Below are 57,450 nucleotides of genomic sequence, written 5' to 3'. Positions count from 1 at the left end.
GTCGACGAAGCGGCCGAGCGAAGTCGTTACCAAATGTCGCCTATTGGCACCTTTGAGACATTCCCGCCTTTCCGCAGAATGTCCGTCCGTCGGGGTAGACCGGAAGTCGCCGTGGACCGACCAAACCGACGCGAATGACCCGAAGCCAACATTTGCCGAGTCTACCGTGCTGGTCGATAGTCGATCTCTGTGATTTGATGGCTAAGGCGGAACCATCTGGCGGGGTGAAGGAATGGACCGACGCAAGTTCATGCAGTTGGCTGGCGGCGCTGGGATTGTGTGGCCGCTGCCCGCCTTGGCTCAGCAGGCCAAGGGCTTGCCGCTTCTAGCGGTACTATTTCCCACAACGGAGGATAGGGCGATCAAAATGGTCGCCGCCTTGCGGGATGGTCTTAAACAAGCCGGTGTTGTCGAAGGCACACACTACGCCCTCACGGTGCGTTTCGCCAACGGCGACATGCCACAGCTGCCAAAACTTGCAAAAGAATTGGATGCGTTGGGTCCTAGGGTCTTCGTGACAGCAGCCAACGCGGCTCCTGTAGTCCGCCAGCAAGCGCCAAACACACCTTTAGTTTTTACCGGGGTTGCAGTTGACGTGATCGCACTGGGTTGGGCAGAGAGTTATGCAAGACCGGGCGGCATGATGACTGGCAACGTCCAGAACGCTATCGGTGGGGAAGAGAGTATCACCACAAAGCGCATCGGCCTTTTTAAGGAGCTGATGCCGAACCTGACCCGGCTCGGAATGATCGGCTTTGCAGGCGGCTCTGTGGCAAGCCTGGCAAACCTCGAACACACTGGATTGCAAAAAGCTTCCTCGCGGCTTGGTTTTGAGGTTTTGAGATATGATCTGCAATGGCCTAACCTGAATGGTCTCGACGATGCCGTCTCGTTGGGGCTGCGGGACGGCGTCAGCGCATTCTATATTTCGGGGACTTTTGTCATCCTCGGCCGCATTCCTGAGGTTGTGGCATCTGTTGCAAAGTCGGGCAGACCAATCTGCGGCGTCTACCCCGAGTTCGCGCGGGCCGGATGTTTGATGTCATATTCCATCGATTTGGAGTATGGGTTTCGGCTCACTGGGAGACAGGTGGCGAAAATCCTTCAAGGGGCAAAGCCCGGCGACTTACCGATTGAACAGGCCGACAAGTTCACTCTTGTGGTCAATCTGAAAACCGCGAAAGCGCTTGGAGTGAAGGTGCCGGACAAATTAGTTACGACAGCTGACGAGTTGATCGAATAGCTTTGCGACTTGCGGCAACGCATATGTCGCTTATTGGCACATTTGAGACAAACCGACTGGCCTTGGCGATGTCCGTTGACGGGGGTAGACCGGAAATGGCTTGGCTGACCGTCAAACCGACGCGATTGACCCAGAACGGACATTTTGCCCTCTTCCGGCGCGCCAGACTTAGCCGGTACGATGTCTCGTTCTTGAACTTTGGGAGCAGCAATGCGCCGGCGCGACTTCATCGGCTTGTGGGACGGCAGCGGTGTGGCCGTTCTCGGTGTTCGCGCAACAGCGCGCTGCGCCCGTAGTCGGCTTCCTAGGCCCTGGTCTGGAAGCGCGTCGGCATTGGCTTGCTGCGTTCCGTGCGGGCTTAGGCAGCCAGGGCTTCGTGGATGGGCAGAACGTGAGGCTGGAGTACCGCTCAGCCGATGGCGGAGCAGAGGGATTGAGGGAACTTGCTGCTGATTTAGCGCGCCGCGAGGCTGCCGTCATTGCCGCGTCGGGGCCATCTGCAGCGCTCGCTGCAAGGCGCGTAACGCCGTCCATTCCCATCGTGTTCCTGAGCGGTTTGGATCCTGTCCAAATAGGTTTGGTGTCAAGCTTCAACCGACCGGATGGAAACATCACTGGTTTCTATTTCCCTGTCGACGAGTTGCCGGCAAAACGGTTGGCGCTGCTGCATGAGCTGTTGCCTGTGGCTAAGCGCATCGCTGTACTAGTCAATTCCGCAGAGGCGGCAACAGCCGAACCGACGGTGCGGGGGGTGTTAGTCGCCGGACAATCGCTCAGCCTGGACGTCGAAGTCTTCCGCGCAAGTACCAGCACGGAGATCGATGCGGCTTTCGATGCCTTGTCGCGCTGGCGAGCGGACGCACTACTTGTCGGCTCCGATCCGCTTTTTATTACTTCTCGGGCGCAGCTTGTCGCCTTGTCAGCGCGCCACGCTTTCCCCGCGATTTACTTCCAGCGGGATTACGTCGAAGACGGTGGATTGATGAGCTACGGTCCCGATTACGCCGACTCCTATCGTCAGGCCGGCATCTATGTCGGCCGTATTCTAAAGGGCACGAAACCGACGGAATTGCCGGTCCAGCAGTCCACGAAGCTTGAGCTGCTGATCAACCTTAAGACCGCAAAAGCCCTCGCCATCGAGGTGCCCCCCAGCCTGCTCGCCCGCGCCGACGAGGCAATCGAATAAGAGATGCTGTGTGCTGCGGTGCATGAGTCCGGTTGTGGCACTAAACGGCGGTTTTCCAATGTCCGCTTCTCTGCCGCTTCTGGGGGCTAAGCGGACATGGCGATTTATGAGAACACGGCCTGGCTAGTTGGCTGCTTTTGACGCAAAGCGCACTATTGCGCAGCACCGCGGGTGCTTTTGCCGAATGTCGGGATGATGAAGAACTGCCACTGATTTGCCCGACGTGTCAAAATGTTTTTGCGGGTATGGCATCCATGCCAGCGACCCCTTTCTTTGCGAGGGGTTCCTTTCTTTGCATGGGGTTGTTTTCGCGATTTTGTGTTTCGGGCCTTGCGGTGTGCCGTCCATAGCTAGCCGAAGACGCGCGTGAACGCGTTGGCGGAGGCACTGCGCTCCACGCCAATGGAGGGGCCTATCTCGGCGCCGGATGCATGGCTTGTTTGCTGTTTTCGCTGGTGCGCCCGTCGAGAAAGTCACTCGGCGACGGCGGATTTTGATGTTACCTATCGGGGCATGAACCAGCATGCCAAGGTCGACATCCGCCACTCCACCTGTCCGCATGATTGCCCATCGGCCTGCGCGCTCGACATCGAGGTGATCGACGGCCGCAGCATCGGCCGGGTGCGCGGCTCCAAGCAGCAGACCTACACTGCCGGCGTCGTCTGCGCCAAGGTCGCCCGCTATGCCGAGCGCATCCATCACCCCGACAGGCTGTTGCACCCGATGCGTCGCACCGGACCCAAGGGTTCCGGTCAGTTCGCGCGGATCTCGTGGGATGACGCTCTGGATGAAATCGCCGCGCGTTTCGGTCAGGCCGAGAAGGAGTTCGGTGCCCAATCGGTATGGCCGTATTATTATGCCGGCACCATGGGCCTGGTAATGCGCGACGGCATCAACCGTCTTGCCAACGTAAAGAAATATTCCCGTTTCTACTCGACGATTTGCGCGAACGTCGCCCGTATCGGATTTGCCATCGGCACCGGCAAGATCGCCGGCGTCGATCCGCGCGAGATGGGCGTGTCCGACCTTGTCGTGATCTGGGGCACCAATCCCGTGAACACCCAGGTCAACGTGATGACGCATGCGATGCGTGCCCGCAAGGAGCGCGGCGCCAAGATCGCGGCGATCGATATCTACAACAACGACACCATGAAGCAGGCCGACATCAAGATCCTGCTTAAGCCCGGCACTGACGGCGCGTTCGCCTGCGGCGTCATGCACGTGTTGTTCCGGGAAGGTTACGCCGATCGCGAATATATGGATCGCTACACCGATTGTCCGAATGAACTGGAGGCGCACCTTGCGACCCGTACCCCGGAATGGGCCTCGTCGATCTCGGGCGTGCCGGTGGAGGAGATCGAAGCGTTCGCCCGCCTGGTCGGTCAGACCAAGCGTTCGTTCTTTCGGCTCGGCTATGGCTTCACCCGCAGCCGTAACGGCGCGGCACAGATGCATGCGGCGCTGTGTATCCCGGCGGTGACCGGCGCCTGGCAACACGAAGGCGGCGGCGCGTTCTTCAACAATTTTGCAATCTGGAAGTTCGACGAATCCATCATCGAGGGGCACGACGCGCTCGACCGCACCACCCGCTGGCTCGACCAGTCGCAGATCGGCCGCATCCTGACCGGCGACGCGGAAGCCTTGAAGGGCGGACCGCCGGTCAAGGCGATGCTGATCCAGAACACCAACCCGATGACGGTGGCGCCGGAGCAGGCGCTGGTGCGCAAGGGTTTTGCGCGCGAAGACCTGTTCATGGTGGTGCATGAGCAGTTCATGACCGAAACGGCGGTCATGGCGGATATCGTGCTGCCGGCGACCATGTTCATGGAGCACGACGACCTCTATTACGGTGGCGGACATCAGCATATTTCGGTCGGCGCCAAGCTGATCGATCCGCCCGGCGAGTGCCGTTCGAACCACGAGGTGTTGCAGGGCCTCGGCAGTCGGCTTAACGCCGTGCATCCCGGCTTTACGATGTCGCCGCGCGAATTGATCGACGCGACGCTGAAGAAAAGCGGTCATGGCGATATCGCGGCCCTGGAGGCGGATCTTTGGCGCGACATCCAGCCGGATTTCCGTACCTCGCATTACCTCGACGGTTTTGCGCATGCGGACAAGAAGTTCCACTTCAAGGCCGACTGGGCGAACCCGCCCTTCGGCAACGCCGGTTTGGGGCCCTGGGCACAGATGCCGTCGCTGCCGGACCACTGGGCGATTATCGAGGAGGCGGATGAGGCCCATCCGTTTCGGCTCGCCACCAGTCCCTCGCGCAGCTTCCTCAATACCAGCTTCAACGAAACGCCATCTTCGATTGCGCGCGAGGGCAAGCCCTCGGTGATGATGCATCCCGATGATGCCGCTACGCTCGGGCTCGCCGATGGGGATGTCGTCACACTCGGCAACGTGAGGGGCGAGACCAATTTGACGGTAAAGCTGTTCGACGGGCTGCGACGCGGCGTATTGATCGCGGAATCCATCCAGCCGAACAAGGCCCATATCGGCGGTCGCGGTATCAACATGCTGACCGGAGCCGAGGCGGTCGCGCCCGTGGGCGGTGCGGCGTTCCATGACAACAAGGTCTGGGTGAAGAAGGTCGTGCCCTCGGCTTAAATCCTGCTTGCAGTCCGGCGTCATCCTGCCGCAAATGTTCGCCAATCCATGGCAAACAGGGCGAGCGGAACAATGACCGACAACAGCAGCGTAATACGCGAGAAGCGCGGACAGGCGTTCTGGATTACCATCAACCGGCCGGACAAGCGCAACGCCATCAATGCCGACGTCGTCGCCGGCATCGCCAAGGGGTATCGCGACGCCCATGACGACAAGGAAGTCCGCGTCATCGTGCTGACGGGGGCGGGTGACAAGGCGTTTTGCGCCGGCGCCGACCTGCAGAACAGCGGCGCTGCCTTCGCGATGGATTTTTCCAGGCCGAATGTCGACTACGCCGATTTGTTGCGCTTGTCGCAGAACGCCACCAAGCCTGCGATCGCGCGGGTAGGGGGCGTCTGCATGGCCGGTGGCATGGGCTTGCTGTGCATGACGGATATGGCGGTGGCCGCCGATCACGTGATCTTCGGGCTGCCCGAAGTAAAGGTCGGCGTATTTCCGATGCAGGTGATGAGCCTGTTGCAATCGATGGCGCCGCCGCGCCTCGTCAATGAATGGGCGCTGACGGGCGAGCCGTTCGATGCGAAGACGGCTCAGGCCGCCGGGCTGCTGAATTACGTGGTGCCGTCAGCCGAGCTCGACGCCAAGGTCGAATGGCTGATCAGCCGTATCGTCGACAAATCGCCGACCGCGATCCGGCGCGGCAAATATGCCATGCGCGCCATCGCTTCGATGTCGTTCGACGAAAGCATCGCCTACACCGAAAGCCAGATTGCCTTGCTGGCCATGACGGAAGACGCCAAGGAAGGCCTCAAGGCGTTTGGCGAGAAGCGCAAACCGTTATGGCCGGGCCGGTGACGGATTGATGCGTCGATTCCGGAGCGCCATGCCACCGGCGACGCCGACTCCCAGCACGTAGATCCGGCCTTCCAGGAAATCGATAGGCGATGTTTTCGCGAGTCCTAAGTTATTTTTGATCGCGTCCGGGTTCACCAATACCGGTGTATCAGGAGTTTGTTTCGGAGTCCGCGTTCCACGGATCATCGCTTCACGAGGCCGGGGCGATAGCTCCAGTGAAGGACGAACTGTCGTACCAGGTAAGGCATCATCGAGCGACAGATTTGAAGCTGGCTCGGGACATGCCCGAGTGATCGCTGACGCAGCTCCTGCATTTCCTCCCGTTCCGCGCTCGTAGTTCCGCGTCGTTTTCCCTGTTCGTCGTGGACACGGAAACAGGCGAGAAAACGCCGCAGCCGTGCCATCCTGAAGCCGACGGCCTCGGCGCGCAGCATGAAGTCCCAGTCCATTGCCGAATGAAATTCGGTGCTCATCGGACCCACCCTGTCCCATACGCGACGGCGCCAGAACATGGTCGGCGTATTTGAGTGCCTCGCTGTCATGCACCGGGAAAACGGCCCGGCCGATTTCCGAGCCGGCGTAATCGATGAAGATGCGATGTCCGTATACGAAGTCAACGTCCGGACGTTGTTCGAAGAAATCGGCGACGCTGGCGAGGGTGCCCGGCAGCAGGGTGTCGTCGCTATTCAGGTAGGCCATGATATCGCAATCGACGTTTGCGAAGCCCTTGTTGATCGCGTCAGACTGCCCGTTGTCTCGCTCGCTTCGCCAGCAAATCCTGTCGCCGTAATCCTTCAGAAGCTCGACCGTGCCGTGGCGCGGCTGGCAGCATACGCAGATCGAGCGGACGAGGCGGGTGCTGCTCGAATGTCCACATCGGCGGACGCAACCACAATCGCCTGGCATGAGCGCGCGATCTTGCGTAAGCCTCCTTCAACTGGCTCTGGCTGGTGTCGAGCGCGTCGAGCTGCCGCTCGATCGACTTCAACCGCTCCAGGAGCTGCCGCCTGAATTCGTCATCCATTCCGGCGGTGTCCGATCAGTCGCTTTCCCCGATTATCCTGCGTTGGCCTTTAGCCCCGCGGCCTCGATACCCGCGACGGCGCAGACTTCATCATTGTCCGAGGTGTCGCCGCTGACACCGACCGCGCCAAGCAGCATACCGCCGTCCTGGATCAGCACCCCGCCGGGCACCGGAATAAGGCGACCTTGTGCCATCGTATTTACCGCGCTGACGAAATAAGCCTGCTCCTGCGCCCGCTGGAACAGCGCGCGTGAGCCCATGCCTAGCGCCAGTGCGCCATAGGCCTTGCCGTGTGCGATTTCGGCCCGCATCAGGCTGGTGCCGTCCTGCGCCGCCGTGACTTTGACGCAACCGCGGGCATCGAGAATGGTGATGACCAGCGGCTTCAGTTTTTTCTCGACGCCTTTGGCAAGGGCGGCATCAAGAATCTTGCGGGCGACGTCGAGGGTGAGTTCAGCCATGGGTCGGTTCCTTTGCATGGGAGGAGAGAGGTGAATTGGGCTTTGCACGGTCTAGGCTCATCGCCAGAACACGCGCGACGTGAAGCGCTGATCGCCCGCTACCATCCTTGATCTGATGCCGGCACGAGGTGCCATCGGCGACGATTAGTGTGGTCTGGTCGGCGCCGCGGACGGCCGGCAGCAGCGAGAGCTCGGCCATTTCCATCGATGCGTGGTAGGTGTCGGCACCATAGCCGAAGGCGCCGGCCATGCCGCAGCAACTGGACTCGATGATCTCGACGTTCAGGTCGGGCACGAGGCGAAGCGCTTTTTCGACCGGCTTGAATGCGCCGAATGATTTCTGATGGCAGTGGCCGTGAACCAGCGCCTTGGCAGGCATCGAACCAAGCGGCAGCCGCAGACGGCCGGCCTCCGCTTCGCGAACCAGGAATTCCTCGAACAGCAGCGCATGCGCGCCGATGCTCTTGGCGTCGTTATCGGAGCGCAAGGAAAGCAGCTCATCGCGCAGCGTCAGAAGACAACTCGGCTCCAGTCCGACGATCGGTACGCCGCGCGCGGCGAACGGCGCGTAGGTTGCGACCAGCCGGTCCAATTCGGCTCGCGCTTGATCGACCAGACCAGCAGAGAGGAATGTGCGTCCGCAGCATAGCGGCCGCGTGTGGTCTGCCGGTTTTGGAATGTGGACGCGGTATCCGCCTTCAACCAGCACGCGCAGCGCGGCATCGAGATTTTCCCGCTCATAGGCACGATTGAACGTATCGGCGAACAGCACGACTTCGCGGCCATTCTCCGGCCCGAGGGCCTCGGCATCGGTTCGGAACACATCGCGCCGGAATGCAGGCAGGGCGCGTTGCGCGCTGATGCCGGCGAATTTTTCAAACAGCTTGCGCAGCAACGGACTGCCGTTGCGCCAGTTGGCGAGCGGGGCGAGGCGAGACGCGAGGCCGGCATAGTGGGGCAGATATCCAACCAGTCTGTCGCGCAGCGATAGGCCGTGTGTTGCCGCGCGTGCCGCCAGCACCTCGATCTTCATCTTGGCCATGTCCACGCCGGTCGGGCATTCGTGGCGGCAGGCCTTGCAGGAGACGCAGAGTTTCAGCGTGTCCATCATCTCGTCGGAAGCCAGCGCGTTCGGTCCGAGTTGACCGGAGATCGCCAGTCGCAGCGTGTTGGCGCGGCCGCGGGTGACGTCCTTCTCGTTGCGGGTCGCACGGTAGGACGGACACATCACGCCGCCTTCGAGTTTCCGGCAGGCGCCGTTGTTGTTGCACATCTCGACGGCCCCCTGGAAGCCGCCGCCGGCGCCGGGATAGGCCGACCAATCGAGCGCTGTTTTCAGTTCGCCGATGCGATAATCCGGCGGATAGCGAAACAGCGAACGGTCGTCCATTTTGGGCGGATCGACGATCTTGCCGGGATTGAGGACATTGTCCGGGTCGAAGCGCTGCTTTACCTCCCTGAAATCGGCAACGATGCGTGAACCGAACATCGCTTCATGGAATTCGGAGCGGACCAGGCCGTCACCGTGCTCGCCGGAATGCGAGCCCTTGTACTCGCGCACCATCTCGAAGGTCTCTTCGGCGATGGCGCGCATCGCCTTGACATCCTTCTCCAGCTTCAGATTGAGCACGGGACGCACATGCAGGCAGCCTTCGGAGGCATGCGCATACATGGTGCCGCGGGTGCCGTGCTTTTCAAAAATGCCGTTGAGGCGTTCGGTATAGTCGGCAAGATGCGGCAGCGGCACCGCGCAGTCCTCGACAAAGGAGACCGGCTTGCCTTCCTGCTTCATCGACATCATGACGTTAAGGCCCGCGGCGCGGAAGTCGGCGATGCCGGTCTGGAGTGCAGGCTCGGTAATTTCGACGACGCCACCCCATTTGCGCTGCGGCTTGTCCCAACCGAAGCCGAGATCAACCATCAGTTCGCCGAGCTGCTTCAGGCGGCGCTGGTTTTCAGCTTGATCTTCCTCGGCGAATTCCACGATCAGCACCGCATCGGGGTTGCCGCGCACGGCGGTGCTGATGATTGGCTGGAACATCGCGATCTCGCGGCCCAATGTGATCATGGTGCGATCGACCAGTTCCACCGCGATAGGGCGGAGCTTCACCAGATGCTGGGCCGCGTCCATCGCCTCATAGAAGCTGCCGAAATGACAGACGCCCAGCACCTTGTTGCGGATGATCGGCCATAGCTTGAGCTCGACCTGCGTGGTGAAGGCGAGCGTGCCTTCGGAGCCGACCAGCAGGTGCGCCATGTTATTCGCCGCGTTGCGCGGTACCAGCCCATCGAGATTGTAGCCGCCGACGCGGCGCTGCACTTGCGGAAATCTTTCGGCGATCTCGGCTGCCTCGCGCTTGCCGAGATCGAGCATGTCGCGAAACAGCGCGAGCCCGCTATCTGGTGAATTCACGCGCGCGAGATCGCGCGGCACCTCGCCGAAATGCAGCAGCGTGCCGTCGGCCAGGGCCGCATCCATCGACAGCGTATTGTCGCGCATGGTGCCGTAGCGCAGCGAGCGTCCGCCGCAGGAATTATTGCCGGCCATGCCGCCGATGGTGGCGCGCGAGGCCGTCGAGACGTCGACCGGAAACCAAAGCCCGTGCTTCTTGAGCTGGCGGTTGAGGTCGTCGAGCACGATGCCGGGTTCGACAACGCAGGTGCGATTTTCGACATCGAGCGAGAGGACGCGGTTCAGGTGTTTGGAAAAGTCGACGACAATCCCCTCATTGACGGTCTGGCCGCATTGCGAGGTGCCGCCGCCGCGTGGGGTGACGATTCGGCCGGCATCCCTTGCGATGGCCAGTGTCCGCAACGCCTCGTCCATGGTCCGGGGGACCACCACGCCAAGGGGCATCATCTGGTAGAACGAGGCGTCGGTCGCGTAGCGGCCACGGTTGAACGCATCGAAGAAGGCGTCGCCGGTAATCTCGCGAGCAAGACGCACGGCGAGGGCGCTGTTTTCAGCCGAATTTTGTGACTTTTCGGCCCCTGTTGCCGCCATTGCCTTGGTCTCGTGAGTGATCCTCAGTGTCTTGCCTGCCGGGGTTCGCCTTGGCAAGGCAAAGCCCTGCTTCTTGTGCATTGACGGGCCCCGCCGGGCGGGGGACAAGCCCGCCGAATAGTGATATTCGAGCGGCTCGTGAAGCCAAGACTTGTGAAGCCAAAGACAAGACCGGGAAGGACGCCCCATGACTGTGCACTCTGGACGGCATTTTCTGCAGATTCCGGGACCGACCAACGTGCCGGACCGGGTGCTGCGCGCCATGGACATGCCAACCATGGATCATCGGGGACCCGAATTCGCGGAGATCGGCCACGCGGTGCTGGCGGCCATGCAGCGGGTGTTCCGCACCAAGCAGCCGGTGATCATCTACCCGTCGTCGGGCACCGGCGCCTGGGAGGCCGCCCTCGTCAACACGCTGCAGCCCGGCGACAAAGTACTGATGGCCGAGACCGGGCAGTTCGCCGTGCTGTGGCGCGGTATTGCCGAGAAGTTCAAGCTCGAAGTGGATTTCCTGCCCGGTGACTGGCGTCATGGCGCCGACCTTGAGCAGATCGAGGCGAAGCTGTCGGCCGACAAGGCGCACAAGATCAAGGCCGTATGCGTGGTCCACAACGAGACCTCGACCGCTTGCGTCACCCATCCGCAGGAAGTCCGCAACATTCTCGACCGCGTCAACCATCCGGCGCTGCTGATGGTCGACACCATTTCCGGTCTCGGCTCCCTGGAATACGAGCACGACGCGTGGGGCATCGACGTCTCGGTCGCGGGATCGCAGAAGGGGCTGATGCTGCCGCCGGGTCTCGGCTTCAACGCCATATCGGAAAAAGCGCTTGCGGTCGCGAAGGCCAATCCGGCCATGCGTTCCTATTGGGACTGGCAGGAAGTGATCGCGATCAACAAGGCGGGCACCTGGCCCTATACGCCGGCAACCAATCTGCTGTTCGGGCTTCGCGAAGCGGTCAAGATGCTCGAAGAAGAGGGACTGGAAAACGTCTTCGCGCGCCACAAGCGCCACAGCGCCGCGACGCGTGCAGCCATCAAGGTATGGGGCCTGGAAACGCAGTGCCAGGAACAGGGCGCACACTCGCCGGCGCTGACGGGCGTGGTGATGCCGGAAGGCCATGACGCCGACAATTTCCGCAAAGTGGTGCTGGAAAACTTCGACATGTCGCTCGGCACCGGCCTCAACAAGATCAAGGGCAAGGTGTTCCGGATCGGCCATATCGGCCACTTCAACGATCTGATGCTGATGGGCACGCTGTCGGGCGTTGAAATGGGTCTCGATCTCGCCAAGGTGCCGCATCGAGGCGGGGGCGTGCTGGCGGCGATGGAAGTGCTCAAGGGACGCGATGTGGTTTCCATTCCAAAGGTCGCCGTCGCCTGAACCGGTCTCGACCCAACAACGAAATGAACAGAAAGAACTGCGATGAACGCACCGGTAGCTGCAACTGAAGACCTGCTCTATTCCGTCGAGGACGGTATCGCCCGGCTGACGTTCAACCGGCCGCAGGCGCGCAACGCGCTGACCTTTGCGATGTATGAGCAGATGGCGGCGATCTGCGAGAGCGTCAACCAGGACCGCTCGATCAAGGCCATGATTCTGACCGGTACGGGGGAAAAGGCGTTCGCATCGGGTACCGACATTTCGCAGTTCCGTGCCTTCAAGACCGCGGAGGACGCACTCGAATATGAGGAGCGGATCGATCGCGTGCTGGGCACATTGGAGAAGGTCCGGGTGCCGACGATTGCGGCCATTGCTGGTGCCTGCACTGGTGGCGGCGCCGGGATTGCCGCCTGCTGCGATATCCGGATCGGCACCGCAACGACGCGCATCGGCTTTCCCATCGCGCGCACGCTGGGCAACTGCCTGTCGATGTCCAACATCAGCCGGGTTGTTGCGTTGGTCGGGCCGGCGCGGACCAAGGACCTGATTTTTACAGCGCGGCTGATCGAGGCCCCGGAGGCGCTGTCGCTCGGTCTGCTCAACGAGGTGGTGCCTGACGTTCCGACGCTGCAGCGCCGCGCCGATGAAACCGCCAAGCTCGTTGCTGGTCATGCGCCGATCACGATGGAAACCGCCAAGGAAGCGGTGCTCCGTATTCGCCGCACGCTGTCGCGCGAGGAGGGCCGGGATCTGATCCTGCGCGCCTATATGAGCGAGGATTTTCGCGAAGGAATGGATGCCTTCCTCAACAAGCGAACGCCGAACTGGAAGGGCAAATAGGCTCGGCTCGGGTTTGATTGATCACGATCGGAGTTCCGTATCGCCGCGGTTCGTTTGGCTCATGCGAAAGTAATAGACAGTGTGGGGTGGTTCGACTTGAACTGGCGCAGTTAAATCCGCACAATGGTACCGTGTGTGCTAGCGTTTCTATAATTAAAACAAAGACATAGGGAAGAAAAACGTGGGACAGATTCTGAAAGCCACGGCTGCCTTGGCGGCCATGATCGTCTGCGCGCCGGCGTTCGCTGCCTGGGAGCCGACCAAACCGGTTGAAATCGTAGTCGCAGCAGGTGCCGGCGGCGCTTCCGACCAGATGGCTCGCATGATGCAGGCGGCGATCCAGAAGAATAATTTGATGAAGCAGCCGATAGTGGTCTCGCTCAAGGGAGGAGCGTCCGGCGCCGAGGCGCTGATGTACATGAAATCCAGCGACGGCGACCCCAACAAGGTGCTGATCGCCTACTCGCTGATCTACATGCTGCCATTGTCGGCGAAGATTCCCTTCAATTGGCGCGATCTCACGCCGGTGTCGGTGGTCGCGCTCGATCAGTTCGTGCTGTGGGACAATGCCGCCGGACCGAAAACCGTGAAGGAATTCGTTGCCGCCGCCAAGGCTGCGAGTTCGCCGTTCAAGATGGGCGGCACCGGCTCCAAGCGCGAGGATCACGTGCTCACCGTGTTCATGGAGCAGAGGACCGGCGCGAAGTTCTCCTATCTGCCCTACAAATCCGGTGGCGAGGCCGCGACGCAACTGGTCGGCAACCATACCGAATCCAACGTCAACAACCCGTCTGAAAATCTCGAGGTCTGGCGGGCCGGCCAGGTCCGCGCGCTGTGCGTGTTCGACAAGGAGCGGATCGCCTACAAGACCAAGGTCACCGAGACGCAATCCTGGAACGACATCCCGACATGCAAGGAAGAAGGGCTCGACGTGCAGTATCTGATGCTGCGCGCGATGTTCCTTCCGGGCAAGGTCACGCCGGATCAACAGGCGTTCTATGTCGACCTGTTCCAGAAGGTGACGCAGACCGCCGAGTACAAGGAATACATGGAAAAGCAGGCGCTGAAGCCGATCTTCCTAACCGGCAAGGACATGGTGAAGTTTCTCGAGGAGGATGACAAGCTCAACGCCTCGCTGATGAACGAAGCCGGTTTCGTGGCGAAGTAAGCCAGCCGTAGCGCGTTATTTCCCGGCAGGACCGTATCCAGCGATCCTGCCGAGAACGTTCTTGATCTCTGCTTTGGGCAGCAACCGCGGTGTGCCGATCTGAAGGCAGCCGTGATATTGCCGCGCCAGCGCTTCGACCTCCACCGCAAGCCACATTGCCTTCGACAGCGAAGGTCCGACGGCGATCATGCCGTGATGCTCCAGCAGGCAGGCCAGGCGGTCCTCGAGCGCCCGCACGGCGTGTTCCGACAGCTCCTGCGTGCCGAACGTCGCATAGGGCGCGCAGCGGATGGTGTCGCCGCCGGCGACTGCGATCATGTAATGGATCGGCGGGATTTCCAGACCCATGATCGCGAGGATCGTCGAATAGGGCGGGTGCGCGTGCACCACCGCGTTGACCTCGGGCCGTGCCCTGAGAATGTCGAGGTGAAACCGCCACTCGCTCGACGGTCGCTGCGCCGCGTCGAACGAACCGTCCAGACCCATGAACACGATCTGCTCCGGCTGCATCGTTTCATAGGGCACGCTGGTCGGCGTGATCAGCAGGCCGGTGTCATGCCGCAGGCTGATATTGCCGGACGTGCCTTGATTAATGCCCAGCGCATTCATGCTGCGGCAGGCGTCGATGATGGACTGGCGCTTTTTCCGCTCGCTGGTGGCCGACATCCACTTTCTCCTGATCGCTGCGGCGTGGCGCCGTCAAATCACAAGCCTCTGTCAGAGGGCCTTTGCAGTAGGCGAACAATGGTTGATTATTGCGTCGCAGTATAGTCGAACATCCAAGCGTGCTGGGAACAAGCCGGAGCGGTCGCTTCGGGAAACATTCGGGGAGCAATCATGACGAATGCCGTGCTTGGCATTATCGGCGGATCCGGCATTTACGATCTGCCGGGGTTGGAAAATGTCCGCGACGAGGCAATCGAAAGCCCCTGGGGCGAGGCTTCTGCGCCCGTCAGGCATGGTGTAATCGCCGGGCTGCCGATCGTATTTCTGCCCCGGCATGGCAAAGGGCACGTTCTGTCGCCTTCGGACATCAACTACCGCGCCAATATCGACGTCCTGAAACGGGCAGGGGTTACCGACCTGATTTCGCTCTCGGCCTGTGGTTCGTTCCGGGAGGATCTGCCACCCGGCACATTCGTGCTCGTCGATCAGTTCGTGGACCGCACCCACAAGCGCGAAAGTTCATTCTTCGGCAAAGGCTGCGTTGCCCATGTCTCGATGGCTCATCCGGTCTCGCCGCGCCTATTGGTGCGTTTGGCGGAAGCCGCCAAGGCCGAGGACATCGCAGCCGTGCAAGGCGGCACCTATGTCTGTATGGAGGGTCCTCAGTTCTCCAGCCTTGCCGAGAGCCTGACCTACAAGACGCAGGGCTATTCGGTGATCGGGATGACCAACATGCCGGAAGCCAAGCTCGCCCGTGAGGCCGAGATCTGTTACGCCAGCGTGGCGATGGTTACCGATTTCGATTGCTGGCATCCCCAGCACGACGCCGTGACGGTTCAGGATATCATTCGCGTGCTGAATTCGAATGCCGAAAAGGCCAAGGGCCTGGTTGCGCGCCTTGCCAGGGATTTCCCGCGCGAGCACGAACCGTGTCCGATCGGCTCGGATCGGGCCCTCGATACCGCGCTGATCACGGCGCCGGAGGCGCGAGATCCCAAATTGCTCAGGAAGCTCGACGCGGTGGCCGGCAGGGTGTTGCGTTCATGAAGGTCGATGGCAGGCATTTTCGCAGCATCTGGCTCGAGCCCGATGGATGGTCGGTCGGGGCGATCGACCAGCGGCGGCTGCCGCATGATTTCGTCATCGCGCGGATGACGAGTGCGGCGGACGCCGGCGAAGCCATCCGTTCCATGCTGGTGCGCGGCGCGCCGCTGATCGGCGCAACCGCCGCTTATGGCATGGCGCTGGCTATGCGCGCCGACGCCTCCGACGCCGCGCTTGACCTTGCCTACAAGATGCTGATTGCGACCCGGCCGACGGCCATCAATCTGAAATGGGCGCTCGATGAAATGCACGGGATGCTGCGGCCCTTGCCGCCGTCAGGACGTGTCGCGGCGGCCTACAAGCGTGCCACTGAAATCGCGGAGGAGGACGTCGCGATCAATCAGGGCATAGGACAGCACGGTCTGGCGCTGATCGAAGCGATTGCCGCAACCAAGCCGGGAGAGACGGTCAATATCCTGACTCACTGCAACGCTGGATGGCTGGCGACGGTCGATTTCGGTACCGCGACGGCTCCGATCTACCTCGCGCATGATCATGGCCTGAAGGTCCATGTTTGGGTCGACGAAACCCGGCCCCGCAATCAAGGCGCTTCCCTCACGGCGTGGGAACTTGGCCACCATGGTGTCGCGCATACGGTGATCGCCGACAACACCGGTGGCCACCTGATGCAACACCGGATGGTCGATCTGGCCATCGTCGGAACCGACCGGGTGGCCGCCAATGGCGATGTCTGCAACAAGATCGGAACCTACTTGAAGGCGCTCGCCGCGCACGACAACGGCGTGCCGTTCTATGTTGCGCTGCCGTCGCCGACCATCGACTTTAGTATCGACGACGGAATAAAGCAGATTCCGATCGAACAGCGCGCTTCCGATGAGGTCGCGACCATGACCGGCCGCACCAGCGATGGGCGTATCGAAACGGTGCGGGTGGTGCCTGCGGGATCGCCGGTCGCCAATTATGCCTTCGACGTCACGCCGGCGCGGCTGGTAACTGGATTGATCACCGAGCGCGGTGTGCTGAGGCCTGAGCGTGCTGCACTTGCGAGCACGTTTCCTGATCGGGTTCGATAGCGCTTTGTGGAAGCCGGTTCGCGTTGAGGAAACGCGTCAAGTCAGAGCATTCGCTGAAGTTACATTGACGCGGGCAACGCCAGCACTGTATCCCGTATGCCACGTCAGTTAGCGGGGATAGATCGATCCAATGTCCAATACCGACATCGAAATCGTCGTCGACGATCCGACCGCGCCGGAGGTCAATTCACCTGTCGTGACGAGCGTCCGCATCGTCGACGTCGTGGTGTCATTGCTCCTTCTGGCGCTGGCGCTGACGCTCGGATGGGACAATTGGCGCACCGGCGCCGCCTGGGACTCCACCGGCCCGCAGGCCGGTTATTTTCCGTTCTATCTGTCGGTGATCCTCGGTGGTGCCAGCCTCTATGGGCTCGTCACCGCTTTCCTGTCGCGCAAGGAAGCCGCCGAGACTTTCGTCACGCAGGCCCAGCTTCGCCGCGTCATGGCCGTGTTCGTGCCGACGATGCTGTTCTGTCTGGCCATGCAATTTCTCGGGCTCTATGTCGCGAGCTTCCTGCTGATCTCGACCTTCATGCGCGTGGTCGGCAAGATCGCCTTGTGGAAATCGCTGCTGACCGCCTTCGTGTTCACCGCTGTGATGTTCGTGACCTTCGACATCGCGTTTGACGTCATCATGCCAAAGGGCCCGCTCGAAGCGGCCCTCGGCCGATAGTAGATCGCAGGTAGTTTGATGGAAGCCTTCGGTCTGCTCATGCACGGCTTTGCCGTCCTGCTGACATGGAAGACGCTCGTCCTGATGATGGTCGGGCTGGTGCTCGGCATTTTCGTCGGCGTGTTGCCGGGACTTGGCGGGCCGAACGGCGTGGCGATCCTGCTGCCGTTGACCTTCACGATGGATCCGACCTCGGCCATCGTGATGCTGTCCTGCATTTATTGGGGTGCGCTGTTCGGCGGCGCCATCACGTCGATCCTGTTCAACATTCCCGGCGAAGCCTGGTCGGTCGCGACCACCTTCGATGGTTATCCGATGGCGCAGCAGGGCAGGGCTGCGGAAGCGCTGACTGCGGCGTTTACTTCCTCCTTCATCGGTTCGCTGGTGGCGGTGCTGTTGATCACGTTTCTGGCGCCGATGATCTCGTCCTTTGCGCTGAAGTTCGGCCCGCCTGAATTCTTTGCGGTCTATCTGCTCACCTTCTGTTCCTTTGTGGGGCTTGGCCGCGAGGCCAAGCACAAGACTGTCATTTCGATGTCGCTCGGTCTGCTGCTCGCCGGCGTTGGAATGGACACGGTGTCCGGCCAGTTGCGCATGACCTTCGGTTCGACTGACCTCTTGCGCGGCATTAATTTTCTGGTCGCGGTGATCGGCCTGTTCGGCATCAGCGAGATCCTGCTGACGATGGAAGAGCGCCTCGCGTTGCGCGGACACGCCGCCGGGATCAGTCTGCGTGTCGTGTTGTCGGTCTGGAGGGACCTGCCGAAATATTGGGTGACGCTGTTTCGTTCGTCGTTCATCGGCTGCTGGCTCGGCATTACGCCGGGTGGCGCGATTGCGGCCTCGTTCATGGGCTACAATCTCGCCAAGCGTTTTTCCAAGGACCCGGACGGTTTCGGCAAGGGCCGCATCGAAGGTGTGTTTGCGCCGGAAACGGCGGCGCATGCCTCGGGCACCGCAGCGCTGCTGCCGATGCTGGCGCTTGGTATTCCCGGCTCCGGCACTGCGGCAATCCTGCTCGGCGGCTTGATGGTGTGGGGCCTCAACCCCGGGCCTTTGTTGTTCGTCGAACACAAGGACTTCGTCTGGGGCCTAATTGCCTCGATGTATCTCGGCAACGTGGTCGGTCTTGTGCTGGTGCTGACGACGGTGCCGATCTTTGCCTCAATCCTGCGGGTGCCTTTCGCAGCGGTCGCGCCGATGATCGTGGTGTCCTGCGCGATCGGTGCCTATGCCATCCAGAATGCGATGTTCGACATCTGGCTGATGCTTGGCTTCGGCGTCGTCGGCTACGTGTTCAAGAAGATCGGAATACCGCTCGCGCCGTTCACGTTGGCGCTGGTGCTCGGCAACCGCGCCGAGGATGCGTTCCGCCTCTCGATGATCGGGTCCGGCGGCGACATGAAGGTGTTCTGGTCGAACGGCCTTGTTGGCTCGATTACAACACTGGCGATCGTTCTCCTGTTCTGGCCCGTGATCGACAAGCTATTTGGCAGTTTCGCCCGGCTGATGCGGACGTCAAAAAGTACTGCCTAGCCAGATGTTTAGGACGGATTTGGTGTTTCTTCACCCTGACGCCGGCTAATCCGTCGATGGAACTCAATTGTGTCCACTTGTTGCTCCCGGGTAACAGGATACGGCACCCGTTTCTGTATACTGGTTCCAGTTCAATTTCACGTTTTAGGGAATCCCGATGAATCGCATTCTGATTGCAGGTGCCGCGATTGTTTCGCTGCTCACGACGAGCGCATTCGCTGCCGACCTGGCCCCGCGGCCGTATACCAAGGCTCCCGTGATCGTCGATCCCGGCTACAACTGGACTGGCTTCTATGCTGGTCTCAACGGCGGCTATAGCTGGGGCAGGGCTCGTAACACGTTCGATCCGGGTGCACCGCTTACGATCACCACGTTTGGGCAGAATGTCGATGGCGGTCTCGGTGGCGGCCAGATCGGTTATAATTGGCAATTGGACCGGACTTGGGTGGTCGGACTTGAAGCTGACATCCAGGGCACGGGGGAACGCGGAGGATCGCGTGATCAACTCGGATCGATCAGGGTCGGGAGCATAGGTGCAACCTTGTTCGCCGACACCACCACGAGCTTGCCTTGGTTTGCAACCTTCAGGGCCCGTGGCGGCGTCCTCGTTGACCCGAGTTTGTTGCTGTACGCGACAGGCGGTCTGGCGGTTGGTGAAGTCAAGGTGGCGACGACGCCTTCCGGAGTCTTCCAGCTGTTCGACGGCAACAGCAACGTCACCATCGGCGCACCGTTCACGGTCATTGGGACCACGGTGTCCGGGAGTGAGACGCGCGTGGGTTGGACAGTCGGAGCCGGCCTTGAGAAGAAATTCGCCAGGAACTGGTCGGCGAAGCTCGAATATCTCTATATGGACTTCGGCTCGAAGACCTACTTCGGCGGAACGGCAAATCAGACCACTGTCAGGTTCCATGACCATGTTGCCCGCGTCGGCATCAACTACCAGTTCACGGCCGCTCCCGTCGTCGCCAAGTACTGAGCCACAGAACGATAGGAATAAAAAAAGCCCCGGTTTTCCGGGGCTTTTTCGTGTGGTGAGTTCCAGGCGTTCTGATGCCGCTCAGACCACCTTGCGTTGCCTGAGATCGGCGATCTCTTCCTTGCCGAAACCGAATTCGGCAAGCACTTCTTCGGTCTGTTCACCGAACTCCGGCGGACGTGCCGCCATGCTGCTTGGCGTCCGCGACAAAGTTATCGGCTGGCCGACCAGTTGGATGTGCCTGTTTTCGTCGTTGGGCACGTGCTGCGCGATGCCGAGATGCTTGACCTGGTCGTCATCGAACATCTGATCAATCGAGTAGATTGGGCCACAGGGCACGCCGGCGGCGTTGAGCTCGCTGACCCAGGTCTCGGTGGATTTCTTCTCGGTGAGCTTCCCAATGGCGGCATTAAGCGCGTCGCGGTTCTTCGAGCGGGCGGGAGAGGTGGCGTAGTCGGGGTTGGTGAGGAGTTCAGGTGCGCCGATCGCCTGCGCGCAGCGCTCCCAGATCCGCCCGCCCGTGGTGGCGATATTGATATAGCCGTCCGACGTCCTGAAGACGCCGGTCGGAATGCTGGTCGGATGGTTGTTGCCGGCCTGCTTGGCCACGTCCTTTTCCATCAGCCAGCGTGCGGCCTGGAAATCCAGCATGAATATCTGGGCCTGCAGCAGCGAGGTCTGCACCCACTGGCCTTCGCCGGAGACATCGCGTTCGAGCAGCGCCGTGAGGATGCCAAGGGCACAGAATAGCCCGGCAGTGAGGTCGGCCACGGGAATGCCGACCCGCATCGGGCCCTCGCCGGGGGCGCCGGTAACCGACATGAGCCCGCCCATGCCCTGGGCGATCTGATCGAAGCCCGGCCGCTTGTGATAGGGGCCATCCTGCCCGAACCCGGAGATGCTGCCGTAGACGATGCGCGGGTTGATCTTGCGCAGGCTCTCGTAATCGATGCCGAGCTTGGCCTTGACGTCGGGCCGGAAGTTCTCGACCACGACGTCCGCCTTCTCGGCAAGGCGCTTGAACACCTCGAGGCCCTTCGGATCCTTCAGGTTGAGGGTCATCGCCCGCTTGTTGCGGTGCAAATTCTGAAAGTCCGAGCCCTGGCGCGGGCCACCCGGCTGTTCGCCGGCCGCGTCCTCCAGCAGCGCGTCGATCTTGATGACATTGGCGCCCCAGTCGGCGAGCTGCCGCACGCAGGTCGGCCCCGAACGGACGCGGGTCAGGTCGAGGACGGTGAAACGGGAAAGGGCCTGCGAGGCGCGCGGGGAGGGCATCAAGGAGTCTCCAGCCAACAATTGGTCGAGGTCAAACTATCGGCGAAATGCATGGGCTTGTCATGCCATCATCGCGGATAGTGTCCGCGCCGGGATGCATAGCAGTTGCTAGCACACGCGGCCTCGAGCCCGGCGCAGCGCGTTCACGCGCGTCTTCGGCGGGCTACAGGCGGCGCACCGCAGGACTCGGAAATAAAATCGCGAAAACAACCCCATGCAAAGTAGCCTTAGCCCCGGCTCGCCGCACTCGTGCTGCGTTGCGTCCGCGGCACGAGCACAAAATGGTCTATCGTCTATCGTCACGGCCCAGGTCTCATCTCACGCTAGCGCGACAGTCGGCGCAAATCGGCTCGCGCTTTCGCTACCAGCGGATCGTCCGGATGCCTTGCGATGAAGAGCTCCAGCGCCTCAACCGTGTTCAGTCGCCGCGCCAGTTGATATTCTTCCTCCGCCGCCAGCTTGGGATCGCGTGCGGGCGGCATGGTATTTTTGGCGGCAGTGCCAGGCTTTTCATCCGAAGCGATAGCTTTGGTCATGGCGAAATGACCTTTCTGAATCAAACGATCCGAATCCGGCAGCAAGATTGTTGCAGCCAGTAGCGAGATCGTAAACGCCCTTGGCGTGGCCTTTTTGCGTAGCACTTTTCGCATTTGTCCGAACCCGGGCCTGATCGGCGAACCGCCTTGACGAGGAAGATGGATTTCATCGGCGTGTTGGTATTTCTCAAGTTTTTATACTGGCTCCATTGCTGGTTCCCAGAGCCGCCTCTTTGCTTGCAAATGCTCGTCAAAATTGTGTTGGATGCAAAGGTTGTCGGTTGACGTACTTCGCGTTAGCTGCGTTCGTCGACAATCACCTTTCCGTCGTTCGGCAATGACTTGGGCTCGACCCAATCCACGATACCTCCGAGTTTTGTTACGTTTCGGAGTGTTGTGACAACCGCTTCCTTGAGGCCGGCATTCGGACTTGCTGTCTCTGCCTTGAGGGTCATTAGGTCGCTTTCGCCCGATCGCGTCACGACGAGGCGCAACCGCCCGAGTTCGGGGTGACGCTTGCCGATCTCGGCGATTTGTTCCGGCCGCACGAACATGCCCTTGACCTTGGTGGTCTGGTCGGCGCGGCCCATCCAGCCCTTGATGCGCATGTTGGTGCGTCCGCAGGCGCTTGTCCCCGGCAGCACTGCCGTGAGATCGCCCAGCGCGAGCCGGATCCAGGGGTGGTGCGGATCGAGCGAGGTGACGACGATCTCGCCGACGTCACCGGGGGCGACGGGATCGCCGGTGCCGGGCCGCACGATTTCGAAGATCAGATCCTCGTTCACGACCATGCCGTCATGGGCCTCGGTCTCGAAGGCGATCAGGCCGAGGTCGGCGGTGCCGAACGCCTGGTGGGCATCGACGCCGCGTGCCTTGACGTCGTCCTGCAGTGATTTCGGAAAGGCCGCGCCGGAAACCAGCGCGCGCTTGATCGAAGAGACGTCGCGCCCCGCGCTTGCGGCGGCATCGAGCAGGATTTTGAGGAAGTCCGGTGTGCCGCTGTAGCCGACCGGCCGATAGGCCTCGATCAGCTCGAACTGTGCTTCGGTGTTGCCCGGGCCGGCCGGGATGACTGCACAGCCGAGCGCCCGCGCCGACGCGTCAAAAATGAAGCCGCCGGGCGTCAGATGGTAGCTGAAGGTGTTGAGCACGACGTCGCCGGGCCGGAACCCGGCCGCAAACAGCGCCCGTGCGCCGCGCCAGGGGTCGGCATGAACAGCCTCAGGCTCGAAGATCGGCCCCGGGGAGGTGAACAACCGTCCGAACGACCCCGGGAGGCCCGCCACGAGCCCGCCGAAGGGCGGTGCGGCCTTGTGCAGGGCAGGGAGTTCGGACTTGCGCAGCACCGGCAGGCGCGCCAGTGCGGCCCGGTCTGTCACGGAAGCAGGATCGGTGCCCTTGAGGCGCTCGGCATAGGCAGGCGCTGCCATCGCCCGGCGCAGCACGGCTGGCAGCCGCGAGAACAACTCCGCCTCGCGCTGGATCGGCTCACGCGTTTCAAGGGCGTCGTAATGGTCGGTCATGAGTCAGTCTTTCTTTCGTCATTCCGGGGCGCGCGAAGCGCCGGCCCGGAATCCATAACTACGATCGGGAGTATGGATTCCCCGATGCGCAAGTGCGCATCTGAGGCCTGCGCCAAGAGGCGCATCCCGGAATGACGGCTGTTACAGCCACCGCTTCCGTCTCTTAAAACTCTTCAGGTTCTTGAAGCTCTTGCGCTGGTCGCCGGCGCCGCCGAGATAAAACTCCTTCACATCCTCATTGTCGCGCAGTTCGTCGGCCGAGCCGTCGAGCACCACCTTGCCCTGTTCCATGATGTAGCCGTGGCTCGCGACCGAGAGCGCCGCCCGTGCGTTCTGCTCGACCAGCAGGATGGTGACGCCGAGGTCGCGGTTGATCTCCTTGATGATCCCGAACACTTCCTTGACCAGCAGCGGTGACAGCCCCATCGACGGCTCGTCCATCAGGATCATCTTCGGGCGCGCCATCAGCGCGCGGCCGATCGCCAGCATCTGCTGTTCGCCGCCGGAGAGGTATCCGGCGAGCCCCGTGCGCTCCTTGAGGCGCGGGAAATACCGGAAGACCATGTCGATGTCGGCGCCGACCTCGTTGTCGGTGCGGGTAAAGGCGCCGAGCTTGAGGTTTTCCACCGACGTCATGTCTGAAATGATGCGGCGGCCCTCCATCACCTGGAAGATGCCGCGGCGGACGATCTTGTCGGGATCGATGCCGTTGATGCGCTCGCCGTCGAACACGATCTCGCCGCGGGTGACCTCGCCGTCCTCGGTCTTGAGCAGGCCGGAGATCGCCTTCAGCGTCGTCGACTTGCCGGCGCCATTGGCGCCGAGCAGCGCCACGATCGCGCCCTTCGGCACTTCGAGGCTCAATCCGCGCAGCACCAGGATGACGTTGTCGTACACCACCTCGATGTTGCGCACATCGAGCAGCGGCGCGGTGGTTGGCGCCGCCGCCGGTGCGCGATCAATTTGAGTTGCTTCTGTCATGTCTGATCACCTGCTGCCGTCATCACCCGCATTGTGCGCAATTGCGCACTGGGGCGGGTGATCCAGTATTCCAGAGCCGCCTGCGATCTTGCGGATGGGCTGCGGCGTACTGGATCCCCGCTTTCGCGGGGATGACGGCGGAGTGTTAAGGTTGCCCGGAGGCAACCCGCTAGATTACCAGCCCAGCCATTCGGCCTTGCGAGGCAAGTCGATGACCTTCACCTTGTCGAGCTTGATCGCGCCGTTCTTGACGAGATCGTTCAGCGGCGCGTCGGTCGCACCGGCGACCTTCATTCGGTAGAGATCGACCTTGAGCGTGCCGCGGTGGTCCTTGTCGGTCCAGGTTGACGGATTGCAGACGCCGTCCATGCCGGCCGGCACCCAATCCTTCTTCTGGTAGAAGCCCTTCTTGACGTTCTCACCGGTGGCGCCGCCGTTCTTGGCAGCCCATTCGACGGCTTCCTTCATGTAGAGCGCGGTGCAGACGCCGGCGATGTAGTGGACCGGACGGTAGGCGGTTCCGCCCGCGTCGGACATCTTGGAGATGTCCGTCACGGTTTTCATGCCGGGAGCGTTGCCGCCCCAGGCCACGGCGGTGCGAAGCGGAAACACGACGCCGTCGGCGGCGGCGCCGGCGGCCTTGGCGGCATTCTCGTCCATGCCCCAGACGTTGCCGAGGAACTGGACGTCGACGCCGGCTGCCTTGCAGGCGTTCAGGACCGAGATGTTCGAGCCTGCGGTGTTGCCGAGATAAGCGTAGTTGGCGCCGGAGCTCTTCAGGGTCAGGCACTGTGCGCTGTAGTCGCCCGGCGTCAGCGCGAACACGATCGGCGGCAGCAGCTCGAAGCCGAGTTCAGCCGCGATGGCTTCACCCGCGGCCTTGGGCGCGTTCGGATAGGGATGGTTGGCGCCCATATGGACGAATTTCGGCTTGCCCGGCTTGCCCTTGGCCTTCCAGTCCTCGGCCGCCCAGGTCAGCATGCCGCGAACGGCATCCGAATAGCTTGGGCCATAGAAGAAATTGTAGGGTGCGGGCTTGGCCTTGCCGCCGGCGCCGGTGGGGTCCGAAAGCGCTGCGGCGTAGGACGCCGAGATGTCGGGGATTTTGTCTTCGGCGAGGAAGCCGGTGAGGGCTTCGGTGTCGGCGGTGCCCCATCCGAGAATGGCCGCAACCTTGTCGGCGCCCGACCATTTCTTGTACTGGGCGATCGCGCGCGGCACCTGATAGCCGTAGTCGACGGTATCGACCTTGACCTGGGTGCCGTTGATGCCGCCGTTCTTGTTGATCCAGGCATAGGTGTCGGCGACGCCCTGTCCGAACGGCGTTCCGACGTCGGACGTGGCGCCCGAATAATCGGCAAGATGACCCAGCGAGATCGGGGCTTGCGCGCTGGCTGAAGTAGCGCCGAGCAGGAGCGCAAGCGAGGCAGTGCTCAATAAAATCTTCATCGTCATTATATTTCCTCCGGTCTTTTGTTGAGGTCTTTTGTTATCGGTCCCGTTCCTACCTCAATGCGAGAACGGGTAGAGTTTCCAGTAAGCCTTGATGCGACGCCAGCGGTGCGCGAGTCCGTCCGGTTCGAAGACCAGAAAGACGATGATGATGATGCCGATGGCCATCTCGCGCAGGAAAGCGATGTTGTTCTTCAATCCCAGGAATTGGTCGATCGGGCTGTCGCGCAGCGCGACGCTGAGCCATTCCATCGACTCGGGCAGCAGCACCATGAAGGCCGTGCCCATCAGCGTGCCCATGACCGAGCCGATGCCGCCGATGATGATCATCGCGAGAAAAATGATCGAGCGGTCGATGCCAAAACCTTCGTTGGAGACCACCTGGTTGTAGTGCGCATAGAGCGCGCCGCCGACGCCGGCAAAGAAGGCGGCGAGGCCGAACGACAGCGTGCGGTATTTGGTGAGGTTGATGCCCATGATCTCGGCGGACAGATAGTGGTCGCGCACCGCGACCAGCGCGCGGCCGTCGCGCGAACGGATCAAATTGGTCACCAGGAGATAGCAGACGATGACGTAAGCGAGCACGACGTAGAAATATTTCTTATCGCCGCGCAGCGAGTAGCCGAAGATCGAGAACGGTTCCGCGCTCGCAGGCACGCTGCCGCCGGTGAACCATTCGGCGCGTGCGAAGAAATCGAGCAGGATGTATTGCGCGGCCAGCGTCGCGATCGCGAGATAGAGTCCCTTCAGGCGCGCCGCGGGCAGCCCGAAGATCAGGCCGACCGCTGCCGTAACCACGCCCGCGAGCGGAATACAGAAGAACACGGGGATGCCGAACCGGTTCGACAGATAGGCGGAGGTGAAAGCGCCGAACCCGAAGAAGGCGGCGTGGCCGATCGAGATCTGGCCGGTGAACCCGACCACGATGTTGAGGCCGAGGGCTGCGATGCCGAAGATGCCGATCTGGATCAGCAGGCTGAGAGTGTATTCGTTGAGGACATGCGGCGCAAAGCAGACCAGGATGATGCCGACGATCATCGCGTTGCGGCTGGTCCTGGTCGGAAACACGGTGGTATCCGCCGCATAGCTGGTGCGGAAATCGCCGGCGGGGATCAGGGTCTGGGTTGCCATGATGGATTACACCCGCTCGATGTCTTTGGTGCCGAACAGGCCATAGGGCTTGATCATCAGGATGATGATCAGCGCATAGAACGGCGCGATTTCGTACAGATTGCCCCAGTGCAGATACTCGCTGTCGAGGAAGTGCGCGAAGTTCTCCAAAAGGCCGATGATGATGCCGCCGAGCACGGCGCCGCCGACGCTGTCGAGGCCGCCGAGGATCGCAGCCGGGAATACCTTGACGCCATAGGCCGAAAGTCCTGCCGAGACGCCGTTGACTACCGCCACCACGACGCCGGCCACCGCTGAAACCGTCGCCGAGATCGCCCAGGCCATCGCGAACACGCTCTTGACCGAGATGCCGAGTGACTGCGCCACCTGCTGGTTGAACGCCGTGGCGCGCATCGCGAGGCCGTATTTGGACAGGCGGAAGAACCACGCCATGCCCACCATCATCGCCAGCGAAACCGCTAGGCTCATCAAATAGACGGTCTGCACCTGCAGTCCGAGGATGTTGACGTTCTGGGTGGTGAAGACGCGCGGAAACGGCTGCAGATTGACGCCGAACATCCATTTCATCAGCGCGGAGAACACGGTGGAGAGCGCAATGGTCACCATGATCACCGAGATGATGGGTTCACCGACCATCGGGCGCAGGATCACCACCTGGATGGCGATGCCGAATAGGAACATGAACACCAGCGTGATCGGCATGCCCAGATAGAACGGCACCTGATATTTCGTCAGCAGCCACCAGCACACCCAGGCGCCGATCAACAGCAATTCGCCTTGCGCGAAATTCACCACCTGGGTGGCTTTGTAGATCAGCACGAACGACATCGCGACCACGCCATAGAGCGTGCCGACCACGAGGCCGTTGACCAGGAGCTGGATCAGTAACTGGGTGTTCATGCGAATTGACTCGTGAGAGGCGCGCGCTTCTTCCCCTCTCCCCTTGTGGGAGAGGCATAGGCGGCCTCCGGCCGCCGTACTAAGATAGAACGCCGATGCCTGGCATCGGCTACGGCGAAGCGAAGGCGGGTGAGGGGTTGTCTCCGCATACGCATGTGTGGAGAGAGACCCCTCACCCTAATGAGTGTGTTTTGAGCGGCGGGGTAGCCCTCTCCCACAAGGGGAGAGGGCACATCAACAGGCACTGCGCGATGTTGTTGCTGACGCCTCATTCCGCGGCCTCCGCGAGTGGCGCGTTGGTGCCGAGATCGACCACCCGCAGCGTGGTGCGGATGCGCTGGGTGGTGCCGTCCTGGAAGCGGATCACGGTGTCGACGGGAATGTCCCGCTTGCCGCCATAGATCGCGTCGATGATCCCGGCATATTTCTCGTTGATGACGCTGCGGCGAACTTTTCGGGTGCGGGTGAGCTCGCCATCGTCGGCGTCGAGCTCCTTGTAGAGCAGCAGGAAGCGGGAGATGCGCTGCGCCGGCGGCAGCGTGGCGTTGACGGATTCGACCTCCTTGCGCACCAGTTCATACACTTCGGGGCGCGAGGAGAGGTCGGTGTAGGTCGTGAACGAGATGCGGTTCTTCTCCGCCCATTTCGAGATGATCGAGTAGCGGATGCAGATCATCGCGGCCAGTGCGTCGCGGCCGGCGCCGAGCACGACGGTCTCGGCGATGTAGGGCGAGAACTTCAGCTTGTTCTCCAGGTATTGCGGCGAGAAGCGTTCGCCGCGCGAGGTCTCGGCGAGATCCTTGATACGGTCGATCACGACGAGCTGCTGGTTGTCGTTGAAATAGCCGGCGTCGCCGGAATGCATCCAGCCATCCTTCATGTCGGCGGCGGAGGCTTCCGGGTTCTTGTAGTAGCCGAGGTACATGTTGGGGTGACGCACCACGATTTCGCCGACGCCGTTGATGTCGGGGTTGTCGACGCGAATCTCGATGTCGGATGCCATCGGCACGCCCGTCGTGTCCGGATCGACCTTGCCGGCCGGATGCAGCGTGTAGGCCCCGAGTAATTCGGTCTGGCCGTAGAGCGTGCGCAGCGGCACGCCCATGGCCTGGAAGAATTTGAACGTATCCGGCCCGAGCGCCGCGCCGCCGGTGGCGGCCGAGCGCAGCCGCGTGAAACCGAGGCGGTCGCGCAAGGCGCGGAACAGCAGTTGGTCGGCGAGCAGTGACTGCTTGCCTTCGGCCAGCGCTGCCAGGCCCGTTTTCATGCCGAGGTCATAGAGCTTTTGCTTGAGCGGCGAGGAGTCCATCACGCCGGCACGCACATCGGCCGCGATCGATTCCCAGACCCGCGGCGCGAACAGCACGAAGGTCGGCGCGATCTCGCGAAAATCGTGCATCATGGTCTCGGGCTCTTCGACGAAGTTGACCTTCATCCGGCAGAGCAGCCCTTTGCCGAGGGCGTAGACCTGTTCCATGATCCAGGGCAGCGGCAGCACCGAGACGTATTCGTCATCCGGTCCCTTCGGATCGAAGCTGAGATACGTCGCGCAATGCCGGAGCACCCGCCCGGCGGCCAGCATCGCGAGCTTGGGATTGGCCGTGGTGCCCGACGTGGTGCAGAGGATGGCGACATCCTCGCCCTTGGTCTCGTCGACCAGGCGGTCGTAGAGACCGCTCTCGCGCGCGGCGCGGTCGCGCCCCATCGCCACCAGCTTGTCGGCTTCCATCAGGCGCGGATCGTCGTATTTCCGCATGCCGCGCGGATCGGAATAAATGATGTGCTTGAGGTTGGGCACGCGCTCAGCAAGCGCCAGCAGCTTGTCGACCTGTTCTTCGTCCTCGGCGAACACCAGTTTGGCTTCGCCATAGTTCAAGAGGTAGGCGGCTTCCTCATCCAGCACGTCGCGATAGAGGCCAAGGCTCATGCCGCCGATGGCGTGCGTGGCGATCTCGGCCGCCATCCAGTCCGGCCGGTTGTCGCCGATGATGCCGATGACGTCGCCGCGTCCGAGCCCGAGTTCGACCATGCCGAGCGCGAAATCATGCACGCGGGTCTGGTAGTCGCTCCAGGTGAAGACGCGCCACAGTCCGTGATCCTTTTCGCGTAGCGCGATCTCGCCCCCGTGCTCCTTCGCGTTGAGGCGGAGCAGCTTCGGATAGGTGTCGGCCCTTGCGGCGCGTCCGGCGTAATCCATCATGCCGCACTCTCCGCCGGCGCATCGTCCGGATCGACCAGGGCTTCGTCCTCTTCACCGAGGTAAGCGCGTTTGACATGGGGGTCGGCCAGCACCGCGGCCGGGTCGCCTTCGGCGATCTTGCGGCCGAAATCCAGCACCATGACGCGGTGGGAGATATCCATCACTACGCCCATGTCATGTTCGATCATCATCACGGTCATGCCGAACTCTTCGTTGAGATCGACGATGTAGCGCGCCATGTCTTCCTTCTCTTCGAAGTTCATGCCTGCCATCGGCTCGTCGAGCAGGATCAGTTGCGGCTCCAGCGCCATGGCGCGCGCCAGTTCGACGCGCTTGCGCAAGCCGTAGGGCAGGGTGCCGGCGGTGGCCTTGCGCACCGACTGCAGATCGAGGAAGTCGATGATCTCCTCGACCTTGCGGCGGTGCTCGAGTTCCTCGCGCCGCGCGCCGGTCAGCCAGTACAGCGATCCAGTGATGAAGTTGTTCTTCAGCAAATGGTGCCGCCCGACCATGATGTTGTCGAGCACGCTCATATGGTGGAACAGCGCCAGGTTCTGGAAGGTGCGGCCGATGCCGAGCCGGGGCCGCGCGTTGGGATTTAGACCCGTGATGTTCTGGCCGCGATAGAACAGCTGGCCTTCGGTCGGCTTGTAGCGACCCGAAATGCAATTGACGATAGAGGTCTTGCCGGCGCCGTTCGGGCCGATGATCGAAAACAATTCGCCATCGTTCACGCCGAAGCTGACTTCGGTCAGCGCACGGACGCCACCAAAGCGCAACGACACCCCGCGCACTTCCAACGTGTAAGCCACTCATTCCCTCCAGATACGGCGCTTAGGCAGCGCTCTTTATCTATCGTTCGCAATGGTCGTCGCGATCCTACATCGGCAGGTACCGCCAAGCCATCCGGCTAATGGTGCCGCGCGCCGCGCGATGCCTTCGTCGTCCTGCTCGGCGGGATCACATGCGCGGTAACGCCGCACCCGCAATCTCCGCCGTTTCCCGCGCGCCATCCGCTTGTTCGGTTGGACCGTAAGTCGGCTGGTGCGAGGTGGCTCTCAATAGTGGAAAGCGTTACGTTGAAATGTCTTGTGCCTGACAATTGGGTCAGCAAATTTCGACGGCGTAACTGCTCGCGGTCCTCCACCGATCGTGCGGGACGGGTGCTCGGGGATGTTGTTGCGGTGCAATATGATGAAGGCAGAGGTCGCAGGCGATGAGTCGATGAGATCATGATTGCTCCGGATTCCCTGAAACGCATGGCGTCCTGGTCACGCGAGCTGAACGATCGCGAGGTCGAGATCGCGCGCGCCGGCATCGTCGAAAAATCCTACCGCGCCAATGAATTCATCTTCATGCGCGGCGACCCCTTCGAATACTGGACCGGCGTTGTCACGGGTCTCGCCCGGATGGGGATCGTATCCCGCGGCGGCAAGGCCGCCAGCTTTGCCGGCCTGACCGCAGGCGCCTGGTTTGGCGAAGGCTCCGTGCTCAAGAACGAGCCCCGGCGCTACGACGTGGTGGCGTTGCGCGACACGCGTCTGGCGATGATGAACCGCACGACCTTCATCTGGCTGTTCGAGAACAGCGTCGGATTCAATCGCTTCCTGGTCCGGCAACTCAACGAGCGTCTGGGGCAGTTCATCGGGCTGCTCGAATACGGCCGCACGCTGGATGCGACCGCGCGCCTGGCGCGTTCGATCGCCTCCTTGTTCAATCCGATTCTGTATCCCGACCTCACGCCGCATCTCGAGATCACGCAGGAGGAAATCGGGGCGCTGTCGGGCATCTCCCGGCAGAATGCCAACCAGTGCCTGAAGCGGCTGGAGAAGGAAGGCCTGCTCCGGCTGGAATATGGCGGCGTGACCATCATCGATCTCGATCGGTTGCGCCGCTATGGCGAGTGACGCCGGAAATCCGCGCACCGCGGGTCGTGTTCTTAACTGGAATAGGTTTGCCGGTGGCTAGCCCGCATTGGGCACTAAAGGTCTGATTTCAAACGGTTTTAGGATTAGACTCCGCCGGGGCCGGATGCTATGGCCTGCGCCGCGTGGTTGAAGCCCCTTGCGCGTCCGGTTCGGCTGGGCGAATTGGGGCTGCGAGGGGCTTTGCCGGCCCTGCGGACGTACCCGGAAGGGTTGGGGTGTCCGGCGGCCGGGGAACTTACTGGCGTTCGCGCTGCCTTGAGGCGGCGCCGGGGTGTTGGAGAGAAAATGGCGGATCAAGATTCGAAGCCGCGCGTCGCGCTGATTACGGGCGTCACCGGCCAGGACGGTGCCTATCTGGCCGAGTACCTACTTGGTCTCGGTTACACCGTGCATGGCATCAAGCGCCGCTCGTCCTCGTTCAATACGGCGCGGGTCGACCATCTCTATCAGGATCCGCACGCCGGCAACGTGCCGTTCCTGATGCATTATGGGGACATGACCGACTCCACCAACCTGATCCGGCTGATGCAGCAGATCAGGCCGACGGAGATCTATAACCTCGCCGCGCAAAGCCATGTCGCCGTCAGCTTCGAGAGCCCGGAATATACCGCCAATGCCGACGGCATCGGCGTTCTGCGCCTGCTCGAGGCGATCCGGATCCTCGGCATGGAAAAGGAAACGCGGTTCTACCAGGCGTCGACTTCGGAGCTCTACGGCCTGGTTCAGCAAGTGCCGCAGAAGGAAACCACGCCGTTCTATCCGCGCTCGCCCTACGCCGTCGCCAAGCTCTATGGTTACTGGATCACGGTGAACTACCGCGAGGCCTATGGCATGTTCGCTTGCAACGGCATCCTGTTCAATCATGAAAGCCCGATCCGTGGCGAAACATTCGTAACGCGCAAGATCACGCGCAGCGTGGCCCGGATCGAGGCCGGCCTTGAGGAAGTGGTGCATCTCGGAAATCTCGAGGCCAAGCGTGACTGGGGTCATGCGCGCGATTACGTCGAAGGCATGCACCGGATCTTGCAGATCGATGAACCCGACGATTTCGTGCTTGCGACCGGAGAGACCCGCTCGGTGCGCGAATTCGTCGAGCTGGCGTTCGCGGAAGTGGGCCGCACCATTGAATGGCGCGGCGCGGGGGTCGATGAGCAAGGCATCGACAAGAAGTCCGGCAAGATCGTCGTGCGCATCGATCCCATGTATTTCCGGCCGACCGAAGTCGATCTCCTGATCGGCGATGCCAGTAAGGCGCGGGAGAAACTCGGCTGGAAGCCGAAGACGCCGTTCGCCCAGTTGGTCAAGGAAATGGTCGCAGGCGATCTTGCGACCGCAAGACGAGAGGTTGCCAATGGCAAGAGTTCCGTTTGAGCTGAAGGGCAAGACGGTCTTCGTCGCCGGGCATCGCGGAATGGTCGGGGCGGCGCTGGTGCGCCGGCTCGCACAGGAAGACGTCGAACTGCTGACGATCGCGCGCGCCGAAGTCGATCTGCGCGACCAGGCCGCGGTCAACAAATGGTTCGCCGCCAAGCGCCCGCAAGCAGTGTTCCTGGCGGCGGCAAAGGTTGGCGGCATCGTCGCCAACAACACGCTGCGGGCCGAATTCCTCTACGACAATCTGGTGATCGCGACCAACGTCATTCACGCGGCCCATGTCAACGCGACCGAGAAACTGATGTTCCTCGGCTCCTCCTGCATCTATCCCAAGCTGGCCCCGCAGCCGTTGCACGAGGATTCCATGCTGACGGGACTGCTGGAGCCGACCAACGAACCCTACGCGATTGCCAAGATCGCGGGGATCAAGATGGTCGAGGCCTATCGCAGCCAGTATGGCTCCGACTTCATCAACGTGATGCCGACCAATTTGTACGGCCGCGGCGACAATTACCATCCCGAATACAGCCACGTCGTCGCTGCCTTGATCCGGCGCTTCCACGAGGCGAAGGTTTCGGGTGCCAGGAACATCGTGGTCTGGGGCACCGGCACGCCGCGGCGGGAATTCCTCTATGTCGATGATCTTGCCGACGCCTGCATCCATTTGATGAAAACCTATTCCAGCGGCGAGCTCGTCAACATCGGCCTCGGCGAGGACATCACCATCGCCGAATTCGCCCGGCTCGTTGCCGCAACCGTCGGCTATACCGGCGAGATCAGCTACGATACTTCGCGGCCGGACGGGACGCCGCGCAAACTGCTCGACAGCGGCCGGCTCGCCAAGCTTGGCTGGCGCGCCAGCACCACGCTCGAGGACGGCCTCAAGCTCGCCTATCAGGCTTACCTCAACGAATCCAAGCAAGCGGCCGAGTGATTGCTGCCGAGTGGTTGCTTAGGACGCCTTCGCAGCCCTCGCACGCGGCGGGTTTTTCCCCAGCGCCGCCGCCATCGCCGATATCAGCGGCCTCATGAAGTAGGCGTCCTCGGCCGGCGATATGTCGGCGCGCAGCCCGTGGGATTTCAGTTCGTCGGAAACCACGGGGCCCACCGAAGCAATCGGCGTCTGCGCCAACCCTTCTCGCAACCGTGCCTCGCATCCGCGCGCCCGCGCGACTTCGACGAGGCGGCGAACCTGGCCCAGATTGGTCAGCGCGATCGCATCGATGCGACCCTGCGCCATCTCGTCGATGGCGGTGACGATGTTGGCGTCGGCGGCCTGCGCGTCATAGACATAGGGCAGCACGATATCGACCTCGGCGCCCTGCGCCTTGATCGCGCCGACCAGGACGCTGTGATCCTTGTCGGGGTAGAGCTGCAGCCCAAGACGGTGGCCGCGCAGGTCGATGCGCGACAGCATCTCGGCGATGCCTTCGGAGGTCGGCTTTTCCGTCGTCACCTGCGGCTCCAGCCCGATTTCGCGCAGCGCACGGCCCGGTTTGGGGCCGCGAGCAAATTTGCGGGTCTTGCCAAGTGCGGCCACGAATTCCGGTTCGAGGCCGATGCGGCGCACGACCTTCATCAGCCGGCGGAGACCTTCGCCGGTCATCAGCACCAGATCGTCGCAAGGCGCGGCAACGAACCGCCTGATCCAGGCCTCGATCGGCGCCGGATCAGGTGCGTCGTGGATGGTGAACATCGGACATTGCAGCACGTCCGCGCCCTGCTCGGTGAGCAGGCGGGAAAACTGCGCTTCCTCGCGCGTTTCCAGGATCAGGATACGGTAGCCGTTCAGTTTGTCAGTCATGGCCTCGCTCCAACGCCAATCGTTGTGCTTTGTTCATCATGACCCCGGTTTCCAGATTGGCGCAAGCCGGTTGGTGGTGATAGAGCAGGGCGCCAACAAGCGTTCCACCCCTCTGCCTGAATTGTAATCAAGTCCGCGCCATGCCCGACCATCAATTCGTCCTGACCCTGTCCTGCCCCGACCGCCCCGGCATCGTCTCCGCGGTGTCGACCTTTCTCGCCCATAACGGGCAGAACATTCTGGACGCCCAGCAGTTCGACGATGTCGAGACCGGAAAATTCTTCATGCGGGTGGTGTTCACCGCCGCCGACCTCGCGGTCGAACTGGCGGCGTTGCAGACCGGCTTTACCGCGATCGCCGACCGCTTTGGCATGGACTGGCAGATGCGCGATCGCGCCAGCCGCCGCCGGGTGATGTTGCTGGCTTCCAAATCGGATCATTGCCTGGTCGATATCCTCTATCGGTGGCGCACCGGCGAACTGGAGATGATCCCGACCGCGATCGTCTCCAATCATCCGCGTGAGACCTATGACAATCTCGATTTCGGCAAGATCCCGTTCCACTATCTGCCGGTCACCAAGGAGACCAAGCGCGAGCAGGAACAGGCGGTCCTGAAACTGGTACAGGACAGCGGCACCGACCTCGTGGTGCTGGCGCGCTATATGCAGATTCTCTCGGATGAGATGTCGGAAGCGCTTTCGGGCCGCTGCATCAATATCCACCACTCGTTCCTGCCGGGCTTCAAAGGCGCTCGGCCCTATCACCAGGCGCATGAGCGCGGCGTCAAACTGATCGGCGCGACCGCACACTATGTGACGCGTGACCTCGATGAAGGCCCGATCATCGACCAGGACGTCGAGCGCATCAGCCACCGCGATACGCCGGAAGATCTATCGCGCAAGGGCCGCGATATCGAGCGCCGCGTGCTGGCCCGCGCGATACGCCATCACCTCGAAGATCGTGTGATCCTCAACGGCCGGAAGACGGTGGTATTTGGCGACTGATGGAACGTCGACCTGCCGTGTGCCAGGTATTCATCCTCTTCATCAAGCGAGCTATGGCGAATTGATCCTAGTCGAAGACCGGAAAGAAACTTCTTGGCTTCCATCCGAAGTCGCGTACCGCAGGCGTTGAATCGAAGGCCATATCCTTCATCATCCGGATGCCCATTGCGGCGTTGGCGCTTGGGAACAATGGCTTGGCGACGACAAATCCAGCCCGCCATAACAGAGGCGGTATTGAGAGTGTCCGTCGCGGCAGCCGCATCCCGTCAAAAATTCGACCGATCATCTCGCGGTAGGTGAGGGTTTCGCCGCCAGGCAAAGAGTAGATCTTGTTTGCAGCGGCTTGACTGAATGCTGCGGAGACCGCGCCGATGGCCAGGTCCTCTGCATGCACAGGCTGCCGTAAACCCTGCGCGCCCCCGACGAGGGGCATAAAGCCAAATCTCCGAATAAGCCTCGACAGCGGCGTAATATTGCGATCCCGTCCTTCGGCGTAGATGAGTGTCGGACGCAATATTGTCCATTCGATGCCGGACTCTGAGCAGATACTTTCGATGTTGCGCTCCGCTTCAGCCAGCCTGGTCAAGGTTGCTCGTTCGGAAGAAATCTCGCTATCGATTTTTGTAAGGACGCTTGTCGAGGTGAAGACAACAATTCGCTTCAAGGAGGGATTCAACAGATATGGAAGAGCCCTGGGCAATAGCGCAGCACTCGCCGTGCAAAACAGGGTCGTAAATGGTGGAAATTTGAAAGCTTCAGGTTTTTCAAGGTCACCCAAAAACCAATCGATCCCCGTCCCATCTTGCGGTGTCCTAGACAAGGCAAGGGGTCGTTGACCGCTGCGGACCAGGCGTTCAACGATGTAGCCGCCGACAAGGCCGGTAGCTCCTATAACCAGACTCTTCGCCTCAGTCTTTTTGTGTTCAGCTCGTTCATCCAATCCTAGCAAACTCATACCGCTCCCAGAATTCAAGCACCCGCGACCGGTCGATGGTCGAGAGTTATCTCCGTTGTTCCGCTCTTCAGCCGGTATAGACCGGTCACATTTCGCGGCATAGGGCGGAAGGAGCGATCCAGGCTTGAAATCGCGTCAGCGATAGATTTTTGTAAGATATACAACTTAAGGATGTTGAGGGGAACCTTCGTACAGGAGTGGTGCGAGGTGGTATAATGAGACCGTTGCCCCTTGCGCGTCGGTAGGTTGCCAAAGGTGCCCTGCGTCGCAGGTCCTTCACCATTGATGTCGGTGCGGTCACGCCTGGCCTGACCCGCAATTCTGTCACCAGGAGCCTCAAAGCAATGCAAGCTGTTGAAAAACATAGCTGCTTCGGCTATCCGGAGAAAATGGTTCGGCGGGGTGGGCAAGTTGATTTTGCGATGCCCGTGTCGCACGGGATCGAATAGTCCCGAATTGACTTCGAGAGCTCTTCGTGGCGAACCGCAAATTGGGTGATCAGTGATCAAATTTGGCTTGCTGGGGTGCGGACGTATCGCAAAGCGTCACGCTGATCTTCTTGGCGGCGGCCATATCGCTGGGGCCAAATTGGTTGCAGTCTGCGACGTCGTGCGTGAGCGGGCCGACACGATCGCCTCGCGGTTTGGCGTGCCGGCCTTCTACAGCATTGATGAATTTCTGAACCACAAGGATATGCAGGCGGTTTCGGTGTTGACGCCCAGCGGGATGCATCCCGCTCACGCCATTGCCGCTGCCAAGGCCGGCAAGCATGTCATCGTCGAAAAGCCGATGGCGCTCCGGCTCGAAGACGCCGATGTCATGATGAACGCCTGCGATGCTGCTGCCGTCAAGCTTTTCGTCGTGAAGCAGAACCGGTTCAATGTCCCCGTGATAAAGGCACGCGAAGCGCTCGAGGCCGGTCGCTTCGGACGGTTGATCCTGGGAACCGTAAGGGTGCGCTGGTGTCGTGATCAGGCCTATTATGATCAGGATAAATGGCGTGGAACCTGGGCATATGATGGAGGCGTTCTGGCCAACCAGGCAAGTCACCATGTTGATATGCTCGAGTGGTTCTTCGGCGACGTGGTCAGCGTACACGCCCGGGCGGCAACCGCGCTGGTGAACATCGAAGCCGAAGACACTGCAGTGGCGACGCTCAAATTCAAGAACGGTGCGCTCGGAATCATCGAGGCGACAACGGCAGTCAGGCCAACGGATCTCGAAGGCTCGTTGTCAATACTCGGTGAAGGGGGAGCCGTTGAAATTGCAGGATTTGCCGTCAACAAGATCCGGCACTGGCAGTTCTCAAAGGAGCTTGATTCAGACAGAGAGGTTATCGAAAGGTTCTCGGTTAATCCGCCAAACGTCTATGGCTTTGGCCACCAGGCCTATTACGAACATGTCGTCAAATGCCTCAACGATCAGGGGCCCGCGCTTGTCGATGGCCTTCAGGGTCGCAAGAGCCTTGAATTGATATCGGCGTTGTATGAATCCATTGAGACCGGCAAGGAAGTCTCTTTGAAGTTTGCTCCGCAATTATGCCGTCTCGGCGAACTGCCATGAACGAACCCGAAATCCGACAGGTGGGCGTGCGTGACGTGGTATTTGGCGCTCGCGTCACCATCGTCGAGCCGTGCAATCTGTACGGTTGCGAGATTGGCGACGATTGCTTTATCGGCCCCTTCACTGAAATCCAGAAATCAGTACGGATTGGATCGCGAACGCGCGTTCAGTCCCACGCGTTTGTTTGCGAGCTTGTCACGATCGGCGAAGATTGCTTCATCGGTCATGGGGTGATGTTCATCAACGACACGTTTTCGACGGGTGGCCCGGCTCGAGGCCGCAAAGAGTTGTGGCGCCATACCAAAATCGGAAATCGCGTGTCGATCGGATCGGGGTCGTCAATTCTTCCGGTTGAAATCTGCGACAATGTTGTGATCGGGGCAGGCGCCGTCGTTACCAAGGACATCACGTTGCCCGGATCGTACGCCGGAAATCCGGCGCGTCTAATTCGGCGCCATTGACAGCTACTGGTTCGAAATGAGGCTCCATCCCATGGCCGTGCCCTACGCCGACCTCCATCTGCAATATGAGAGCATCAAATCGGAAATCGATGCCGCGATCGCCGCGGTCATTCGTGACAGCTCCTTTATTCGTGGTCCGTACGTCGATAATTTCGAAACTGCGTTTGCGGCCGCCGTCGGCGCCCCCCATTGCGTGTCTTGCGCAAACGGCACGGACGCTCTTTACGTGGCGATGCGGGCTTTGGGAGTTTCGCCCGGCGATGAGGTGATCACGACCGCGTGGTCCTGGATCAGCACATCGGCGATGATTACGCATGCCGGCGCGAACGTCGTCTTTTGTGACACTGATGCCGGCACCTACACGATCGATCCGGCCGCGATCGAAAATGCCATCACGCCGCGGACGGTGGGAATCATTCCGGTCCATCTTTACGGTCAGCCGGCCGACATGGACGCGATCATGCAGATCGCGCGTCGACACAAACTGTGGGTGATCGAAGACTGCGCTCAGGCTCATCTGGCCGAATACCGAGGCCAGCAAGTCGGCACGTTCGGGGACGCGGCGACCTATTCCTTCTATCCCGGGAAAAATCTCGGAGCGATGGGAGACGCTGGCGCAATTGTTACCGGCCGCCCGGAACTTGCCGAGCGAATGGCAGTGTTGGCGCGACATGGCGGCCTTGTCAAACATCAGCACCGTATCGAGGGCATCAACAGTCGTCTCGACGGAATGCAGGCCGCTATCCTTTCGGCAAAGTTGCCGCATCTCGCTCGGTGGACGCAGGCTCGGCAGGCGGCAGCAATGGCCTATGATGCCGGCCTCAATCAGATCGAGGACGTTGTTGTCCCGCAGGTGGCTCCGGACCGCACCCATGTGTATCATCTCTATACCATCCAGCATCCGGAACGCGACAAGCTGGCCGCCCATCTGAGCGCAAACAACGTGCAAACCGCCGTCAACTACCCGGTGGCTCTTCCGTTTCTGGAGGCCTATGGACGATTGGAGCATCGTCCAGAGCAGTTTCCGAATGCGCATCGGGCTCAAAGCCGGATTTTGTCCTTGCCGATGTTTGCGGAAATCACGGCGCAGCAACAGAAGACCGTGGTCGATCTCATTCGTGCCTTCGGTTAGTCGTGCTGCGCAGTGCAGGCGATATCGATTATGAAATGGTTGCGCATTTCTCATGAAGAGCGGTTCCCGACTGCTGGCAAATTCGACCTGGAATGCCATGGCATTCCTCGTCAGCGTCGGGTTGAACTTGCTGATCTTGCCGTTTGTCGTCGGTAGGTTGGGCGTTGCATCCTTCGGTATGGCGGGGCTTGTCGTCGCCACCATTGCGCCTGCGCTCATTTTCAGCGGCTCTCTCGCCATGATGTCGACGCGCGAATTCGCCCGAACGCTCGCCACGGCAGCGCGCCATGAGACCCGACAGTTTTTTGCAACTGCCATGTTTCTCAGCCTGGCGGTAGGAATTCCACTTGTGGGCCTTTTTTGGCTCGTTGGCCCGGCCTTTGCGCAGCGCGTTTTTCATCTGGGCGGTGACCTGGTGGACGATCTTTTCGCTGCGTTCGCTTTCGGTGCGGTAGGGTGGCTTTTCCAGTGCATCGCCGGCGTGTGCCTGGCGCTGTTCACGGCCCATCAGGATTACGCACGGCTGGCTCTGGTGAGCGTCGCTGGCAGCGTGGCGTCGACACTTTCAATGCTTCTATTGATCCCGCAGTGGCCGCAGGCGTCGACTTTCATGGCCTGTCAAATGATCGGTTTTGCAGTCAATTTGTTGCTGTCGATGGTGCTGGCGCGGCTGCTATGTGCAGATGTGATGGCGTTTCCGGCGCTTCATGCCAGATCACTGGTAACTCTCCTGCACATCGGCAAATGGCAGGCGCTGGCTCAGGGCGGTGGATTGGTCGCCGGACAGGCGGAACGCTATTTGCTCGGCATGTTTCTTCAGCCGCAAAACGTCGGATACTATTCGATCGCACTGCGCGCGGAGGAAGCAATTTACATTGGTGTTCTCAAGATCGGCGAGATCCTGTTTCCATTTTTCAGTGCGTTGCAGGGCGAGAGCGACGAGCGCGTCGGCGACCTGTTCTTTCGCGCGTCCTGGATACTGAACGTGCTGGCCGTAACGGTGCTCGGAGCTCTGATTCCTGTGGCTGGTAATGTGCTGTACTTATGGACCGGCCCGGAAGTTGCTGCCGAAGGCCAGCGCGTGCTGATTGTGCTGGCCCTGGCAGGCATCCTTGGCAGCGGTACCAACGTTTTCACATTCTATCTCATGGCGAAGGGCAGGACACGCGCAAACGCCGCGATATCGCTGGTCACCGCGCTATTTACCCTCGGAACCAGTGCGGTGGCGCTTCCCTATTTTGGATGGCCGGCGGCGGGTTGGAGTGCATGTGCCGGCGCACTGGCCCAGATGGTTTTCATGACGCTGCTGCTGCGGCGGAGTTTCGCCTTGCCGGACATCGGGTTGCGGGTTTGGCATTTTGTCCTGATACCGATTGGAGTCGGGGTCGTCGGTGCAATCCTGTTGCGAGTCTTCATTACGACCTATGGGATAGATCAAGGTGCCGCTTTATGGGAGGTTGCCGGCTATTATGTTCTTTCGGCCGCGGCGATCCTGATGGCGGTCATTGCCGTTTCCAGCATCGGCCCCTATGGAGCAATTTGCCGGCAGGATCTGTATCGCATCGTAACGCGGTTTCTTCCCGCCCGGAGTTTCTGATTCATGTGCGGTATTGCTGGTATCGTCGATCTGCGCGGCGAAGCTGTCGCTCCATCTGCCATCGAGAAAATTACCGGCCTGATCGCTCACCGCGGTCCCGATGGTGCTGGATTTTGGTTCAGCGATGACAAGCGGATTGCGCTCGGACATCGGCGTTTAGCGATTATCGACCCCGGCGCCCGTGGCGATCAGCCGATGCATTCGGCAGATGGCCGTTTTGTCATCGTCTATAATGGCGAGGTCTACAATTTCCTCGAGTTGCGGGCAGAGTTGCAAGCTGCGGGGGTCCCGTTCCGCACTGAGTCCGATACGGAAGTTATCCTCGCTGCCTGGCAGGCGTGGGGACCGGACATGCTCTTGCGCTTCAATGGAATGTGGGCCCTGGCGATCGCGGACAAGGTATCTGGCGACGTTTTTCTCGCCCGCGACCGGTTCGGCATCAAACCATTGCTTTATTCGATTTCGGACGGCCGCCTGGTGTTTGCGTCGGAAATGCGCGCCATTGTTCGATCCGGATTGGTGCCTACCGACATCGATGCAGATGCTGCGCGCCGGATCATGGTCGATGCCTTTGGCATTGAAGGAAGCGAGCGGACCCTGCACCGGGAAGTCAAGCGGTTGCAGGGAGGGCACCATCTTTGGATAAGGGGCGGCCGTACCAGCGTTACGCGTTGGTGGCGTACGCTGGATCATCTGCCTCAGTTGCCCTCCACCGAGGTCGAGCGGGTCGAACGTTTCGGCCAGATTTTTCGAGATGCCGTGGCTTTGCGCATGCGCAGTGACGTGCCGATTGGCACTTGCCTGTCCGGTGGATTCGATTCCTCTGCCATCATTTGTACGATGTCCGAAGCCGAGAAGAAGGGGATGGGGCCGCGCGGCAATCATGCCTGGCGGCACGCCTTTGTCGCGTCGTTTCCGGGATCTCCCAACGACGAACGGCCACAGGCCGAGGAAGCCGCGGCCTGGGCCGGTGTTGAGCCCACAATACTCCAGATCGGTGACGACGACGCCTTGCGGGATTTCGATCGCGTGCTCGAAGACATGGACGAGGTCTACATTGGCCTGCCAACGGCCGTCTGGTTGATCTATAGGGAACTGCGTCGCCAAAAAGTGCTCGTTTCGCTCGACGGCCATGGTGCTGATGAATTGATGGGGGGTTATCTGCAGGCGGGTGGTACAGCGGCGTTTTGGATGCGTAACGTTCTTTCTGGCATCATGGAGCGCTGGCGGTTTTTGGCAAACGCGGTCGATTTCGCGCGCGCGGCACTGCTCAAGCGACGAGGCCATTTTTTTCTGCGGGGCGGACTTTCGTCGCTTCCACGGGGGTTCGCGGTGGTTGGCGATGAGGACCGTTTGCCGACCGAGTGGGGTTCCTTCAATCGCAGGCTCTATCGTATGCTCCATGGAACCGTTCTGCCGACAATCCTGCGGAACTTCGATCGCCTGTCGATGGCGCACGGGATAGAAGTGCGGATGCCTTTTCTGGATTGGCGGCTGGTGACCTATGCGGTTGCTCTTCCGGAAGAGGCCAAGTACGCCGACGGATACTCGAAGTTGATTGCGCGTCGAGCCATGGCCGGCTGCATGCCGGAATCAATCCGGACCGCAAAGCGCAAGATCGGCTTCAATTCGCCGATGCCGGAATGGTTGAACGGTCCGCTTTCTTCCTGGACCGCATCCTTGCTGGCAAAGAAGGTTGAGGCCTTCACGGAACTGGTCGATGAGCCGGCGTTCGAGAAGGCAGTTTTGAAGCTGAATCGTGACAGGTCGTGGGATTGGGAGTCGGCGGGGCGAATTTGGCCCTATCTCCATATGAAGTGGGTACTGGCTCGCCTGCCGTGATGACGTTTTGAAAGAGAATGGTATTTCCAATCCCTTCACTCCCGCTAGTTTCTTCTCGGGTTGTGAAATTCTGTCGACTCCCCGGCGCTCGATGCAGCGCCGACGGTGGCGGAGGTAGTCATGCTCGTGGCAAGCTATGTGTTGACAACCTTGGCGATATGCTGCGCCGCAGTCTATCTGTGCGCCAGGCTGCGGCTCTTTCTGACCGCGACCACGATGTTGCTGGCCTCATTGCTTCTTATTTATGGACCGGCATATCTCAGCTTCCTGCTGTCATCGGGCGAAAAGGCGATGCTGATCGCTCGATTGTCCGGCTCGGAGGGGGGCAGATCGGTCATGTACAGCATGATTCAGTCGGCCTCATCCGATTTCGACGCAATCATTGTTGCGATGAATATCTCGATTGCTTTGATGTTCGTTGGCGTTGTTGCCGGGGTCGAAATTGTTGACCGCGTGATTCCGGGGCGGGCTGCGTCTTTGAAAATCGCACTAGCCGACTGGAACTCACAAGCCCTGAGAGACAGCGTCGGCGGGACGCGAGTGTTGCTGGTGATCGCAGTCTGTTTGACTTTGTTCATGGCATGGATTTCTTTTAGCGAGGATCACCTTGGGACCATTGGATCGTTTTTGTCCATTAGCGGAGACGAGGCAGCAAGGGCTGCGTTCCGTCTGAACAACGGGGGGAGCCCAAACTATTTTTATCGAATGGCGCTGGGTGCAGTGGCCCCGATGCTGGTCGTATGGGGACTGCTGTCGGGCTGGGTCAACCGCTCATGGGGTCTGCTATTGGTGGCGGGCTTGCTTCTTGTTGCGGTCTTGATCGGAAAATCCGAGACCCTGAGCAAAGCGCCTCCTGCATTTTTCCTTATTCAGTTGATCGTGGCTGGCCTGCTTGTGTTTCGCAACAAGCTGACCTGGCGGAGCGCCCTTGTCGTCCTGTCTGCAATCAGTCTGATCCTGTACGTCGTCGTCAGGCTCACGATATCCCTCTACGACAATTTCGGCGCCTTGGGATTTCTGTATTACCGGATTTTTGAAGTGCCGAGCGAATCGGTTCTCGAGACGTTCGGCGCTTTTCCGGCCAAACACCCTCACACCTGGGGTGCGAATATCAGGCCGCTGGCAGCGATGATGGGACTCGATTACGTCCCTGCGTACACGATCATTTCGCAGCTTTGGCACAATACCAAAGACGCCACCAGCAACGCGCTCTTCATTGCCGACGCCTGGGTCGATTTTTCATATGGCGGTGTGATCGTCTTTAGTGCGCTGGCGGGCGCTACCTGTCGACTGATTGACTTGATCTACCTTGTAAATGGCAAAACCACGATCGGCATCGCGATGATGGCCGCGGCCTTTGGTGGCGTTCTCACGCTGCTGGTGAGCGCACTTAACACTGCATTTCTATCGGGAGGATTGTTGCTTGCGCCGCTCGTCGCGGGGGCCATTGTCGGAATAATCAAAGTTATGAAAGGGAACGCGAGGCTGCATGCAAAGCCGGCAGGAATTGGCACTTAAGTCTATTTAGCCAACACCATCAGCGACCAGCCTCCCAAAATACGGGCGGCAAGATCCGGCGAGACTTTTGATAACAGCGCGCGCGGTAGCTTCATCAAGTTGGTGCGTAACCTGCTGCTGTCAAGTTCAACTGCTCGCGCGGTGAAATCGGTGTCGATTATCTCGTAGCCGCAGTACCTGATCGTCTCGATCGCGGTTTCCTTGGTGAAATAATGCAGGTGCCCCACGCGTCGCCGCGCGTCCAGCAGCGTATCGCTCCGCGCTACCGCGAAGACCGATAGGTCGAGCGGGATATGAAAAATCTTGTAATCTGCGTAGCTGCGGATCGATTTGATGAATCCGATATAGTCGTCGACATGCTCGAACACATCAATGCACAGCAGGGCGTCGAAGTGGACGTTTTCGTCCAGCATGTTGGTGTTGACATAGTGTACGCCGGGACGTTCGCGCTTTCGCGCCAGCTCGAAGGCTTGCCCGGACATCTCATAGCCGACGAAAGTGCTTTCGGGCAGGAGAGTCTTGAGCTGCACCAGGATCTCGCCCGCGCCGCAGCCAATCTCTGCAATCCGGGACGGATTGAGATTGTTTCTGCGCAGGGTGCTGCAAATCTTGGCGGCCTTCCAGGCTGAATCCTCGGCATGCCAAGTGGGATTGTGCGCGAGATACTCCGCGTTGGAATAGATCGACTCTGTTTCGAGCTGGTGGCCCACGGTACTCTTGTTGCTCATGCGCTATTCCGGTCTCGCATACCCGCCGCCTGAAGCGAAAACTGACCTATTTCGCAGCAGCACATGAGGGTGTCAACTGTGCGCGCAGCAGTGGTCGGTTGGCACGAATGAAGCTACGGATGCGTTGGTGTTGTTATTCGTGTGCAGTTTGCTATCTCATGGCACCCTTTGGCGGACCCTTGAATGCGGTTATTTCAGAATAGCGCTCTTTACCCATCTTACCTGCAGCATTTTGATGGTCTTGCGGGCGGGGCCGTTAGCTTCGACGATCGACTGCGCGTATTCCTGGACGACAGGTTCGGTGTGTTGCATTTCCTCCAGCCGGTCATTGACCGGTCTCCCGATGCATTTTTTACCAATGCCAATGACAAGACGCTGCAGACGTACTGGGCGCGCGAGCACGGAATGGCGTCGGCGAGCACGCCGGAGGACATTCTACTGGCGCAGATCGAACATCATCGCGCTGACGTGTTCTACAATCTGGATCCGATCCGCTACAGCAGCAGCTTTGTTCGCAAGCTGCCCGGGTGTGTAAGGAAAGCCGTATGCTGGCGTGCTGCGCCATCGGGTGGCGTCGATCTGTCGGCCTACGATGCAGTTGTCAGTAATTTCCCCTCTATTCTTGATGATTGGCGACGGAAAGGCTGCAATGTTGCGCCGTTTTTCCCGGCGATTGATCCGCTGATGGATCAATATGGTCGCGGCGATCGACCTATCGACGTGTTGTTCGTTGGCGGTTACTCGCGACACCATTCGCGTCGTGCGCTCATTTTGGAGCGGGTCGCTGCACTCGCCGTGAGACGGAACGTGGTGTTCTGCCTTGACGCATCGCGTCTGACGCAGCTCGCCGAAACCGCTCTCGGGTTTTTGCCGCCCCTGAAGAAGCATCGCCGACCTCGCGCCATATCGAAAATTGCCAGACCACCGGTCTTCGGACGGCAGCTCTATGATCTCATCGGGCGATCCAAGATCGTGCTCAACGGGGCGATCGATATGGCGGGAGCGGATCGCGGCAATATGAGATGCTTCGAGGCCATGGGGTGCGGTGCCTTGCTGGTGTCGGATGACGGCCGGTACCCCGCGTCGATGGAACCTGGCGTCACAATCGCGACCTATGGCTCGCCCGAGGAAGCGCTTACCGTCATCGAGGAGCGGCTGGCGGACTGGGATGAATCGTCGAGGATTGCCGCGCTCGGTCGCGAAAGGGTCGCCGCCGCCCACAGTAAGCCATTGCAATGGAAGAGCTTTGTTGATCTCGTCGGGCGGTTATGATCGTGCTAATTACTCCCGGCCAATAGCGCAGTTGAACTACATGAACCTTCATCGTCTAGCCCAGCAGATCCTGGGGCGCGCAACCTGCAGGGTCGGTGCCAGGTCGCGCCTCAGTCAAGCGGCACGCATCAAAAATGCCGCCGGCGACTCCGATCGTATCCTGATTGGCAGCGATACATTTGTGCGCGGCGAGCTGATGACGTTCGGGCACGGGGGAAGAATTGCGCTGGGCGATTGGTGCTATGTGGGAGACGGAACTCGCATTTGGTCCGCGGTATCGATCGAAATCGGCCATCGCGTCTTGATTTCCCATTCCGTCAACATATTCGATAGCCTTACGCATCCGCTGCAAGCCTCGCAACGACACCAGCAGGCCAGGGAAATATTCGAGCGTGGCCATCCCCGTGAGCTGGCGTTGGGCGAGCAGCCTGTTACGATTCACGACGACGCATGGATAGGCGCGGGCGCCTTTGTGCTGCGCGGCGTCACCGTCGGGCAAGGTGCGATCGTTGCGGCCGGGGCGGTCGTCACCAGGGATGTGCCGGCGTTCTCGATCGCAGCGGGAAATCCCGCGGTCGTTGTCAGGGAGCTATCGCCCGATGAGCGCTGATCCCAAGCTGTCGTCCTGGGAAGAGGCGGTCGTCTGGTTTCGAAATCAACCCGAGCAGCAGCAAGTTGCGCGCGACGCATACTACGATGATCCATTGGTGGATGCCGCGGCGCGTTACCATGCATCGGAGGAGTGGCGCGCCGTCTCCAGAATATTGCATGGTCGTCGTGGCCGAGCGCTCGATATCGGAGCTGGCCGTGGTATCGCCAGCTACGCCCTGGCCCGTGATGGTTTCGCAGTCACGGCGCTTGAGCCCGACCCAAGCAAGATTGTTGGCGCAGCAGCGATACGCATGCTCGCGTTCGATGCCGGAATTGCCATTGACATTGTCGAGGAAGTTTCCGAGCGACTGCCGTTTGCTGATGGGAGCTTCGATGTCGTGTTTGCGCGAGCGGTGCTTCATCACACGACCAATCTGGAAGGTGCATGCAGTGAAATCTATCGCGTACTGAAACCGGGTGGCATTGCTGTTGCCGCCCGCGAGCATGTCATTAGTCGCGATTCCGACCTTCAGAAGTTTCTGGACCAGCATCCGCTGCATCGGCTCTATGGCGGAGAGAACGCCTTTCGTCTTGATCGGTACGTTGGCGCGTTGCGCACTGCCGGCTTTGAGCCGCTCGAGATACTTCCGCCCCTTACAAGCCCGATCAACTTGTTTCCTTACACCATTGAGAGCTTGCGATCGGCTGTCGTCTCACGGCTTTCGGCCAAGCTTCCCGTCCCCGGCTGGCGGACGCTCCTGAGTCATGACCGCATGTTCAGGTTCATGCTGTTGATCGCTGAACAATTCGACAACCGGCCCGGTCGACTCTATTCGTTTGTGGGATACAAGCCGGAGCAATGAAGCCAATGTCGGCCATCTCTCATTAAGAACTATTGCGACGTCTTGCTGGAAACGACATCCTCGTAGATGGCCACGGCCTGTTCTGCCGATCTCTCCCAGTTAAAGAGCTGAGTGACACGTGCGCGTCCGGCATCGCCCATCGCCTTGCGGAGTGGTTGGTCGGCACACAGCCGGTCCAGCGCCGAAGCGAGTGCTGCGGGATCGCCGGGCTTCATCAAGATCCCTGTGTCGGCGGAAACCTCAAATGGAATTCCGCCAATCAAGGTCGAGACGACCGGCAGGCCGCTGGCCATGGCTTCCAGAATGACAAGTGGCAAAGTATCGGCGCGCGAGGGAAAGACGAACAAGTCGACGCTCTGATAGAGGGCGCGCAATTCTTCGCGGCTGATGAAATCGGTGAATAGAATCTTTTCACTGCCAGCAGGCATGCCGTTGTCAGCAAGGAGCTGCGCATGCTCCTTCTGCGAGCGGATAGCACCGGCGACAACAGCCACAGCCTTTTCGCGCATCAGGGGCAGGGCTCTGAGCAGTACGTCCAGGCCCTTGTTTGCCGTGTGGTTACCCACATACAGCATAAGAGGACGATCGGCCGGAAGCGCGAAGCGTGCGACCAGTCGTTGCCGCTCTGCTTCTGAAACAGGAATCGTGAAGTAGGGGTCCACGCCATTGGACACGACGCGAAGATTGCGAGGATGGACCCCCATGCCGGATAGAATGGTTTCCTCCTGAGGCGAGAGCATCAGGACTCTCGCTGCGTTCTGCGCTACGTGAACGACCGGTCGACGCACGAGCAATTCCAGCAATGGCTTTTGCCAGGCCGGGGCACCAAAGCCTTGTGAGAATTCATTGAATTCGATGAACCCGTGCGTTGAAATCACGTAGGGGATTTTCAGCTCTTCGCAGGCCCGCGCCGCAGCCTTGAGCGCACCCGGTGGATGTGGATTGTGAAAATGAACGACATCGAACTGTCCCTGGCGAAGCCATGGCTTGATGTTCGCTCGCCATGCGAGAGTGACGGCTTGCCGCGGCAGGATCCGCCGCAGGGGCAGAAGGGGATTCACTGCCTTTTGGCGAACTATGCGCAGGCCGTTCTCGACGGTTTCGCCGTTGTCCTCGGCCATCAGCAACAACGCGCTGTCGATCTGCTTTGCGATTCTCTCGGTTAATTGGATCGCAGCCGATACCCCTCCGCTTGCCTTGAATGTGGGTGGCGTGACGACGACCGCGCCAACGCGCAGCTTGGTGGCCGTCACGTTAGTCCATCCTCCATCCGATTTGTCCATGCGCGATGCATGCTTTCGGCGAGTGAAATAGACGGGGCCCAGCCGGTAATTTGTTTCAGCTTCTGAGTTGACGCCTTCAGCATCGGACGATCAACAGCGCGCACACGACGCGGGTCCTGCTGAATATCGACGGTCACTCCTGCCGCCGTGCCGATCGTCGCGACGACGTCACCCACGGAGTGCGTATTTCCAGTGCCAAGATTCGAAATCAGCGGGCCGTCCTCGAAAGCATCGTGCCTGGCGAGGGCGCGGAATCCATAACCAACGTCGCTGACGTCGATGTAATCCCGGTGGGGGAACAGGTTTCCCAAGGCGAGTTGGTGGTTACCGGAAGCGAGCTGGCTGATGATCGCCGGTACGAGATGCGGGTTGGTCTCACCGGGCCCGACGACGTTGAAAAGTCTGACGATGATGCCGCGGACCTTGTTTTGGTTGTGGTAATGCCTGACAAAATGCTCGCCGTGCAATTTTGTGTAGCCGTAGACATCGACCGGGCCGAGGTCTTCGTCGCGTTCCAGATGCGCGTCGGGCAATGGTCGGTAGACGGCGGCCGAGGAAGCGAAGACGAACTTGGTCCCGGCCGGGGTTGCGTTCAGCAGATTGACGGTTCCTGCCACGTTGATTGCGACCGCATTCCCGGGTTCGGCTTCGCATGCTGGAATGAAATGAACTGCAGCCAAATGATAGATTATCGACGGCTGTATCTTCTTGAGCAATTCCGAAACCGCATCCGTATCCCGGATATCCTGCCGGTGCAGTACAAAAGCTTGCTCGTCCATTTGCGCCAGACGATGTTCACCGCTCGCCATATTGTCCAATACGTGGACTTCGCAATCTCGCTGGGCGATCAGCTGGCGCACCAACTCCCGGCCCACGTATCCGTTCCCGCCCGTTACCAAAACCAGACCTTTAGTCATAACAAGCGTGCCTTGGAGTGAAAGGTTTCGAATGGCTGATTGGAGCGCACTCTCTGGATAAGGAATAAACCTCTACGAGAGTCAACAGCTAAAAGTCATGCTTTCGGGGGCGCTAGCGTTCCGGGATTTGTCCCGACAGCTGCGAGCGATCTCATCAGTCATCGGACACAGCAGCGTCTTTGTTCAGAAGCCGACGCATCAGTTGCCGGTATGAATTCAACGCGGTTGGTCGTGCATAGCTACGGGCAATCTCGGTCGCCCGCCGACCCTTCTCTTGGGTATTGCCGGCGGCCGAAGCTGCAAACTCGACGGTACGAGCAATTGCGGCTGGGTCTTCGGGTTGTACGACCCAGCCCAAGTCATGTTCCTGCACTAGAAGAGCAGCCTCCGCATCCGGCTCGGAGCAGATTATCACTGGTCGTCCCACAGCGAGCAGATTGTAGATCCGGCTTGGTACAGACACGCCCGTATTGTTCTTACGATACGGGATTATCCAAATGTCGGCAGCCGACAGGAATTCTTCCAGCTCCGCTTCGGGTACGCGCTCAATCAAAGTGACGTTACGCAGGGGGGTTTCCGCCTGCCTTTTCTTCAATGTGATCCAGCCGACGCCCTCGCCCGAAAACAGGAAGTGAATGTCCGTATTGTGTTCCAGTATTCGAGCAGCTTCGAACACGGAGTTGGGGTCGTGAGTGAAGCCTGCGTTTCCAGACATGGCCACCAGAAATTTACTTCCGCAGCGGACACGAAAGGAATTTTCGGTGACGACTCGATGTCGAATAGGAAGCGTCGGCCAATTCGGGATAAAGACGATCTTGCGTGGCTGCATGCGTGGATAGGCCATCAACAGCACATTCATATCGCGCCCGATGGTGACGACAGCGTCGAGCGATTCGAACAAAACAGTGTTAGCCCAACGCATGATTTTGGTTACTATAGAGCGGGGATGCAGAATGCCGGCCATGACAAGCGTGTCCGGATAGAAGTCATGAATAATAAGTGCCGCGGGGACTTTGCGGAGCCTCGCTGCTAAAGTTACGGCGTACGGAACTGTGAAAGGTGTCGTAACGCACAGGATGGCATCCTCGCGGCGGGCGTGCTTCAGGATGGCAAAGAACACCTGTAAAGCGAACAGGACTGCGGCAAGTGATCTCGAAACCAGCGCTGATTTTCCTGGCCACCAGCTCTTTATCTCAATAACTGCGGGGAGGGATGACTTCGGGGACACCTTCGAGTTGGAGCCGGGCGTGCCCGACAGAACGGTGACGTCGCAGTCGCGAGCCAACTCCTCGGCGATCTCAGTCATGTAGGCCGCGGTCGTACTCGGAAACGGGGCATAATGCTGAGAAATGAGCAGGATTTTCCCAGCGCTCTGCACCTGGGGACTCGGCAGTGTCGAACTGTCTGGCGCCCGATAGATCTGCTGGTGCCGATTTCGCGTTAGCTCGTCGTAGAGTTCGACGACGGATTCCCCGATGATTTTGGCTGACAGCTTTTCGACGACGAGCTTTCTCGCAGCCTGTCCGTAACGGTCGCGAAGCTGGAACGAGTTCGCCAGGCCAAGGATCGCCGCAGCAAGTGCTGATGGATCCTCGATAGGCACCAGGACGCCGGTATGATCATGGATGACAATTTCGCGGCACCCCGGAGCGTCGGTAGCAACCATCGCTCTGCCGCAGGCTGCTGCTTCAAGCAGACTCATGGGCAGGCCTTCTCGATGCGACGGCAAGACCGCAAAATGGCAGCGCTGCCAAAGCGAGACGATATTTTCGATGTGTCCAAGCCAAGTGATTCCCGGCCGTTGGCTCCATTCCCACGCTTCTTCAATTTGGACGGAGGCGGGGTTGGCTGGATCGGGATTACCGGCAATGATCAGGTTTATATCGTGACCTTGTTCTCGCAAAATGCCGTGGGCGGCTACTAGCGCCCGAATTCCTTTGTCGGTTAGCAAGCGCCCGGCGAAGCCGATCGTAATTGGGCCACTCGGCTCCGGCAGCGGCTGCAACACATCAGTATCGACACCGGATCCGGGGATCAGGATAGTTCGACCTTGCTCTATTCCAAGGCTTTCGAGGGCGGACAGATCGTCGGGATTCTGGACGAGAACAACGCTTTGTTCCCTATTGAAGAGCCAAGGAAGGAGAATAGCCATGCTTCGTTTTAGAAGCCGTGTTCGCCAAGTCACCGACGTAAAGATGTAGCCCAGGCCGGTAATTGCGTTAACAAGCGGGATTTTTCTGCCCAAGGCTGCAATCGATCCATACACGCAGCATTGCAAACCGGAGTGATGAACGATCTGTGGCCTGATCTTGCTTTCAAGCCGTCGAAGCGCAGCGATTGTCGGAACTGCAGCAAATGGAGATAATCCGCCTCGGCGGAATGGTATCCTATGAAGCGTGAAGCCCTCTGCTTCTATGGCGGTTGCGCCTTTATCGACGCGCGTAGCCACGTGCACTTCATAGCCCGCGGCGCGCGCAGCTCTCGCCATCGGCAGCCGGTTGAGCAAAAACGCGAAGTCTTCGTTTACCACGTATAACAAGCGCGGGCGCGCGGTAGTCGTTGCGAAAGCCATGCAACTCACATTGTTGATTTACTGTTAGAGCGGTCCCGCACCCATCTGGGCTGATACCACAATGAAATGGACGTCGATGCCGTGGGCGTCGAAATGCCGAGTCACCCTACGCCGTTCGGGCTTCGAACTGAAGGGATCACGTCATCATTGTTGCCAAGGTTCGCAGATGGTATTTTGCGGTCGACGAGGAACGGGTGGCCGATCCGGCATACGAAGCGACCGGCCTTACGATACGGACGGCCGCTCTGTTATCGTCTCGTCAGCGAATTGTGTCCTGCGACGATGAGGCAGGTTTTGCCTCCTCGCCGCGCTCTGCGGCGGGCAGCAGCCGTTTCCGTTCGCGTTCCCTCATGAACTCGTCGTACTTCGCGGTGCCCGGCCGCGGTGGCGCGTCCGCCGGCACGCCTCCGGCCCAGGCCGGAATGGCGTCGCTGACCCCGGCCGAGATTTTTTCGTTGATGGTCCCGCAGCCGCTCAGGGAGCAGGCCGCGAGCGCGACAGCAACGTGGACAAGGAATTGGCGGGCACGGATCGACATGGGCGGCAGGTTACTCATTAGACCTTTAAGGATGATGGATTTGAGGCCGCCTTGCGGCAGGGCGCGACCTGCCGCTTATTTGTTGACAGCAACATTTTATTTGTACAAATGTACAAATGGAACGAAGGCCGGAGGCGGTCGGGCCGGCCGGTGGGTTTCGAAGCCGAGGACGGTGTTATAATACTGCCAACGACCTGACGCAGGAACGCCCCCGGTGAACGTGCCCGTCCAAGGAAACGCGCCCTTCGTCCGATTGACAACAGGCCGCGGTGAACCGCCATGTCGTGGCGCTACCCGGCCGAAAATTTGAGCTATGGTGAGGCAAGGGCCGGGGACTCGGCTCAAGGCACAAGACCGATCAGGGGGAGAAAATTCATGTCTATTCGTCGTCAATTGCTGCTGGCCGCAGGCGCGGTCGCCGGTGTACTGGCCATTATACCCGCGAAGGCGCAGGACGCCGTCAAGATCGGCCTGATCCTGCCGATGACCGGCGGGCAGGCCTCGACCGGCAAGCAGATCGACAACGCCGTCAAGCTCTACATGCAGCAGAAGGGCGACACCGTCGCCGGCAGGAAGATCGAGGTCATTCTGAAGGATGACGGCGCGGTCCCCGACAACACCAAGCGCCTCGCCCAGGAGTTGATCGTCAACGACAAGGTCAGTTTCATCGCCGGCTTCGGCGTGACGCCGGCAGCCCTTGCCGCGGCGCCGCTGGCGACCCAGGCCAAGATCCCGGAAATCGTGATGGCCGCGGGCACCTCGATCATCACCGAGCGTTCGCCCTATATCGTGCGCACCAGTTTTACGCTGGCGCAGTCCTCGACAATCATCGGTGACTGGGCCGCCAAGAACGGCATCAAGAAGGTCGCTATGCTGACGACCGACTACGCGCCCGGCAACGACGCGCTGAACTTCTTCAAGCAGAATTTCACCGCCGGCGGCGGCGAGATCGTCGAAGAGGTCAAGGTCCCCCTGCAGAATCCTGATTTCGCGCCGTTCCTGCAGCGGATGAAGGATTCGAAGCCCGACGCCGTGTTCGTGTTCGTGCCGGCAGGGCAGGGCGGCAATTTCATGAAGCAGTATGCCGAGCGCGGCCTCGACAAGGCCGGCATCAAGGTGATCGGACCCGGCGACGTGATGGATGACGACCTGCTCAACGGCATGGGCGATGCGGCGCTTGGCACCGTGACGGCGCATCATTACTCCGCCGCACATCCCTCCGCCGCCAACAAGGATTTCGTTGCGGCCTACAAGAAGGCCTATAACCAGCGTCCGGGCTTCATGGCGGTGGGGGGCTATGACGGCATCCATTTGATCTATGAGGCGCTGAAGAAGACCGGCGGCAAGACCAACGGCGATGCGCTGGTCGAGGCCATGAAGGGCATGAAGTGGGAAAGCCCGCGCGGCCCGATCTCGATCGATCCGGAAACCCGCGACATCGTGCAGAACGTCTACATCCGCAAGGTCGAGAAGGCCGACGGGGAACTCTACAACGTCGAATTTGCGACCTTCGAGGCGGTCAAGGATTCCGGCAAGACGAAGAAGTGACGGCGAAGCCGTCATCCCCGATGTGCACTTGCACATCGCGGGGCGCGCGTCCGCTCTCTCCGTCATGCCCGGCCTTGTGCCGGGCATCCACGTCCTTGTTCGCCGTACCGCAAGGAAGACGTGGATGGCCGGGCATAGGCGAGCGGAAGCGACGCCGTCCTTCAGACGGCTATGCCCGGCCATGACGACGTTGCAAATTTGGTGTCTCTCTCTAACGTTCGCTAAGCCGATCCCATGACCACACTCTTCACCATCCTGTTCGACGGCGTCGCCTACGGCATGCTGTTGTTCGTGCTGGCCTGCGGCCTTGCGGTGACGCTCGGGCTGATGAACTTCGTCAACCTCGCCCATGGCGCGTTCGCGATGACCGGCGGCTATGTTTGCGCCGTTCTGGTCAACAATTCCGGCTGGCCGTTCTTCGCGGCGCTGCCGCTCGCCTTCGTCGTCAGCGCGGTGATCGGCGTGGCGCTGGAGCGCACGCTCTACCGCCATCTCTACACACGAAGCCATCTCGACCAGGTGCTGTTCACGATCGGCCTCACCTTCATGTCGGTGGCGTCGGTCGATTACATCATGGGATCGTCGCGCATCTTCATCAAGCTGCCGGCGGCGCTCGAGGGCCAGTTCGATTTCTTCGGCGTCGGCATCGGCCGCTACCGGCTGATGATCATCGTGATCTGCGGCCTGCTCACGGTGGGGCTGCAGTTGATCCTGGCGAAAACCCGGTTTGGCAGCCGTTTGCGCGCCGCGGTCGATGATCCCCGTGCCGCCAGTGGCCTCGGCATCAACGTGCCGCAGGTGTTTGCCTTTACCTTTGCCTTCGGTTGCGGCCTTGCCGGTCTGGGCGGCGCGCTGAGCGCCGAAATTCTCGGCCTCGATCCGTATTTTCCGCTCAAGTTCATGATCTACTTTTTGATCGTGGTCACCGTCGGCGGCTCCTCCAGCATCACCGGGCCGTTTTTGGCGTCGCTGCTGCTCGGCATCGGCGACGTCGCCGGTAAATATTACGTGCCGAAGATGGGGCCATTCGTCATCTACACCATCATGATCGTGATCCTGATCTGGCGCCCGAACGGTCTGTTCGGCCGCACCGCGGCGCGGTGAGCCGATATGAGCGCGCTTCCCGAAGTCTCGTCTCATGCCATGGCTCGCTCCCGCTGGCGCGGAGGCGAAATCGCGTTCTGGGTTCTGGTGCTGGCCTGCGCATTCCTGTTTCCGTCGCGCTATCTGATCATGACGGATATCCTGCGGCTGGCACTGTTCGCGCTGTCGCTCGATCTGATCCTTGGCTATGCCGGTATCGTGTCGCTCGGTCATGCCGCCTTCTTCGGCGTCGGCGCCTATTGTGCCGGGCTGCTGGCGCTCCACGGCATCATCACCGAACCGGTGATTGCATTGGTCGCGGCGGGTCTCGTCGCCATGGTGCTCGGCTTTCTCACCAGTTTCCTGGTGATCCGCGGCGTCGACCTGACGCGGTTGATGGTGACGCTCGGGATCGCGTTGCTGCTGGAGGCGCTGGGTGAGCGTTTCTCCAACATCACCGGCGGCACCGACGGCCTGCAGGGCATCGAGATGGCGCCGATCCTTGGGTTGTTCGCCTTCGACATGTTCGGCAAGACCGGCTTCTTCTATTCGCTGATCGTGCTGTTCCTGCTGTTCCTGCTCGCGCGGCGGGTGGTGAACTCGCCATTCGGCCTGTCGCTGCGCGCGATCAAGAACAACCCGCTGCGGGCGTCCGCCATCGGCGTGCCGGTCAACCGCCGCCTGATCGCGATCTATACGCTGGCCGCGTTCTACGCCGGCATTGCCGGCGCGCTGTTCACCCAGACCACGGCGCTGGCCTCGCTCGACGTCTTCGCGTTCGAAAAATCGGCCGATCTGATGCTGGTGCTGGTGCTCGGCGGCACCGGCTATCTTTATGGCGGCCTGATCGGCGCGGTCGTGTTCAAGATGCTGCAGGAATTCTTCTCCACCATCACGCCGCAATACTGGCTGTTCTGGATCGGTCTCGTGCTGGTCGTGATCGTGCTGGTCGGCCGTGACCGCATGCATCGCTGGGCGCTGTGGCTGCCCAATCTCGTGATCCGGAAAATCGCCGGACGCAAAGCCGTCGTGGCCGTTCCCGAAAGTGACGCGCCATGACGATCGCGCTGGAAACCAAGGGATTGGAAAAATCATTCGGGGGCCTGCGG

50 protein-coding genes (1 of these 50 running past the window's edge) are annotated in these 57,450 nt (G+C 60.5%); 29 read left to right on the top strand and 21 right to left on the bottom strand.

Going from position 1 to position 57,450, the window contains the following annotated elements; all coding sequences use genetic code 11:
* The first annotated feature begins 232 nt into the window (after positions 1–232).
* The 4 genes from JQ567_RS04115 to JQ567_RS04100 all read left to right on the top strand — a co-directional run bounded on the left by JQ567_RS04115 (position 233) and on the right by JQ567_RS04100 (position 5,894).
* Positions 233–1,243, top strand: a complete 1,011-nt coding sequence (locus JQ567_RS04115; RefSeq protein WP_212437603.1) for an ABC transporter substrate-binding protein — start codon at positions 233–235, stop codon at positions 1,241–1,243.
* A gap of 250 nt (positions 1,244–1,493) precedes the next feature.
* Positions 1,494–2,429, top strand: a complete 936-nt coding sequence (locus JQ567_RS04110; protein ID WP_212437602.1) for an ABC transporter substrate-binding protein — start codon at positions 1,494–1,496, stop codon at positions 2,427–2,429.
* A gap of 513 nt (positions 2,430–2,942) precedes the next feature.
* Complete coding sequence (locus JQ567_RS04105) at positions 2,943–5,039, top strand: molybdopterin oxidoreductase family protein (protein ID WP_212437601.1); 2,097 nt, start codon at positions 2,943–2,945, stop codon at positions 5,037–5,039.
* A 72-nt stretch (positions 5,040–5,111) separates the two neighbouring features.
* Entirely contained in the window at positions 5,112–5,894 is a 783-nt protein-coding gene (locus JQ567_RS04100; protein ID WP_212437600.1) for an enoyl-CoA hydratase/isomerase family protein, read from the top strand.
* Here the strand turns inward: JQ567_RS04100 and JQ567_RS38025 are convergent.
* The 4 genes from JQ567_RS38025 to JQ567_RS04085 are packed head-to-tail and all read right to left on the bottom strand — an operon-like array spanning position 5,877 to position 10,383.
* Positions 5,877–6,671: a glycosyltransferase gene (locus JQ567_RS38025; protein WP_312017343.1), complete on the bottom strand. Its 795-nt coding sequence runs from the start codon at positions 6,669–6,671 to the stop codon at positions 5,877–5,879. The two genes, JQ567_RS04100 and JQ567_RS38025, sit on opposite strands and share 18 nt — an antisense overlap.
* The gene (locus JQ567_RS38020) at positions 6,634–6,918 is read right to left on the bottom strand and encodes a hypothetical protein (RefSeq protein WP_249165238.1); all 285 of its coding nucleotides are present in this window, start codon (positions 6,916–6,918) and stop codon (positions 6,634–6,636) included. Before JQ567_RS38020 ends, JQ567_RS38025 begins: the two co-directional genes overlap by 38 nt.
* A gap of 32 nt (positions 6,919–6,950) precedes the next feature.
* The gene (locus tag JQ567_RS04090) at positions 6,951–7,379 is read right to left on the bottom strand and encodes a heme-binding protein (RefSeq protein WP_212437599.1); all 429 of its coding nucleotides are present in this window, start codon (positions 7,377–7,379) and stop codon (positions 6,951–6,953) included.
* Positions 7,372–10,383 (bottom strand): FAD-binding and (Fe-S)-binding domain-containing protein, encoded by a 3,012-nt coding sequence (locus tag JQ567_RS04085; RefSeq protein ID WP_212437671.1) that lies wholly within the window; start codon positions 10,381–10,383, stop codon positions 7,372–7,374. The genes JQ567_RS04090 and JQ567_RS04085 overlap by 8 nt, the downstream gene beginning before the upstream one ends.
* 187 nt (positions 10,384–10,570) lie before the next feature.
* Here JQ567_RS04085 and JQ567_RS04080 point away from each other — a divergent pair, with 187 nt between their 5' ends.
* The 3 genes from JQ567_RS04080 (at position 10,571) to JQ567_RS04070 (ending at position 13,778) form a co-directional block, all read left to right on the top strand.
* Positions 10,571–11,770 (top strand): alanine--glyoxylate aminotransferase family protein, encoded by a 1,200-nt coding sequence (locus JQ567_RS04080; RefSeq protein WP_212437598.1) that lies wholly within the window; start codon positions 10,571–10,573, stop codon positions 11,768–11,770.
* A 42-nt stretch (positions 11,771–11,812) separates the two neighbouring features.
* Positions 11,813–12,610 carry an enoyl-CoA hydratase/isomerase family protein gene (locus JQ567_RS04075; protein WP_211997449.1) on the top strand — a complete coding sequence of 266 codons (798 nt, stop codon included), beginning with the start codon at positions 11,813–11,815 and terminating at the stop codon, positions 12,608–12,610.
* Positions 12,611–12,830: 220 nt separating this feature from the next.
* The gene (locus tag JQ567_RS04070; RefSeq protein WP_212437670.1) at positions 12,831–13,778 is read left to right on the top strand and encodes a tripartite tricarboxylate transporter substrate binding protein; all 948 of its coding nucleotides are present in this window, start codon (positions 12,831–12,833) and stop codon (positions 13,776–13,778) included.
* 15 nt (positions 13,779–13,793) lie between these two features.
* Here the strand turns inward: JQ567_RS04070 and JQ567_RS04065 are convergent, their stop codons facing one another.
* On the bottom strand, positions 13,794–14,444 hold the full coding sequence (locus JQ567_RS04065) for a class II aldolase/adducin family protein (protein WP_212437597.1): 651 nt from the start codon (positions 14,442–14,444) through the stop codon (positions 13,794–13,796).
* 171 nt (positions 14,445–14,615) lie between these two features.
* On the opposite strand from JQ567_RS04065, the gene JQ567_RS04060 reads away from it, so the two are divergent.
* The 5 genes from JQ567_RS04060 (at position 14,616) to JQ567_RS04040 (ending at position 19,770) form a co-directional block, all read left to right on the top strand.
* Entirely contained in the window at positions 14,616–15,491 is an 876-nt protein-coding gene (locus tag JQ567_RS04060) for an S-methyl-5'-thioadenosine phosphorylase (RefSeq protein WP_212437596.1), read from the top strand.
* Positions 15,488–16,582 (top strand): S-methyl-5-thioribose-1-phosphate isomerase, encoded by a 1,095-nt coding sequence (gene mtnA, locus JQ567_RS04055; protein WP_212437595.1) that lies wholly within the window; start codon positions 15,488–15,490, stop codon positions 16,580–16,582. The genes JQ567_RS04060 and mtnA overlap by 4 nt, the downstream gene beginning before the upstream one ends.
* Before the next feature lie 130 nt (positions 16,583–16,712).
* On the top strand, positions 16,713–17,255 hold the full coding sequence (locus JQ567_RS04050; RefSeq protein ID WP_212437594.1) for a tripartite tricarboxylate transporter TctB family protein: 543 nt from the start codon (positions 16,713–16,715) through the stop codon (positions 17,253–17,255).
* A gap of 18 nt (positions 17,256–17,273) precedes the next feature.
* Positions 17,274–18,791 (top strand): tripartite tricarboxylate transporter permease, encoded by a 1,518-nt coding sequence (locus tag JQ567_RS04045; protein ID WP_212437593.1) that lies wholly within the window; start codon positions 17,274–17,276, stop codon positions 18,789–18,791.
* A gap of 157 nt (positions 18,792–18,948) precedes the next feature.
* Positions 18,949–19,770, top strand: a complete 822-nt coding sequence (locus tag JQ567_RS04040) for an outer membrane protein (RefSeq protein WP_212437592.1) — start codon at positions 18,949–18,951, stop codon at positions 19,768–19,770.
* An 81-nt stretch (positions 19,771–19,851) separates the two neighbouring features.
* Here the strand turns inward: JQ567_RS04040 and JQ567_RS04035 are convergent, their stop codons facing one another.
* The 9 genes from JQ567_RS04035 to JQ567_RS03995 all read right to left on the bottom strand — a co-directional run bounded on the left by JQ567_RS04035 (position 19,852) and on the right by JQ567_RS03995 (position 30,580).
* A complete protein-coding gene (locus JQ567_RS04035) occupies positions 19,852–21,045 on the bottom strand; it encodes a CaiB/BaiF CoA-transferase family protein (RefSeq protein WP_212437591.1) in 1,194 nt (397 codons plus the stop codon).
* A 323-nt stretch (positions 21,046–21,368) separates the two neighbouring features.
* Complete coding sequence (locus JQ567_RS04030) at positions 21,369–21,695, bottom strand: hypothetical protein (protein ID WP_212437590.1); 327 nt, start codon at positions 21,693–21,695, stop codon at positions 21,369–21,371.
* A gap of 182 nt (positions 21,696–21,877) precedes the next feature.
* The gene (locus JQ567_RS04025; protein ID WP_212437589.1) at positions 21,878–23,104 is read right to left on the bottom strand and encodes a phenylacetate--CoA ligase family protein; all 1,227 of its coding nucleotides are present in this window, start codon (positions 23,102–23,104) and stop codon (positions 21,878–21,880) included.
* A gap of 141 nt (positions 23,105–23,245) precedes the next feature.
* Positions 23,246–24,085 (bottom strand): ABC transporter ATP-binding protein, encoded by an 840-nt coding sequence (locus JQ567_RS04020; RefSeq protein ID WP_212263966.1) that lies wholly within the window; start codon positions 24,083–24,085, stop codon positions 23,246–23,248.
* 174 nt (positions 24,086–24,259) lie between these two features.
* Positions 24,260–25,540: an ABC transporter substrate-binding protein gene (locus tag JQ567_RS04015; RefSeq protein WP_212437588.1), complete on the bottom strand. Its 1,281-nt coding sequence runs from the start codon at positions 25,538–25,540 to the stop codon at positions 24,260–24,262.
* Positions 25,541–25,594: 54 nt separating this feature from the next.
* Positions 25,595–26,668, bottom strand: a complete 1,074-nt coding sequence (locus tag JQ567_RS04010) for a branched-chain amino acid ABC transporter permease (RefSeq protein WP_212437587.1) — start codon at positions 26,666–26,668, stop codon at positions 25,595–25,597.
* A 6-nt stretch (positions 26,669–26,674) separates the two neighbouring features.
* Positions 26,675–27,568, bottom strand: coding sequence for a branched-chain amino acid ABC transporter permease (locus JQ567_RS04005; protein WP_211997460.1), 894 nt, complete (start codon positions 27,566–27,568; stop codon positions 26,675–26,677).
* Between the two features lie 268 nt (positions 27,569–27,836).
* Entirely contained in the window at positions 27,837–29,768 is a 1,932-nt protein-coding gene (locus tag JQ567_RS04000) for a long-chain fatty acid--CoA ligase (RefSeq protein ID WP_212437586.1), read from the bottom strand.
* A complete protein-coding gene (locus JQ567_RS03995; RefSeq protein ID WP_212437585.1) occupies positions 29,765–30,580 on the bottom strand; it encodes an ABC transporter ATP-binding protein in 816 nt (271 codons plus the stop codon). Before JQ567_RS03995 ends, JQ567_RS04000 begins: the two co-directional genes overlap by 4 nt.
* A 420-nt stretch (positions 30,581–31,000) precedes the next feature.
* On the opposite strand from JQ567_RS03995, the gene JQ567_RS03990 reads away from it, so the two are divergent.
* From JQ567_RS03990 to JQ567_RS03980, 3 genes are all read left to right on the top strand, one after another.
* Positions 31,001–31,675, top strand: coding sequence for a Crp/Fnr family transcriptional regulator (locus tag JQ567_RS03990; RefSeq protein ID WP_212437584.1), 675 nt, complete (start codon positions 31,001–31,003; stop codon positions 31,673–31,675).
* 306 nt (positions 31,676–31,981) lie between these two features.
* The gene (gmd, locus tag JQ567_RS03985) at positions 31,982–33,067 is read left to right on the top strand and encodes a GDP-mannose 4,6-dehydratase (RefSeq protein WP_212263972.1); all 1,086 of its coding nucleotides are present in this window, start codon (positions 31,982–31,984) and stop codon (positions 33,065–33,067) included.
* Positions 33,048–34,004 (top strand): GDP-L-fucose synthase, encoded by a 957-nt coding sequence (locus JQ567_RS03980; protein WP_283816442.1) that lies wholly within the window; start codon positions 33,048–33,050, stop codon positions 34,002–34,004. The genes gmd and JQ567_RS03980 overlap by 20 nt, the downstream gene beginning before the upstream one ends.
* An 18-nt stretch (positions 34,005–34,022) precedes the next feature.
* On the opposite strand, the gene JQ567_RS03975 is transcribed toward JQ567_RS03980, so the two are convergent.
* Positions 34,023–34,874: a uroporphyrinogen-III synthase gene (locus JQ567_RS03975; RefSeq protein ID WP_212437583.1), complete on the bottom strand. Its 852-nt coding sequence runs from the start codon at positions 34,872–34,874 to the stop codon at positions 34,023–34,025.
* A 140-nt stretch (positions 34,875–35,014) separates the two neighbouring features.
* On the opposite strand from JQ567_RS03975, the gene purU reads away from it, so the two are divergent.
* Positions 35,015–35,878, top strand: coding sequence for a formyltetrahydrofolate deformylase (gene purU / locus JQ567_RS03970; RefSeq protein ID WP_212437582.1), 864 nt, complete (start codon positions 35,015–35,017; stop codon positions 35,876–35,878).
* Between the two features lie 67 nt (positions 35,879–35,945).
* On the opposite strand, the gene JQ567_RS03965 is transcribed toward purU, so the two are convergent.
* Complete coding sequence (locus JQ567_RS03965) at positions 35,946–36,833, bottom strand: SDR family oxidoreductase (protein WP_212437581.1); 888 nt, start codon at positions 36,831–36,833, stop codon at positions 35,946–35,948.
* Positions 36,834–37,334: 501 nt separating this feature from the next.
* On the opposite strand from JQ567_RS03965, the gene JQ567_RS03960 reads away from it, so the two are divergent.
* The 6 genes from JQ567_RS03960 to JQ567_RS03935 all read left to right on the top strand — a co-directional run bounded on the left by JQ567_RS03960 (position 37,335) and on the right by JQ567_RS03935 (position 44,946).
* Positions 37,335–38,396: a Gfo/Idh/MocA family protein gene (locus JQ567_RS03960; protein WP_212437580.1), complete on the top strand. Its 1,062-nt coding sequence runs from the start codon at positions 37,335–37,337 to the stop codon at positions 38,394–38,396.
* Positions 38,393–38,857: an acyltransferase gene (locus JQ567_RS03955; RefSeq protein ID WP_212437579.1), complete on the top strand. Its 465-nt coding sequence runs from the start codon at positions 38,393–38,395 to the stop codon at positions 38,855–38,857. Before JQ567_RS03960 ends, JQ567_RS03955 begins: the two co-directional genes overlap by 4 nt.
* 31 nt (positions 38,858–38,888) lie before the next feature.
* Positions 38,889–39,989, top strand: a complete 1,101-nt coding sequence (locus JQ567_RS03950; RefSeq protein WP_212437578.1) for a DegT/DnrJ/EryC1/StrS aminotransferase family protein — start codon at positions 38,889–38,891, stop codon at positions 39,987–39,989.
* A gap of 52 nt (positions 39,990–40,041) precedes the next feature.
* Positions 40,042–41,586: a lipopolysaccharide biosynthesis protein gene (locus tag JQ567_RS03945; RefSeq protein WP_212437577.1), complete on the top strand. Its 1,545-nt coding sequence runs from the start codon at positions 40,042–40,044 to the stop codon at positions 41,584–41,586.
* Between the two features lie 3 nt (positions 41,587–41,589).
* Entirely contained in the window at positions 41,590–43,428 is a 1,839-nt protein-coding gene (asnB, locus tag JQ567_RS03940; RefSeq protein ID WP_212437576.1) for an asparagine synthase (glutamine-hydrolyzing), read from the top strand.
* Between the two features lie 120 nt (positions 43,429–43,548).
* Positions 43,549–44,946: a hypothetical protein gene (locus JQ567_RS03935; protein ID WP_212437575.1), complete on the top strand. Its 1,398-nt coding sequence runs from the start codon at positions 43,549–43,551 to the stop codon at positions 44,944–44,946.
* 2 nt (positions 44,947–44,948) lie between these two features.
* On the opposite strand, the gene JQ567_RS03930 is transcribed toward JQ567_RS03935, so the two are convergent.
* On the bottom strand, positions 44,949–45,674 hold the full coding sequence (locus tag JQ567_RS03930; RefSeq protein WP_212437574.1) for a bifunctional 2-polyprenyl-6-hydroxyphenol methylase/3-demethylubiquinol 3-O-methyltransferase UbiG: 726 nt from the start codon (positions 45,672–45,674) through the stop codon (positions 44,949–44,951).
* Between the two features lie 183 nt (positions 45,675–45,857).
* Here JQ567_RS03930 and JQ567_RS03925 point away from each other — a divergent pair, with 183 nt between their 5' ends.
* From JQ567_RS03925 to JQ567_RS03915, 3 genes are read left to right on the top strand one after another with little or no spacing between them, the layout of a single operon-like run.
* On the top strand, positions 45,858–46,946 hold the full coding sequence (locus JQ567_RS03925) for a glycosyltransferase (RefSeq protein ID WP_212437573.1): 1,089 nt from the start codon (positions 45,858–45,860) through the stop codon (positions 46,944–46,946).
* A gap of 40 nt (positions 46,947–46,986) precedes the next feature.
* On the top strand, positions 46,987–47,556 hold the full coding sequence (locus JQ567_RS03920) for a DapH/DapD/GlmU-related protein (RefSeq protein ID WP_212437668.1): 570 nt from the start codon (positions 46,987–46,989) through the stop codon (positions 47,554–47,556).
* Entirely contained in the window at positions 47,546–48,400 is an 855-nt protein-coding gene (locus tag JQ567_RS03915; protein ID WP_212437572.1) for a class I SAM-dependent methyltransferase, read from the top strand. The genes JQ567_RS03920 and JQ567_RS03915 overlap by 11 nt, the downstream gene beginning before the upstream one ends.
* A 29-nt stretch (positions 48,401–48,429) precedes the next feature.
* Here the strand turns inward: JQ567_RS03915 and JQ567_RS03910 are convergent, their stop codons facing one another.
* The 4 genes from JQ567_RS03910 to JQ567_RS03890 form a co-directional block, all read right to left on the bottom strand.
* Positions 48,430–49,653: a glycosyltransferase family 4 protein gene (locus JQ567_RS03910; protein ID WP_212437571.1), complete on the bottom strand. Its 1,224-nt coding sequence runs from the start codon at positions 49,651–49,653 to the stop codon at positions 48,430–48,432.
* Positions 49,650–50,600, bottom strand: coding sequence for an NAD(P)-dependent oxidoreductase (locus JQ567_RS03905; RefSeq protein ID WP_212437570.1), 951 nt, complete (start codon positions 50,598–50,600; stop codon positions 49,650–49,652). The genes JQ567_RS03910 and JQ567_RS03905 overlap by 4 nt, the downstream gene beginning before the upstream one ends.
* Before the next feature lie 154 nt (positions 50,601–50,754).
* Positions 50,755–53,172 (bottom strand): glycosyltransferase, encoded by a 2,418-nt coding sequence (locus JQ567_RS39000; protein WP_409363574.1) that lies wholly within the window; start codon positions 53,170–53,172, stop codon positions 50,755–50,757.
* 259 nt (positions 53,173–53,431) lie between these two features.
* A complete protein-coding gene (locus tag JQ567_RS03890) occupies positions 53,432–53,710 on the bottom strand; it encodes a hypothetical protein (protein ID WP_212437569.1) in 279 nt (92 codons plus the stop codon).
* Between the two features lie 375 nt (positions 53,711–54,085).
* Here JQ567_RS03890 and JQ567_RS03885 point away from each other — a divergent pair, with 375 nt between their 5' ends.
* From JQ567_RS03885 to JQ567_RS03870, 4 genes are all read left to right on the top strand, one after another.
* A complete protein-coding gene (locus JQ567_RS03885; RefSeq protein WP_212437568.1) occupies positions 54,086–55,258 on the top strand; it encodes an ABC transporter substrate-binding protein in 1,173 nt (390 codons plus the stop codon).
* Between the two features lie 234 nt (positions 55,259–55,492).
* Positions 55,493–56,362 carry a branched-chain amino acid ABC transporter permease gene (locus JQ567_RS03880; RefSeq protein ID WP_212210124.1) on the top strand — a complete coding sequence of 290 codons (870 nt, stop codon included), beginning with the start codon at positions 55,493–55,495 and terminating at the stop codon, positions 56,360–56,362.
* A gap of 6 nt (positions 56,363–56,368) precedes the next feature.
* The gene (locus JQ567_RS03875) at positions 56,369–57,400 is read left to right on the top strand and encodes a branched-chain amino acid ABC transporter permease (RefSeq protein ID WP_212437567.1); all 1,032 of its coding nucleotides are present in this window, start codon (positions 56,369–56,371) and stop codon (positions 57,398–57,400) included.
* On the top strand, positions 57,397–57,450 hold the start of the coding sequence (locus JQ567_RS03870; RefSeq protein ID WP_212437566.1) for an ABC transporter ATP-binding protein. Its footprint extends 699 nt past the window's final position; 54 of the gene's 753 nt are visible here — the first part of the coding sequence; the start codon lies at positions 57,397–57,399; the stop codon falls past the right edge of the window. The genes JQ567_RS03875 and JQ567_RS03870 overlap by 4 nt, the downstream gene beginning before the upstream one ends.

Origin of the sequence: Bradyrhizobium sp. AUGA SZCCT0431, from assembly GCF_018131065.1 — a bacterium.
In the GTDB taxonomy this organism is placed as follows: domain Bacteria; phylum Pseudomonadota; class Alphaproteobacteria; order Rhizobiales; family Xanthobacteraceae; genus Bradyrhizobium.
This window is presented reverse-complemented; position numbering and strand designations above follow the sequence as displayed.

Coding starts and splice junctions, on each gene's coding strand:
- JQ567_RS04115 (WP_212437603.1), top strand. CDS start 233: ATGGACCGACGCAAGTTCATGCAGTTGGCTGGCGGCGCTGGGATTGTG.
- JQ567_RS04105 (WP_212437601.1), top strand. CDS start 2,943: ATGAACCAGCATGCCAAGGTCGACATCCGCCACTCCACCTGTCCGCAT.
- JQ567_RS04100 (WP_212437600.1), top strand. CDS start 5,112: ATGACCGACAACAGCAGCGTAATACGCGAGAAGCGCGGACAGGCGTTC.
- JQ567_RS38020 (WP_249165238.1), bottom strand. CDS start 6,918: ATGGATGACGAATTCAGGCGGCAGCTCCTGGAGCGGTTGAAGTCGATC.
- JQ567_RS04090 (WP_212437599.1), bottom strand. CDS start 7,379: ATGGCTGAACTCACCCTCGACGTCGCCCGCAAGATTCTTGATGCCGCC.
- JQ567_RS04085 (WP_212437671.1), bottom strand. CDS start 10,383: ATGGCGGCAACAGGGGCCGAAAAGTCACAAAATTCGGCTGAAAACAGC.
- JQ567_RS04080 (WP_212437598.1), top strand. CDS start 10,571: ATGACTGTGCACTCTGGACGGCATTTTCTGCAGATTCCGGGACCGACC.
- JQ567_RS04075 (WP_211997449.1), top strand. CDS start 11,813: ATGAACGCACCGGTAGCTGCAACTGAAGACCTGCTCTATTCCGTCGAG.
- JQ567_RS04070 (WP_212437670.1), top strand. CDS start 12,831: ATGATCGTCTGCGCGCCGGCGTTCGCTGCCTGGGAGCCGACCAAACCG.
- JQ567_RS04065 (WP_212437597.1), bottom strand. CDS start 14,444: ATGTCGGCCACCAGCGAGCGGAAAAAGCGCCAGTCCATCATCGACGCC.
- JQ567_RS04060 (WP_212437596.1), top strand. CDS start 14,616: ATGACGAATGCCGTGCTTGGCATTATCGGCGGATCCGGCATTTACGAT.
- mtnA (WP_212437595.1), top strand. CDS start 15,488: ATGAAGGTCGATGGCAGGCATTTTCGCAGCATCTGGCTCGAGCCCGAT.
- JQ567_RS04050 (WP_212437594.1), top strand. CDS start 16,713: ATGTCCAATACCGACATCGAAATCGTCGTCGACGATCCGACCGCGCCG.
- JQ567_RS04045 (WP_212437593.1), top strand. CDS start 17,274: ATGGAAGCCTTCGGTCTGCTCATGCACGGCTTTGCCGTCCTGCTGACA.
- JQ567_RS04040 (WP_212437592.1), top strand. CDS start 18,949: ATGAATCGCATTCTGATTGCAGGTGCCGCGATTGTTTCGCTGCTCACG.
- JQ567_RS04035 (WP_212437591.1), bottom strand. CDS start 21,045: ATGCCCTCCCCGCGCGCCTCGCAGGCCCTTTCCCGTTTCACCGTCCTC.
- JQ567_RS04030 (WP_212437590.1), bottom strand. CDS start 21,695: ATGCGAAAAGTGCTACGCAAAAAGGCCACGCCAAGGGCGTTTACGATC.
- JQ567_RS04025 (WP_212437589.1), bottom strand. CDS start 23,104: ATGACCGACCATTACGACGCCCTTGAAACGCGTGAGCCGATCCAGCGC.
- JQ567_RS04020 (WP_212263966.1), bottom strand. CDS start 24,085: ATGACAGAAGCAACTCAAATTGATCGCGCACCGGCGGCGGCGCCAACC.
- JQ567_RS04015 (WP_212437588.1), bottom strand. CDS start 25,540: ATGACGATGAAGATTTTATTGAGCACTGCCTCGCTTGCGCTCCTGCTC.
- JQ567_RS04010 (WP_212437587.1), bottom strand. CDS start 26,668: ATGGCAACCCAGACCCTGATCCCCGCCGGCGATTTCCGCACCAGCTAT.
- JQ567_RS04005 (WP_211997460.1), bottom strand. CDS start 27,568: ATGAACACCCAGTTACTGATCCAGCTCCTGGTCAACGGCCTCGTGGTC.
- JQ567_RS04000 (WP_212437586.1), bottom strand. CDS start 29,768: ATGATGGATTACGCCGGACGCGCCGCAAGGGCCGACACCTATCCGAAG.
- JQ567_RS03990 (WP_212437584.1), top strand. CDS start 31,001: ATGATTGCTCCGGATTCCCTGAAACGCATGGCGTCCTGGTCACGCGAG.
- gmd (WP_212263972.1), top strand. CDS start 31,982: ATGGCGGATCAAGATTCGAAGCCGCGCGTCGCGCTGATTACGGGCGTC.
- JQ567_RS03980 (WP_283816442.1), top strand. CDS start 33,048: ATGGCAAGAGTTCCGTTTGAGCTGAAGGGCAAGACGGTCTTCGTCGCC.
- JQ567_RS03975 (WP_212437583.1), bottom strand. CDS start 34,874: ATGACTGACAAACTGAACGGCTACCGTATCCTGATCCTGGAAACGCGC.
- purU (WP_212437582.1), top strand. CDS start 35,015: ATGCCCGACCATCAATTCGTCCTGACCCTGTCCTGCCCCGACCGCCCC.
- JQ567_RS03965 (WP_212437581.1), bottom strand. CDS start 36,833: ATGAGTTTGCTAGGATTGGATGAACGAGCTGAACACAAAAAGACTGAG.
- JQ567_RS03955 (WP_212437579.1), top strand. CDS start 38,393: ATGAACGAACCCGAAATCCGACAGGTGGGCGTGCGTGACGTGGTATTT.
- JQ567_RS03950 (WP_212437578.1), top strand. CDS start 38,889: ATGGCCGTGCCCTACGCCGACCTCCATCTGCAATATGAGAGCATCAAA.
- JQ567_RS03945 (WP_212437577.1), top strand. CDS start 40,042: ATGAAGAGCGGTTCCCGACTGCTGGCAAATTCGACCTGGAATGCCATG.
- asnB (WP_212437576.1), top strand. CDS start 41,590: ATGTGCGGTATTGCTGGTATCGTCGATCTGCGCGGCGAAGCTGTCGCT.
- JQ567_RS03935 (WP_212437575.1), top strand. CDS start 43,549: ATGCTCGTGGCAAGCTATGTGTTGACAACCTTGGCGATATGCTGCGCC.
- JQ567_RS03930 (WP_212437574.1), bottom strand. CDS start 45,674: ATGAGCAACAAGAGTACCGTGGGCCACCAGCTCGAAACAGAGTCGATC.
- JQ567_RS03925 (WP_212437573.1), top strand. CDS start 45,858: ATGCGGTTATTTCAGAATAGCGCTCTTTACCCATCTTACCTGCAGCAT.
- JQ567_RS03920 (WP_212437668.1), top strand. CDS start 46,987: ATGAACCTTCATCGTCTAGCCCAGCAGATCCTGGGGCGCGCAACCTGC.
- JQ567_RS03915 (WP_212437572.1), top strand. CDS start 47,546: ATGAGCGCTGATCCCAAGCTGTCGTCCTGGGAAGAGGCGGTCGTCTGG.
- JQ567_RS03905 (WP_212437570.1), bottom strand. CDS start 50,600: ATGACTAAAGGTCTGGTTTTGGTAACGGGCGGGAACGGATACGTGGGC.
- JQ567_RS39000 (WP_409363574.1), bottom strand. CDS start 53,172: ATGGCTTTCGCAACGACTACCGCGCGCCCGCGCTTGTTATACGTGGTA.
- JQ567_RS03890 (WP_212437569.1), bottom strand. CDS start 53,710: ATGTCGATCCGTGCCCGCCAATTCCTTGTCCACGTTGCTGTCGCGCTC.
- JQ567_RS03885 (WP_212437568.1), top strand. CDS start 54,086: ATGTCTATTCGTCGTCAATTGCTGCTGGCCGCAGGCGCGGTCGCCGGT.
- JQ567_RS03880 (WP_212210124.1), top strand. CDS start 55,493: ATGACCACACTCTTCACCATCCTGTTCGACGGCGTCGCCTACGGCATG.
- JQ567_RS03875 (WP_212437567.1), top strand. CDS start 56,369: ATGAGCGCGCTTCCCGAAGTCTCGTCTCATGCCATGGCTCGCTCCCGC.